The sequence below is a fragment of the Lysobacter sp. Root916 genome (assembly GCF_001429785.1).
Lineage (GTDB): Bacteria > Pseudomonadota > Gammaproteobacteria > Xanthomonadales > Xanthomonadaceae > Lysobacter.
In genome coordinates this window covers 225920-282261 of record NZ_LMJF01000016.1, presented here as the reverse complement: position 1 = coordinate 282261, position 56342 = coordinate 225920, and the positions used below count along the sequence as shown (strand labels likewise).

46 protein-coding genes, 4 tRNA genes and 3 pseudogenes (1 of these 53 cut by a window edge) are annotated in these 56342 nt (G+C 68.3%); 20 read left to right on the top strand and 33 right to left on the bottom strand.

Annotation, left to right across the window (positions count from 1 at the left end; all coding sequences use genetic code 11):
• The 12 genes from ASE35_RS19550 to ASE35_RS19495 form a co-directional block, all read right to left on the bottom strand.
• On the bottom strand, positions 1–192 hold a 192-nt coding region (locus tag ASE35_RS19550; RefSeq protein ID WP_057164844.1), incomplete at its 3' end, for a GTP-binding protein.
• Between the two features lie 58 nt (positions 193–250).
• Positions 251–326, bottom strand: a tRNA-Thr gene (locus tag ASE35_RS19545).
• A gap of 48 nt (positions 327–374) precedes the next feature.
• Positions 375–448 (bottom strand) — tRNA-Gly (locus ASE35_RS19540).
• Positions 449–478: 30 nt separating this feature from the next.
• Positions 479–564 (bottom strand) — tRNA-Tyr (locus ASE35_RS19535).
• 105 nt (positions 565–669) lie between these two features.
• On the bottom strand, positions 670–1761 hold the full coding sequence (gene ychF, locus ASE35_RS19530; protein WP_056183241.1) for a redox-regulated ATPase YchF: 1092 nt from the start codon (positions 1759–1761) through the stop codon (positions 670–672).
• Between the two features lie 80 nt (positions 1762–1841).
• Positions 1842–2423 carry an aminoacyl-tRNA hydrolase gene (pth, locus tag ASE35_RS19525; RefSeq protein ID WP_056183245.1) on the bottom strand — a complete coding sequence of 194 codons (582 nt, stop codon included), beginning with the start codon at positions 2421–2423 and terminating at the stop codon, positions 1842–1844.
• Positions 2424–2482: 59 nt separating this feature from the next.
• Complete coding sequence (locus tag ASE35_RS19520) at positions 2483–3139, bottom strand: 50S ribosomal protein L25/general stress protein Ctc (protein ID WP_057164843.1); 657 nt, start codon at positions 3137–3139, stop codon at positions 2483–2485.
• A 127-nt stretch (positions 3140–3266) separates the two neighbouring features.
• Positions 3267–4226 carry a ribose-phosphate diphosphokinase gene (locus ASE35_RS19515; protein WP_056183252.1) on the bottom strand — a complete coding sequence of 320 codons (960 nt, stop codon included), beginning with the start codon at positions 4224–4226 and terminating at the stop codon, positions 3267–3269.
• Between the two features lie 96 nt (positions 4227–4322).
• Positions 4323–4399: transfer RNA gene (locus ASE35_RS19510), tRNA-Gln, on the bottom strand.
• Positions 4362–5270, bottom strand: a complete 909-nt coding sequence (ispE, locus tag ASE35_RS19505; RefSeq protein ID WP_057164860.1) for a 4-(cytidine 5'-diphospho)-2-C-methyl-D-erythritol kinase — start codon at positions 5268–5270, stop codon at positions 4362–4364. Before ispE ends, ASE35_RS19510 begins: the two co-directional genes overlap by 38 nt.
• 31 nt (positions 5271–5301) lie before the next feature.
• Entirely contained in the window at positions 5302–6282 is a 981-nt protein-coding gene (gene lolB, locus ASE35_RS20865; RefSeq protein ID WP_082611387.1) for a lipoprotein insertase outer membrane protein LolB, read from the bottom strand.
• Positions 6279–8006, bottom strand: coding sequence for a tetratricopeptide repeat protein (locus tag ASE35_RS19495; RefSeq protein ID WP_057164859.1), 1728 nt, complete (start codon positions 8004–8006; stop codon positions 6279–6281). The genes lolB and ASE35_RS19495 overlap by 4 nt, the downstream gene beginning before the upstream one ends.
• A gap of 164 nt (positions 8007–8170) precedes the next feature.
• On the opposite strand from ASE35_RS19495, the gene hemA reads away from it, so the two are divergent.
• The 7 genes from hemA (at position 8171) to ppk2 (ending at position 14850) form a co-directional block, all read left to right on the top strand.
• Positions 8171–9457 carry a glutamyl-tRNA reductase gene (hemA, locus tag ASE35_RS19490; protein WP_057164842.1) on the top strand — a complete coding sequence of 429 codons (1287 nt, stop codon included), beginning with the start codon at positions 8171–8173 and terminating at the stop codon, positions 9455–9457.
• Between the two features lie 64 nt (positions 9458–9521).
• On the top strand, positions 9522–10604 hold the full coding sequence (gene prfA, locus ASE35_RS19485) for a peptide chain release factor 1 (RefSeq protein WP_056183258.1): 1083 nt from the start codon (positions 9522–9524) through the stop codon (positions 10602–10604).
• Between the two features lie 186 nt (positions 10605–10790).
• Entirely contained in the window at positions 10791–11246 is a 456-nt protein-coding gene (locus tag ASE35_RS19480; RefSeq protein WP_056183261.1) for a GNAT family N-acetyltransferase, read from the top strand.
• 7 nt (positions 11247–11253) lie between these two features.
• Positions 11254–12984 (top strand): tetratricopeptide repeat protein, encoded by a 1731-nt coding sequence (locus ASE35_RS19475; protein WP_057164841.1) that lies wholly within the window; start codon positions 11254–11256, stop codon positions 12982–12984.
• 188 nt (positions 12985–13172) lie between these two features.
• On the top strand, positions 13173–13706 hold the full coding sequence (gene moaB / locus ASE35_RS19470; RefSeq protein WP_057164840.1) for a molybdenum cofactor biosynthesis protein B: 534 nt from the start codon (positions 13173–13175) through the stop codon (positions 13704–13706).
• Positions 13707–13711: 5 nt separating this feature from the next.
• Positions 13712–14077: a helix-turn-helix domain-containing protein gene (locus ASE35_RS19465; RefSeq protein WP_057164839.1), complete on the top strand. Its 366-nt coding sequence runs from the start codon at positions 13712–13714 to the stop codon at positions 14075–14077.
• Positions 14074–14850, top strand: coding sequence for a polyphosphate kinase 2 (gene ppk2 / locus ASE35_RS19460; RefSeq protein WP_056183275.1), 777 nt, complete (start codon positions 14074–14076; stop codon positions 14848–14850). The genes ASE35_RS19465 and ppk2 overlap by 4 nt, the downstream gene beginning before the upstream one ends.
• 132 nt (positions 14851–14982) lie before the next feature.
• On the opposite strand, the gene ASE35_RS19455 is transcribed toward ppk2, so the two are convergent.
• Positions 14983–15726 carry a helix-turn-helix transcriptional regulator gene (locus ASE35_RS19455; RefSeq protein ID WP_056183278.1) on the bottom strand — a complete coding sequence of 248 codons (744 nt, stop codon included), beginning with the start codon at positions 15724–15726 and terminating at the stop codon, positions 14983–14985.
• Between the two features lie 165 nt (positions 15727–15891).
• Between ASE35_RS19455 and ASE35_RS21575 the strand changes: the two genes are divergently transcribed.
• Entirely contained in the window at positions 15892–16293 is a 402-nt protein-coding gene (locus tag ASE35_RS21575) for a hypothetical protein (protein ID WP_057164838.1), read from the top strand.
• 14 nt (positions 16294–16307) lie between these two features.
• On the top strand, positions 16308–17153 hold the full coding sequence (locus ASE35_RS19445; RefSeq protein ID WP_057164837.1) for a DUF2145 domain-containing protein: 846 nt from the start codon (positions 16308–16310) through the stop codon (positions 17151–17153).
• A 145-nt stretch (positions 17154–17298) separates the two neighbouring features.
• Here the strand turns inward: ASE35_RS19445 and ASE35_RS19440 are convergent, their stop codons facing one another.
• Genes ASE35_RS19440 through ASE35_RS19430 form a run of 3 tightly spaced genes read right to left on the bottom strand, consistent with a single transcriptional unit; the run spans position 17299 to position 19465 of the window.
• Positions 17299–17568 (bottom strand): acylphosphatase, encoded by a 270-nt coding sequence (locus tag ASE35_RS19440; protein WP_056183287.1) that lies wholly within the window; start codon positions 17566–17568, stop codon positions 17299–17301.
• A complete protein-coding gene (locus ASE35_RS19435; protein ID WP_057161116.1) occupies positions 17565–18194 on the bottom strand; it encodes a TlpA disulfide reductase family protein in 630 nt (209 codons plus the stop codon). The genes ASE35_RS19440 and ASE35_RS19435 overlap by 4 nt, the downstream gene beginning before the upstream one ends.
• 5 nt (positions 18195–18199) lie before the next feature.
• Positions 18200–19465: a YihY family inner membrane protein gene (locus tag ASE35_RS19430; protein WP_057160689.1), complete on the bottom strand. Its 1266-nt coding sequence runs from the start codon at positions 19463–19465 to the stop codon at positions 18200–18202.
• Between the two features lie 98 nt (positions 19466–19563).
• On the opposite strand from ASE35_RS19430, the gene wrbA reads away from it, so the two are divergent.
• The 3 genes from wrbA (at position 19564) to ASE35_RS19415 (ending at position 21144) form a co-directional block, all read left to right on the top strand.
• A complete protein-coding gene (gene wrbA / locus ASE35_RS19425; protein ID WP_056183293.1) occupies positions 19564–20157 on the top strand; it encodes an NAD(P)H:quinone oxidoreductase in 594 nt (197 codons plus the stop codon).
• On the top strand, positions 20154–20495 hold the full coding sequence (locus tag ASE35_RS19420; protein ID WP_057164836.1) for a DUF2069 domain-containing protein: 342 nt from the start codon (positions 20154–20156) through the stop codon (positions 20493–20495). Before wrbA ends, ASE35_RS19420 begins: the two co-directional genes overlap by 4 nt.
• A gap of 163 nt (positions 20496–20658) precedes the next feature.
• A complete protein-coding gene (locus ASE35_RS19415) occupies positions 20659–21144 on the top strand; it encodes an asparaginase domain-containing protein (RefSeq protein WP_056183298.1) in 486 nt (161 codons plus the stop codon).
• A gap of 133 nt (positions 21145–21277) precedes the next feature.
• Here ASE35_RS19415 and ASE35_RS19410 read toward each other — a convergent pair whose 3' ends face one another.
• The 13 genes and pseudogenes from ASE35_RS19410 to sufT form a co-directional block, all read right to left on the bottom strand.
• On the bottom strand, positions 21278–23164 hold the full coding sequence (locus ASE35_RS19410) for a M20/M25/M40 family metallo-hydrolase (RefSeq protein WP_082611384.1): 1887 nt from the start codon (positions 23162–23164) through the stop codon (positions 21278–21280).
• Positions 23165–23311: 147 nt separating this feature from the next.
• Entirely contained in the window at positions 23312–25591 is a 2280-nt protein-coding gene (locus ASE35_RS22235; RefSeq protein ID WP_157489579.1) for a M14 family zinc carboxypeptidase, read from the bottom strand.
• A gap of 206 nt (positions 25592–25797) precedes the next feature.
• Positions 25798–27828, bottom strand: a complete 2031-nt coding sequence (locus ASE35_RS19400; RefSeq protein WP_162259078.1) for a proprotein convertase P-domain-containing protein — start codon at positions 27826–27828, stop codon at positions 25798–25800.
• A gap of 464 nt (positions 27829–28292) precedes the next feature.
• Positions 28293–28523 (bottom strand): annotated as a pseudogene (locus tag ASE35_RS22130) (proprotein convertase P-domain-containing protein); the annotation flags it as partial.
• A gap of 132 nt (positions 28524–28655) precedes the next feature.
• A pseudogene (locus ASE35_RS19395) lies at positions 28656–30383 on the bottom strand (S8 family peptidase); the annotation flags it as partial.
• A gap of 565 nt (positions 30384–30948) precedes the next feature.
• The gene (locus ASE35_RS19390) at positions 30949–31398 is read right to left on the bottom strand and encodes a hypothetical protein (protein WP_056183314.1); all 450 of its coding nucleotides are present in this window, start codon (positions 31396–31398) and stop codon (positions 30949–30951) included.
• Between the two features lie 261 nt (positions 31399–31659).
• Entirely contained in the window at positions 31660–33753 is a 2094-nt protein-coding gene (locus ASE35_RS19385; RefSeq protein WP_082607264.1) for a S8 family serine peptidase, read from the bottom strand.
• A gap of 535 nt (positions 33754–34288) precedes the next feature.
• Positions 34289–34564, bottom strand: coding sequence for a proprotein convertase P-domain-containing protein (locus tag ASE35_RS22285; RefSeq protein ID WP_343123528.1), 276 nt, complete (start codon positions 34562–34564; stop codon positions 34289–34291).
• 96 nt (positions 34565–34660) lie between these two features.
• A pseudogene (locus ASE35_RS19380) lies at positions 34661–36334 on the bottom strand (S8 family serine peptidase); the annotation flags it as partial.
• A 484-nt stretch (positions 36335–36818) separates the two neighbouring features.
• Positions 36819–38810 (bottom strand): S8 family serine peptidase, encoded by a 1992-nt coding sequence (locus ASE35_RS22230; protein WP_057164831.1) that lies wholly within the window; start codon positions 38808–38810, stop codon positions 36819–36821.
• 212 nt (positions 38811–39022) lie between these two features.
• Positions 39023–41128: a S8 family serine peptidase gene (locus tag ASE35_RS19365; protein ID WP_082611388.1), complete on the bottom strand. Its 2106-nt coding sequence runs from the start codon at positions 41126–41128 to the stop codon at positions 39023–39025.
• Between the two features lie 633 nt (positions 41129–41761).
• On the bottom strand, positions 41762–43588 hold the full coding sequence (locus tag ASE35_RS19360) for a S8 family serine peptidase (protein WP_082611381.1): 1827 nt from the start codon (positions 43586–43588) through the stop codon (positions 41762–41764).
• Positions 43589–44068: 480 nt separating this feature from the next.
• Positions 44069–44620, bottom strand: coding sequence for a putative Fe-S cluster assembly protein SufT (gene sufT, locus ASE35_RS19355; RefSeq protein ID WP_056182003.1), 552 nt, complete (start codon positions 44618–44620; stop codon positions 44069–44071).
• Positions 44621–44838: 218 nt separating this feature from the next.
• Between sufT and ASE35_RS19350 the strand changes: the two genes are divergently transcribed.
• Both ASE35_RS19350 and ASE35_RS21395 read left to right on the top strand, forming a co-directional pair.
• Positions 44839–45279: a hypothetical protein gene (locus ASE35_RS19350; RefSeq protein ID WP_157489578.1), complete on the top strand. Its 441-nt coding sequence runs from the start codon at positions 44839–44841 to the stop codon at positions 45277–45279.
• Positions 45280–45340: 61 nt separating this feature from the next.
• Positions 45341–46174: a tetratricopeptide repeat-containing protein gene (locus ASE35_RS21395; protein ID WP_157489577.1), complete on the top strand. Its 834-nt coding sequence runs from the start codon at positions 45341–45343 to the stop codon at positions 46172–46174.
• Positions 46175–46205: 31 nt separating this feature from the next.
• On the opposite strand, the gene ASE35_RS19340 is transcribed toward ASE35_RS21395, so the two are convergent.
• Positions 46206–47645 carry a PLP-dependent aminotransferase family protein gene (locus ASE35_RS19340; protein ID WP_057164827.1) on the bottom strand — a complete coding sequence of 480 codons (1440 nt, stop codon included), beginning with the start codon at positions 47643–47645 and terminating at the stop codon, positions 46206–46208.
• Between the two features lie 243 nt (positions 47646–47888).
• Between ASE35_RS19340 and ASE35_RS19335 the strand changes: the two genes are divergently transcribed.
• The 5 genes from ASE35_RS19335 (at position 47889) to ASE35_RS19315 (ending at position 53951) form a co-directional block, all read left to right on the top strand.
• Entirely contained in the window at positions 47889–50912 is a 3024-nt protein-coding gene (locus tag ASE35_RS19335; protein ID WP_057164826.1) for a TonB-dependent receptor, read from the top strand.
• A gap of 395 nt (positions 50913–51307) precedes the next feature.
• Complete coding sequence (locus tag ASE35_RS19330; RefSeq protein WP_057160697.1) at positions 51308–52192, top strand: AraC family transcriptional regulator; 885 nt, start codon at positions 51308–51310, stop codon at positions 52190–52192.
• A gap of 69 nt (positions 52193–52261) precedes the next feature.
• Entirely contained in the window at positions 52262–52786 is a 525-nt protein-coding gene (locus ASE35_RS19325; protein ID WP_057164825.1) for a hypothetical protein, read from the top strand.
• Positions 52776–53315, top strand: coding sequence for a cytochrome P460 family protein (locus tag ASE35_RS19320; RefSeq protein WP_057164824.1), 540 nt, complete (start codon positions 52776–52778; stop codon positions 53313–53315). The genes ASE35_RS19325 and ASE35_RS19320 overlap by 11 nt, the downstream gene beginning before the upstream one ends.
• 162 nt (positions 53316–53477) lie before the next feature.
• Positions 53478–53951, top strand: a complete 474-nt coding sequence (locus tag ASE35_RS19315) for a DUF1456 family protein (protein ID WP_056182027.1) — start codon at positions 53478–53480, stop codon at positions 53949–53951.
• A 15-nt stretch (positions 53952–53966) separates the two neighbouring features.
• On the opposite strand, the gene ASE35_RS19310 is transcribed toward ASE35_RS19315, so the two are convergent.
• Genes ASE35_RS19310 through ASE35_RS19300 form a run of 3 tightly spaced genes read right to left on the bottom strand, consistent with a single transcriptional unit; the run spans position 53967 to position 56104 of the window.
• Positions 53967–54323: a DUF2185 domain-containing protein gene (locus ASE35_RS19310; RefSeq protein ID WP_057164823.1), complete on the bottom strand. Its 357-nt coding sequence runs from the start codon at positions 54321–54323 to the stop codon at positions 53967–53969.
• Positions 54324–54362: 39 nt separating this feature from the next.
• Complete coding sequence (locus ASE35_RS19305; protein ID WP_056182034.1) at positions 54363–55796, bottom strand: NAD(P)(+) transhydrogenase (Re/Si-specific) subunit beta; 1434 nt, start codon at positions 55794–55796, stop codon at positions 54363–54365.
• Positions 55793–56104 carry an NAD(P) transhydrogenase subunit alpha gene (locus ASE35_RS19300; RefSeq protein WP_056182038.1) on the bottom strand — a complete coding sequence of 104 codons (312 nt, stop codon included), beginning with the start codon at positions 56102–56104 and terminating at the stop codon, positions 55793–55795. Before ASE35_RS19300 ends, ASE35_RS19305 begins: the two co-directional genes overlap by 4 nt.
• Positions 56105–56238: 134 nt before the next feature.
• Between ASE35_RS19300 and ASE35_RS19295 the strand changes: the two genes are divergently transcribed.
• Positions 56239–56342, top strand: partial view of a hypothetical protein gene (locus ASE35_RS19295; protein WP_057164822.1) — the start only. Its footprint extends 238 nt past the window's final position; 104 of the gene's 342 nt are visible here — the first part of the coding sequence; the start codon lies at positions 56239–56241; its stop codon lies beyond the right edge, outside the window.

Genomic DNA, 56342 nt, shown 5'->3' with positions numbered 1-56342 from the left:
CGAAATCGTGATGCCGCGCGCCTTCTCTTCCGGCGCCGCGTCGATCGCGTCGTACGCCTTGAACTCGCCGCCGAAACGCTCCGCGCCCACCTTGGTCAGTGCTGCGGTCAGCGTGGTCTTGCCGTGGTCCACGTGGCCGATGGTGCCCACGTTCACGTGCGGCTTGGTGCGCTCGAATTTACCCTTGGCCATGACTCGCTTCTCGCTTGGTTTCTTTAGGTGGCTTGCTGCGTTTGACGTACTGCTTGGATGGTGCTCACGAAAGGAATCGAACCTTCGACCTCCTCCTTACCAAGGAGGTGCTCTACCGACTGAGCTACGTGAGCGTGAAACTTTTCTACCGCTGTAGATGGTGTCGCCTGGAGCAGAATCAATGGAGCGGGAGACGGGGATCGAACCCGCACCATCAGCTTGGAAGGCTGAGGTTCTACCATTGAACTACTCCCGCGCCGAAAACCGCTACAGCGTTGGAACTAACTGGTGGAGGGAGGTGGATTCGAACCACCGAAGGCGTAAGCCAGCAGATTTACAGTCTGCCCCCGTTGGCCGCTTGGGTATCCCTCCAAAAGAGCCCGCAATTCTGGCGCTCGAAACGGAGGAAGTCAACGTGTCCGGACACAAGTTTCGCAGATTTTTTTCCGGAGCGCGCGACTCGGCCCGTTCCGAGCCTCAAACGTTGAAACGGAAGTGCAGCACGTCGCCTTCCTGGACCCGGTATTCCTTGCCTTCCAGGCGCAGGCGGCCGGCGTCGCGGGCGCCGGCTTCGCCCTTGTACTTGATGAAATCGTCGTAGCCGATGGTCTCGGCGCGGATGAAGCCCTTCTCGAAGTCGGTATGGATCACCGCCGCAGCCTGCGGGGCGGTCGAGCCGGCCTTGACGGTCCAGGCCCGGACTTCCTTCACGCCGGCGGTGAAATAGGTCTGCAGGCCCAACAGGGCGTAGCCGGCGCGGATCAGGCGGTTCAGGCCCGGCTCGGCCAGGCCCAGATCGGCCAGGAAGGCGTCGCGGTCGGCGTCCTCGAGCTGGCTGAGCTCCTCCTCGATCGCGGCCGAGATCGGCACCACCTGGGCGCCCTCGCCGGCCGCGCGGGCGCGCACGGCGTCCAGATGCGGGTTGTTCTCGAAGCCGTCCTCGAGCACGTTGGCCACGTACATGACCGGCTTCAGGGTCAGCAGGAACAGGTCGCGGACCTGGGCCACGTCGTCCTCGGACAGGCCCAGCGCGCGCGCGGGCTGGCCGGCGTCGAGGCCGGCGCGGACCCGGCCCAGCACTTCGGCCCGGAGCTTGGCTTCCTTGTCGCCGGTCTTGGCGCTGCGCTCGGCACGCTGCAGGGCCTTTTCCACCGATTCCAGGTCGGCCAGGGCCAGCTCGGTATCGATGGTCTCGATATCGGCGATCGGGTCGACCTTGTTGTTGACGTGGATCACGTCCGGGTTCTCGAAGCAGCGCACCACGTGGGTGATCGCGTCGACCTCGCGGATGTGGGCCAGGAACTTGTTGCCCAGGCCCTGGCCGCTGGCCGCGCCGGCGACCAGGCCGGCGATGTCGACGAACTCGACCGCGGTCGGGATCAGCTTCTGCGGCTTGACGATCTCGGCCAGTGCGTTCAGGCGCGGATCCGGCACCGGCACCGCGCCCACGTTGGGCTCGATGGTGCAGAACGGGAAGTTGGCCGCGGCGATACCGGCCTTGGTCAGGGCGTTGAATAGGGTCGACTTGCCGACGTTAGGCAGGCCGACGATGCCGCATTTGATGCCCATGGCGTTCAATCCGGGATTCGTGATTCGGGATTAGGGATTCGCAACAGCCTGAGCTTGTACGAATCCCTAATCCCCAATCCCTAATCTCGGCTCGTATGTAGCCGCTTCATCGCCTCGTTGACGTCGCCCTGCACCGCCAGCGGCAGCACGTCGATGGCGTCGTCGATGGAGCGCAGGATCGAGGCCTCGTCGTCGCGGCCGGGACGTCCCAGCACCCACGGGGTGACCTTGTCCTTGTGGCCGGGATGGCCGATGCCCACGCGCAGGCGGTGGAACTTGCCGTGCCCGAGCAGCTTGATGGTGTCGCGCAAGCCGTTCTGGCCGCCGTGGCCGCCGTCGAACTTGAGCCGCGCGGTGCCCGCCGCCAGGTCCAGCTCGTCGTGCGCCAGCAGCGCCTCTTCGGGCTCGATCTTCCAGTAGCGCAGCGCCGCGGTCACGGACTTGCCGGACAGATTCATGAACGTGGCCGGCTTGAGCAGCCAGACCGGACGCCCGCCGATCTCAACCTTGGAGGTCTCGCCGAACAGCTTGGATTCCAGACCGAAGCGGCCGCCGAACTTCTCGTTCACGGCGTCCACAAACCAGAACCCGGCATTGTGCCGGGTCCGGGTGTATTCGGCGCCGGGATTGCCCAGGCCGACGATCAGGCGCAACCCCGCCATGGATCAGTACAGTCCGCGAACGCGAACCGGCGCGCCGGTCAGGGCGCGCCGGCAGGCGATCACTTCTTGTCTTCGTCCTTCTTGGCGACCTTGGCCGCCGGGACTTCGGCCGGAGCCTCGGCCGGCTCCTCGACTTCTTCCTTGCCGTGCTTGGCGATCACGATGGCGACATCGTGTTCCTTGCCCAGCTTCAGCTCGGGGATCTCGACGCCCTTGGGCAGCTTGATCTCGGACAGGTGGACGATATCGCCGACCGACAGCGCGGACAGGTCGATTTCCAGGAACTCCGGCAGGTCCTTCGGCAAGCAGCTGACTTCGACTTCGTTGAGCTCGTGGGTGACCACGACGTCGGCCGACTTGCCGGCCGGCGACTTGTCCTCGTTGAGGAAGTGCAGCGGCACGGCGACGCGGATCGCCTGGTTCTCATCCACGCGCTGGAAGTCCAGGTGCATGATGATCTGCTTGAACGGGTGGCGCTGCATATCGCGCAGCAGCACGCTCTCGGCCTTGCCGTCGACGTCCAGGGTCAGAATCGAGGAGTAGAACCACTCGTTCTGGCTGGCCAGCCAGACCTTCTCGTGGTCCAGCTGGACCGGCTGCGGAGCGGCCTTGCCGCCGTAGATGATGGCCGGGATGCTGGCGGCACGACGCAGGCGGCGGCTCGCACCCTTACCCTCGACGCTGCGGCCAGTGGCCTTGATGATGTGTTCGGACATTTTCGTTTACTCACATTTACTGCGTTGAACCGCCTCGCGGCGGTAAAGAACGCTCACCCGCGACCAGGTGAGCGGTGTTGCGTTCCCGGCCGGGGCCGGAAACGCGGATTTCGTCGGTCCGCTTTCGTCAATCCACGTACAGCGAACTCACCGACTCGCCGAAGGCGATGCGGCGGATGGTTTCGGCCAGCAGCTCGGCCACGCTGAGCTGGCGGATGCGGCCGCAGGCCCGGGCCGCGTCGGTGAGCGGGATGGTGTCGGTCACCACCAGCTCGTCCAGCTGCGAACGGGTCACGTTGTCGATCGCCGCGCCCGACAGCACCGGATGGGTGCAGTACGCGACCACCTTGGTCGCGCCCTGCGCCTTAAGCGCGGCCGCGGCCGCGCACAGGGTGCCGGCGGTGTCGACAATGTCGTCGACCAGCACGCAGGTCTTGCCCGCCACGTCGCCGATGATGTTCATCACCGTGGAGACGTTGGCGCGCGGACGGCGCTTGTCGATGATCGCCAGATCGGCGTCGTCGAGGCGCTTGGCGATCGCGCGGGCGCGGACCACGCCGCCCACGTCGGGAGACACCACCACCATGTTGTCGGTGCCGTGCGCGCGCCAGATATCGGCCAGCAGCAGCGGCGAGGCGTAGACGTTGTCGACCGGGATGTCGAAGAAGCCCTGGATCTGATCCGCATGCAGATCGACCGTGAGCACCCGGTCGGCGCCGACCGCGCCGAACATCTTGGCCGCGACCTTGGCCGTGATCGGCACGCGCGAGGAACGCATGCGGCGATCCTGGCGGGCGTAGCCGAAGTACGGCACCACCGCGGTCACGCTGGTCACCGATGCGCGCTTGAGCGCGTCGATCAGCACCAGCAGTTCCATGAAATTCTCGGCCGTAGGCGCGTTCGTCGGCTGAATGACGAACACCTCCTGGCGGCGCACGTTCTCTTCGATCTCGACCTGGACTTCGCCGTCGGAGAACCGACCGACCAGCGCCTTGCCGAGACGGATGCCGAGTTCCTTGCATACTGCCAAGGCGAGCGGGCGGTTGGCGTTGCCGCTGAATACCAGCAGGCTGCGATCGTTCTGCACTTTGTCTTCTCCGCTTCGCTCTGACCGTGGCGGGCGACGTCCATGTCCGATCCGGAGGTCTGGGCCGGATCGGGCCTATTCAAAAACCGTTGTTACTGGCAGGGGCGGTAGGATTCGAACCTACGGATGCCAGGATCAAAACCTGGTGCCTTGGGCCTCTTGGCGACGCCCCTGCATAAGGTGTGTTTCGAGTACGGCGTGCAACGGAGACCGTGCGACGCCGGCCGCCGTCCAGGCCCGAAGGCCGGAAGGCAGCGCCGCCAGCGCCGATTCGGCGGATTCGCGCGTGGCGAACTCGACGAAACAGCCGCTGCCGGAGCCGGTCAGACGCGGCGAACCGACTCGCGACAAGGCGACGAACGCGGCTTCCACAGCCGGCTCGCGCAGGCGCAGAACCGGCTCGAACGCATTCCCGAGCGGCATACCCGAAACGAAGTCCGATATTGTCGCGGCCGCGGCATCCCGCGTCAATTCAGCCGATTGGAATAAGGCCGCGGTCGGCGCGTGCACGCCGGGGTCGACCAGCAGGTACCAGGCCGGCGCCAGGGCGATCGGCGACAGCGCCTCGCCCACCCCTTCGGCCCAGGCGTTGTCGCCACGCACGAACACCGGCACGTCCGCGCCCAGCCTTAGGCCCAGCTCGGCCAGGCGATCCACGCCCACAGCGGTGCCCCAAAGCGCGTCCAGGGCCACCAGCACGGTGGCCGCGTCGGACGAACCGCCGCCGAAGCCGCCGCCGGCCGGGATGCGCTTTTCGATGATGATATCGACACCTTGAGCGACGTTAGTAGCTTCTTGCAGCAACTTCGCCGCACGGACGGTAAGGTCCTGATCTTCCGATACGCCCGCGACCGAGGCACCGTGACGCACGATGCGGCCGTCGTCGCGCACGCGCAGGCGAATCGAGTCCCCCCAATCCAGGAGACGGAACACGGTCTGCAGCAGGTGGTAGCCATCGGCGCGACGGCCGGTGATGCGCAGGAACAGGTTCAGCTTGGCCGGGGCGGGCCAGAGGGACCAGGGGTGTTCGTGGGGGGCGGACATGGCGGGCGCGGCGGATCGGGAGGCTGCGCGATCAATCGGAGGTCGTAAACGGAGCAACCGGATGCTCCCGTACCCACTCGCTGAGCGCGCGGTTATACGTCAGCGCGTAAGCCTGAGCCTGGCGCAGCAACCGCTCATAGTCAGGACCGACGATGACGTCGCCGGTTCCAAGCAGGATGCGACCGCCCTTAATACCGGGCTCATGGCCAGTCAGTCCGGGCGGTTCGCAGCTGTAGCCGCAGATACTGATCGAACCCCGATCGCCCCGCGCGACATTCGCGCGCATATCGGCGGCGGGATCGAACAAATTCACAGCCGCCAACGTTTTGCGTAGTTGAGTCGTCGCCGAATTGTCGATCGGCGCCCACGGCGCCTGCTCCGCGGTGGGCACCGAAGCCGGCCCCTCCCACTCGTCCACGATCAACTTCACCTTGGCCTGGCCACGGATCGCATCCACCCGCGACGGCAACGCAGGAGCATCGGTCGACGGCCAGCGGTAATCGATACTCCAGCCGCCTTGCTCGATTCGAGCCGGGCGGCCATCTGCGCCGTAACGCACGCTCGCCGGCCCCTGTCCTGTGGCGCGCAGGCCGCGCACCCAATCGCTCAGGGCCGCGACCGGGATTTCCCAGCCCGTGGCCTCGCGCAGCAGCGCGGCGGCGTCGGGGCCGCTGCGAGTACCGCCTTCCAAACCTTCCAGGCGCGCGCCGGCGATATCGCCGCTCAAACGCCAGCTCTGCCGGGTCACCGGGGCACTGAGCGCGACTTCGTAGCGATCGCCGTCCTGCCGCCATTCGATCCGCCCGGAGCCGCCGTTGCGGCCGTTGCTGAGCGCGATGCGGCCGCTCAGGGACCACCCGGTCTGAGCGCGCAATTCGCTCTCGCGCGCGGCCTGGGCGGCCTCGGCAGCGGCGGGAGCCAGCGGCGGCGGTGCCGGGCCGCGCACAGCCTGCCCCGCGCACGCGCTCAGCACTGCGGCCAGGGCCGCCACGGTCAGCGCGCGCGCCTTCATGCGCCGGTCTTTTCCAGCGCGCGCTTAAGAGCGCGATTCTCGGGATCCAGCTTGCGCGCCTGCTCGAAATACTTGCGTGCCTCGTCCTTCTTGCCGACCGCCCACAGCACCTCGCCCAGGTGCGAGGCGATCTCCGGATCCTTCTGCAGGGTCAGGGCGCGGCGCAGTTCCACCAGCGCTTCCTGATTCCGGCCCAGGCGATAGAGCACCCAGCCGTAGCTGTCGATGATGGCGGCGTTGTCGGGCTCGGCGGTGCGCGCGCGCTGGATCAGCTCCAACGCTTCCTGAAAGCGCGTGGTGCGGTCGGCCAGGGTGTAGCCCAGCGCGTTGAGCGCGGCCACGCTGTCCGGCTCGGCGACCAGGATGCGGCGGAAATCGGCCTCGGCGCGCGGGATGTCGTCGCGGCGCTCATAGCTCAGGGCGCGCGCGTACAGCACTTCCGGCTCATCCGGGAACGCGGCCAGGCCGCGCGCGAACGCGTCCAGCTCGCCGGCCTCGTTCTTGTCCTCGGCGCGCAGCGCGGCCTCCAGCAGGTAGGCGTCGCGGCGGGTGTCGTCCTCGGCCGAGGCGTCGGACTGCAGCGCGCGCAGGGCCGCGTAGGCCTCGTCGGCGCGCTTGAGTTCGTGCAGCACGTTGGCCGCGCGCAGCTTGGCGACCCAGCGCTGCGGGCCGCCGGGCACGCCGCGGTACCAATCCAGGGCCTCGTCGTTGCGCTCCAGGAATTCGGCGATCTGGCCCAGCAGCAGGCGCCGGCCCGGTTCCGGTTTGGCGGCGTTGCGGCGCAGTTCGTCGTAGAGCTTGGTGAGGGTGGGCTTGTCCTCGGCGCGCGCCATCAGCGAGGCGCGCAGGGCGTAGGTCTGGTCGTCCTGCGGGCCGCGGCCCAGGATCGCGGCGGCCGCCGGCAGGTCGCCGAGGGCGTCGTATTCCTGGGCGATCAGGCCGCGCATCTGCGGGTCGGTGTCGGCCTGAGCGGCGATCGACTCCAGCACCTTGCGGGCCTCGTCCTGCTTGCCGTCCTCGCGCAGCTGGCTGGCGCGCAGCAGGCTCACCCGCGGATTGCCGGGGAAACGCTCCACCACCTCGGCCACGATGCGCTCGGTCAGCTTGGGCTGGTCCAGGCGCTGGGCGTACAGGCCGAACGCGACCCAGGCCATCAGGTCCTTGGGCATCTGGCTGCCGTCGATCAGCTTTTCCAGCAGGCGCGCGGCCTGCTGCGGGTCCTTGGAGCCGGTCGAGAGCACGCCCAGCACGCGTCGCCAGCCGGTGTCGTCGGCCAGCATCAGGCGGTCCAGGTCGCGCAGGGCGGCGCGTTCGTCGCCGCCGCGCAGGGCCAGAATCGCCTGCGAGGCCAGCAAGGGCGCGCCCTCCCCGCCCAGCTCGCGCCACAGCGCCAGCGATTCGCCGGCCAGCTTGTCTTCCTTGGCCACGATCGCGATGTCGGTCGCGCGCGCGGCCAGTTCCTTGTCCTTGGCGGCGCGGGCGGCGGCGGCGTAGGCGGTCGCGGCCTCTTTGAGCTTGCCGGCCTGGAGCGCGAACTCGCCGGTCAGCAGCGGCTCCAGGGCCGCGCTGGTGGCGGCCGAGGCGTCGGCGGACACGGCCGCGGCCGGTTTGGCCGTGGGCGCCGCGAACACGGGGGCCAGCAGGACCGTCAGGACGGCGCCGGCGAGCAGGCTCAGCGCGCGCGCCGGGGCGCGGCGGCTTGAGACGGAGTGAATCGAACCCATCGAATCCATCGACATCGAACTCATCAGAATCCGTCGAAACCCACGGGGCCGGTAGAATGGCGGCCTTCAGCAGCCCGCAGCTTATCGCAAGCACCTGAACGGATGTCTCCCACTTCGCCCCGTCGACCGCCGTCGGCCCCTGTCCCTGGACGCCTCGCGTTCCGATGAGCTTGTTCGTCCTAGGCATCAACCACCAGACCGCGCCGGTCAGCCTGCGTGAGCGCGTCGCGTTCTCGGCGCAGGACGTGCCGGCGGCGCTGGACGCGCTGCGCGCGCTGCCGCAGGTGAGCGAGGTGGCGCTGCTGTCGACCTGCAATCGCACCGAGCTCTACGCGGTCGCCGACGACGACGGCCGCGCGCTGGCCGACTGGCTGGCCACCCATCCGGACGACATGGGCGATCTGCACGCCTACCTGTATCGCCATCGCGACGCCGAAGCCGTGCGCCATCTGTTCCGGGTCGCGACCGGCCTGGACTCGCTGGTGCTGGGCGAGCCGCAGATCCTCGGCCAGGTCAAGGACGCCTGGGCCACCGCGCGTAGCGCCGGCAGTCTGGGCAGCCAACTCGATCGTCTGTTCCAGCAGGCGTTCTCGACCGCCAAGCGCGCGCGCACCGACACCCGCATCGGCGCCAACCCGGTCTCGGTGGCCTCGGCCGCGGTGCGCCTGGCGCAGGAGTCCTTCGCCCGCCTGGAGGACTCGACCGTGCTGCTGATCGGCGCCGGCGAGACCATCGAGCTGGCCGCGCGCCATCTGGTACAGGCCAAGGCCAAGCGCCTGCTGATCGCCAACCGCACCCTCAGCCACGCCCAGGACCTGGCCACGCGCCACGGCGGCGTGGCCCTGCCCTTGTCGGAACTCGACCGCCACCTCGGCGAAGCCGACATCGTACTGTCGGCCACCGCCAGCCGCGAACCGATCCTGCGCCGGCCGCAGGTCGCCGCCGCGCTGGCCACGCGCAAGCATCGGCCGATGCTGCTGCTGGACCTGGCGGTGCCGCGCGACATCGCGCCCGACGTGGCCGAGCTCAAGGACACCTTCCTGTACACCGTCGACGATCTGGAACGCGCGATCGAAGACAACCGGCGCAGCCGCCGCGAAGCCGCGACCGAGGCCGAGGCCATCGTCGACCTGCAGGTCGCGCGCTTCGTCGAAACCCTGGCCGCGAGCACCCGCACCGCCCCGCTCAAGCGCCTGCGCGCGCACGGCGAGGCCGCGCGCGCGGAAGTGCTGGCCAAGGCGCGCCAGCAGCTCGAGGCCGGACAGGACCCGGCCGAGGTGCTGAACTTCCTCGCCCACACCCTGACCAACCGCCTGCTGCACGCGCCCACCATCGCCCTGCGCGAAGCGGCGCTGAGCGGCAACGCCGAACTCGCGCGCGCCGCCGACAAGCTGTTCCCCGAGCAGCCGGGCGATGCCGCATCGGATGCGGATTCGGACCGCGAAGCCTAGCGACGCCCCTACGCGTCGCCCGCTTTTGCCAATCCCGAATCCCGTCTCCCGAATCCCGGCTCTTATGACCCCTACCCTGCGCCGCAAGCTGGAAGCCCTCGCCGAACGTCGCGAGGAGCTGGAGCGCCTGCTCGCCGATCCATCCGTGATCGGCGATACCGACCGCTTCCGCAAGCTGTCGCGCGAGTTCTCGCAGTTGGAGCCGGTGGCGACCGCGCTGGCCGCGGAAAGCCGCGCCAAGGCCGACCTGGCCGCGGCCGAGGCCATGCGCGCCGACCCGGAACTGCGCGAACTGGCGGAAGAAGAGATCGCCGCCGCGCGCGAACGCCTGCTGAGCCTGGACGCGGAACTGCTCGCGCACCTGATCCCCAAGGATCCGCGCGACGAGGGCGACCTGTATCTGGAAGTGCGCGCCGGCACCGGCGGCGACGAGGCCGCGATTTTCGCCGGCGATCTGTTCCGCATGTACGCGCGCTACGCCGAGCGCCAGGGCTGGAAGGTCGAGATCGAATCCTCCAGCGCGGGCGAGCACGGCGGCTACAAGGAAATCATTGCCCGCGTCGAAGGCCGCGGCGCCTACTCGCGCCTGAAGTTCGAGTCCGGCACCCACCGCGTGCAGCGCGTGCCCGAGACCGAATCGCAGGGCCGCATCCACACCTCGGCGGCGACGGTGGCGATCATTCCGGTCGAGCCCGAGGGCGAGCCGATCGAGATCAATCCCGCCGATCTGCGCATCGATACCTTCCGCTCCTCCGGCGCCGGCGGCCAGCACGTCAACAAGACCGATTCGGCGATCCGCATCACCCACGCGCCCAGCGGGATCGTGGTCGAAAGCCAGACCGAACGCAGTCAGCACGCCAACCGCGACAAGGCGATGAAGCGCTTGAAGGCGATGTTGGCCGAAGCGCAGATCGCCAAGGCTGCGGCCGCGCAGGCCGAGACCCGCAAGCTCCAGGTCGGCAGCGGCGACCGCAGCCAGCGCATCCGCACCTACAACTTCCCGCAGGGCCGCATCACCGATCACCGCGTCGAAGGCCTGACCCTGTACGACCTGCCCAACGTGATCGCCGGCGAGCTGGACGCGCTGGTCGCGCGCTTGATGCAGGAGCATCAGGCCGACGAATTGGCGCGGTTGACCGACGACTGATCGCTGCCGGCTGCCTGTGGCAGCGGCGTGAGCCGCGATCGCGGGGCGGCCATTGGCGGCGCAGGCTGCGCAGTATCTCGATCGCGGCTCACGCGGCTCCCACAGAATGCAGGTGGGTGGGCTATCGCCGCACACGTGGGCCGGCGCCATAATCGGGCCACGCCCCCTCTACCAATAGTACCGCCCATGCCCGTCACCGTCCGCCGCGCCTACCTCGACGATCTCGACGCCCTGGCGCCGCTGTTCGACCGCTATCGGCACTTCTACACCCAGCGCTACGACGAAGCCGTCTCGCGCGCCTTCATCGCCCAGCGCCTGCAGCGCGAGGAGTCGGTGGTGTTCCTGGCCGAACTCGACGGCGCGCCGGCCGGTTTCACCCAGCTCTATCCCAGCTTTTCCTCGGTGCGCGCCGCGCGCGTCTGGGTGCTCAACGATCTGTTCGTGGAAGCCGATGCGCGCCGTCGCGGCGTCGCCCAGGCGCTGCTGAACGCCGCCGCCGAGTTCGCGCGCACCGATGGCGCGGTCCGGCTGGAGCTGGAGACCGATCCCGACAACGCGACCGCGCAGGCCCTGTACGACGCCAGCGGTTGGCACCGCTACGACGGCACCCTGCGCTACCACCTGCCGCTGAGCGCGGCCTGACCCGGCCATTGCCTTGAACGATCCGCGCGTCGAGCTGCGCCTGGCCCTGCAGCGCAATCCAAGCGACGCGATCGCCTGGATCGTGCTGGCCGAACACGAACTCGACGCCGGCGACGCCAACGCGGGCGCGAACGCCGCGCAGCGCGCACTCGACTTGCGCCCGGGCCACCCCGAAGCGCTGGCGCGTCTGGGTCGCGCGCAATGGATGCTGGGCCGGCGCGAGGACGCGGTGGCCTACCTGCGCGAGGCCGCGCGCAACGCGCCCGACCACCCCGGCATCGCGGTCTGGCTGGGGCATGCGCTGGAAGACACCGGCGAAGCCGAAGCCGCTTCGCAAGCCTATGCGCGCGCGCATGTGCTCGCCCCCGACGAACCGCAGCTGGCGGCCTATCTGCTGGCCTGGCGGCGCCGGCTCTGCGATTGGCGCGATCTGGACGCGCTGTCGCGCCAGGTGCGCGACGCGGTCGCGGCCGGACGCGCGGCGGTGGAACCCTTCGCCTTCCTCAGCGAGGACGCCGACGCCGCCGAGCAACTGCGCTGCGCGCGTTTGCGCGCGAGCGAGATCGCACGCGCCGTGCGGCCCTTGCCCGCGGTGGCCGCGCGCGCCGACGACGGCGCGCCGGTGCGGGTGGGCTTCCTGTCCAACGGTTTCGGCGCGCACCCGACCGGCCTGCTCACGGTCGCCCTGTTCGAGGCCCTGCGCGCGCAGACCGCGCTACAGACCCATCTGTTCGCGCTCACCGCGGACGACGGCGGCCCAGTGCGGCAGCGCCTGCACGCCGCCGCGCACGCGCTGCACGATGTTTCGCAACGTCCGCACGCGCAGGTCGCCGCGGCGATCCGCGGCGCCGGCATCGAAGTGTTGTTCGACCTGCGCGGCTGGGGCGGCGGCGGCGTGCCCGAAGCCTTGGCGCTGCGGCCGGCGCCGGTGCAGGTGAACTGGCTGGCCTACCCCGGCAGCTCGGGCGCGCCGTGGATCGACTACGTGCTGGCCGACCGCTACGCCCTGCCCGACTGGATGGCGCCGCATTACAGCGAAGCCGTGGCCTGGCTGCCGCGCTGTTTCCAGCCCTCCGACACCGCGCGCGCGCTCCTAGCGCCGCCGTCGCGCGCCGACTGCGGCCTGCCCGAGACCGGCACGGTGTTCGCCTGCTTCAACAACAGTTACAAGCTCAACCCGCGCAGCATGGCGCGCGCGCTGGCGGTGCTGCGCGCGCTGCCGGGTAGCGTGCTGTGGCTGCTGTCGGGCCCGGGCGAGGCCGACGCGCGCCTGCGCGCGTACGCACAGACGCAGGACGTCGCGCCGCAGCGGCTGGTGTTCATGCCCAAGCAGCCGCACGCGGAGTATCTGGCGCGCCTGCGCCATGCCGACCTGTTCCTGGACACCGAGCCCTACAACGCCCACACCACCGCCTCCGACGCGCTGTGGGCGGGTTGCCCGGTGCTGACCCGGCCCGGCGTGACCTTCGCCGCGCGCGTGGCCGGCAGCCTCAACCATCACCTCGGCCTGGCGTCGCTGAACGTCGACAGCGACGAGGCCTTCGTCGCGCGCGCGGTCGCGCTGGGCCGCGACCCGGCGGCGCTGGCCGCGCTGCGTGCCGAGCTTGCGCAGCGGCGCGCCGACAGCGGGCTGTTCGACATGAACGCCTACGCCGCCGACTTCGCCGCCGCGGTGGTGGCGATGGCGCAGCGGCATCGGCAGGGCTTGGCGCCGGCGGCGTTTTCGGTGTGCGGGTAAGGCGTAAAGCAAATCCCCCCTAGCCCCCCTTTTTCAAAGGGGGGAACCAACGAGCGTCGGTCGCCCCTGCTTATCTTCCCCCTTTGCAAAAGGGGGATTGAGGGGGATTTGCTTTTGCGACCTCACGTCCCCCACAAATGGCCCATCGGGATTTGCTTTTTTTCAGCCCCCAGCCCAGGCTGCGCGCCATGACCGCAGAACGCGATTTCATCCCCTTGCGACTGTGCGTGCTGACCGTGTCGGACTCGCGCACCCTGGCCGAAGACAGCTCCGGCGACTACCTGGCGCAAGCGCTGAGCGAGGCCGGGCACCGCCTGAGCGAACGCCAGCTGCTGCCCGACGACCGCTACCGATTGCGCGCCGCGGTGTCGCAGTGGATCGCCGACCGCGACGTCGACGGCGTGCTGGTCACCGGCGGCACCGGCTTCACCGGCCGCGACTCCACGCCCGAGGCGCTGCTGCCCCTGCTGGACAAGGAAATGCCCGGTTTCGGCGAACTGTTCCGCGCGCTGAGCTTCGAGGAGATCGGCACCTCGACCCTGCAGTCGCGCGCGTTCGCCGGCTTGGCCAACGGCACCTTCGTGTTCTGCCTGCCCGGCTCGACCTCGGCCTGCCGCACCGCCTGGGACAAGATCATCCGCGCCCAACTCGACGCCCGCACCCGGCCCTGCAACCTGGCCACGCTGCGCCCCCGTTTGCTCGAACCCGCTCACAAGGAGTGATCGCCATGCCGCTTGGTACCACCTTGCGACTGCTCGCCAAGGCCCGCGGTATGAACGCCGCCGACATCGCCACCGCCATTCCGCGCGCCGGCGTGGCCACCGTCAGCGCCTGGCTGCAGGGCGAGAAGCTGCCCGGCAAGGACCAGCTCGATGCGCTCGCGCGTACCTTCGGCGTCCCCGCCGGCGCGCTGCTGTCGGAGCTGGCCAGCACCTTCGACCCGGCCCGCACCCAGGGCGAACACGATCTGCTGGCCGCCTACCGCGCGCTCAACACCACCCAGCAGGGCGCCTTGCTGGAAGTGGCCACCGCGATGGCCGGCACCAAGCGCAGCCGCGCCCCGCGCGCGCCGGCCAAGAAGGCCAAGCGATGAGCAAGCTCAAGCGCAAGGACTACGAAGCCCAGCTCGAAGCGCTGCAACTGGACCTGGCCGACGTCGCCCGCTGGGTCCAGCACAGCGGCCGCCGCGTGGTGATTCTGTTCGAAGGCCGCGACACCGCCGGCAAGGGCGGCGCGATCAACGCCATCACCGAATACCTCAATCCGCGCCAGTGCCACGTGGTCGCCCTGCCCAAGCCCAACGACCGCGAAAGCACCCAGTGGTATTTCCAGCGCTACGTGCCGCACCTGCCCGCGGCCGGCGAGATCGTGCTGTTCGACCGCAGCTGGTACAACCGCGCCGGTGTCGAGCAGGTCATGGGCTTCGCCAAGCCCGAGCAGGTCGCCGCCTTCCTCAAGCAGGCGCCGGCGTTCGAGAAGCTGCTCACCGACGACGGCATCGTGCTGTTCAAATACTGGCTGTGCTGCGACCAGGCCGAGCAGGAAGAGCGCTTCGCCGAACGCCTGGCCGACCCGCTCAAACGCTGGAAGCTGTCGCCTATCGACGTCGAGGCGCGCAAGCATTACGACGACTACACCCGCGCACGCGAAGCCATGCTGGCCGCCACCCACAGCAAGCACGCGCCCTGGACCCTGGTCGACTTCAACGATCAGCGCCAGGGCCGGCTGACCCTGATCCGCGATCTGCTGTCGCGCGCGCCGGAGCACAAGCTGCCCGAAAGCACGCTGGAATTCCCGCCGCTGCCGGGCAAGCCGAAGAAGGAGCGCTACGGGGCGCTCAAGCCGATCGCGAACAAGAAGAAATAAGGGTGCGCGGTCGTTCGGAATGACGATCGCGGCTTACGCCGCTCCCACAGAAAGCTCGAGGCGGCGTCTGTGGGAGCGGCGTAAGCCGCGATCGCTTTACCGAAGAACCCGCCCTGGCGTTCACCGCAGCGCCTACCCCGCCTGAGAACGCCGATACGGTTGGAACAGCTGCAGCAGCCACGGCTTCTGCGCCAGCACCAGGCTCACGCCGACGCGCTCCTGGGCGCTCAAGGCCGCGTCGCGCGCCAGCAGCGCGTCGAACTCGCGCGCGACCTCGCCCAGGCGCTGCTTGAGCTGGCGGATGCCGGCGATGCTGAGGCTGCCGCTGAGCAGCAGCAGCACGTCCTGCTCGCCGTCGAAGGGGTCGGCGAAAAAGTCGCCGAGCAGGTTCAAGCGGAAGTACCGCTCCATCGGGCCGTCGGCGCGCCAGCGGAAATTGCGCGAGGTCAGCGGACGGCCGCGGTTGCCCGGCATCAGCTCGATGATGCCCAGCCGGTCCAGACGCACCAGCAGCCGGGTCCACTGCGCGTCGTCGAACAGGAAGTGTTCCTGCACGTCCGATTGCTTCCAGCGGTTCAAGGTCAGAAACAGCGCCAGCAACAGCGCCGGCTCGTCGACCAGGGCCTGCTCCTGCGCCTCGCTGAGCTCGGCCATGACCTTGCGCCCACGCGCGGCCTCGGCGCTGAGATCGGCCAGGCCGACGTCGAGCACGTCGCAGATCTGCTCCAGCCGCTCCAGGCTCATTGCGCGCTTGGAGAACATGCGTTTGACCGCCGCCTCGCTGAGCTTGAGGCGGGTCGCGAGATCGCGATAGGTGAGGTCCTGCGCGCGCAGGAAGCGCTTGAGGGCGTCGACGAGTTCTAGGGACAGGGCCATGGGTATAAAAATACGCTACCCGACGGCGCTGCGGGAGCCACCTCGCCGATACCCGTTGAAATCGGCGTGGGCGCGTTCCAGCGTGGCCCCAGGCCCAGACGAGCAAACACGATGCGCAGGTCCGCTCCACACCGGTTCGCAGCCCGCGGGTGTTTCCCCCTCGTCTTGGCCGTTTCGGCCGCGATCGGTCTGCTGGCAGGGATGCCGGCGTTTGCGGCCGCGCAGTCCGACGGCGCCAGCCGCCAGTCCGAGGCCAGCCTGGCCGCGTCGGTGGAGGTGCCGGCCGCGGTTTCGCTGGCCTTGTCGGAAGGCGCCAAGTTCGCGGTCGCCGGCATTGGCGCCAGCGCCCAGGGCGTGGCGGTCACGGTCTCGGCCGTGGGCATCGGCGCCTCCTTCGTGGTCTATGTGTCGGCGCAGGCGGCCAAGGAACTGGGCCTGCGCGTCGGTCAGGCCGTGCAGGTCAGCGCGCTCGCCACCGGCTGGCTGATCAGCGCGGCCGGCCAGGCCTTGTGCTTCGTGCCGAACGAACGCACGCGCCCCCTGCTGCACAGCCGCCGCATCGGCTGAACGAGGTCTCGCGCGTGCGCACCGGATTACTGTCGGGCTGGAGCGCCTACGTCCTGGCCATCGCACTGACGCTGGCGCTCGCCGCCGCGCCGCGCGCCGAGGCCGGCACACGCTGCGATGCACAGACGGTGTCGGCGGACAAGGTGGCCGCGGCCGCGGCCACCGCCTTGCGCGTAGCCGAGGCTTTGGACGAACGCGATGCGCCGGTGGCCCTGATCGCGCGCGTCGGCACCGATCTGTCGGCGCAAGGGCTGGTCTACAGCCACGTCGGCTTCGTCGTGCGCGATCACCCGAACGGGCGCTGGACCGCGGTCCATCTGCTCAACGAATGCGGCAGCGATCGCTCGCACCTCTATGCCCAGGGCCTGGTGAATTTCTTCAGCGACGATCTGGTCAACCAGGACGCGCGCATCGTCTGGCTGCAAGCCGCGCAGGCGCAGCGCCTGGCCGCGCACCTGCGCGCGCTGCCGCGGCGCAGCCTGCATCAGCCGCATTACAGCCTGATCGCACGTCCCGGCAGCGGCGACTATCAGAATTCCACAGCCTGGGTGCTGGAACTGCTGGCGGCGAACGCGCCGGATGGCATCGCCATCGACGATCGCCGCGCGGCCTACGCCTGGGCGCAACGCGACGGCTTCCGCCCAGACCGCATCCACATCCCCTATTCCAAACGCGTGCTAGGCGGTCTGTTCTCGGCCAACGCCGCCTTCACCGACCACCCGGTCGGCACGCGATTGTCGGGCGAGTATCCGGTGGTGACGGTGCGCTCGATCTTCGACTATCTGCAGCGGCGCGGATATGCGAGCGAGCAGCGCGAGTGGCGCAATGGGCAGTTGATGCCCGCGCCTGGGCCGGTTTGAGTCGGCAAGCAGACGAACCGCGCAGCTGGAACCGCGTGAGTCGCATGCTTTCGCCGTCATTCCCGCGAAGGCGGAGCCGGTTTTCGCGGGAATGACGGCCGGAGGGAATCGGGGGACCGAAGAGACACGCAAACGAGCAAGACGCTCAGCTGCAAACGAAGCCCTCGCCCGCCTCGGCCCCATCCGCATCCTCACGCGCCAAAGCCTCCACCCGCGCGTTGGCCGGGCCGCGCCGCAACCAGATTTCGAACCGCGCCAGCGCCGCTTCATCGCCGACCGCGAGTACTTCGACGCGGCCGTCGGCGAGGTTGCGCGCGTAGCCGCGCAGGTCCAGCGCCAGCGCCTGCTCGCGCGCGCTGGCGCGGAACCATACGCCCTGAACCTTGCCGCTGACGTAGTAGCGCGCCGCGCTCACGACTGGCCCGGCTTCGCCTCCACCGGCGCGGCGGGACCGCCGGCCTTGGCGATCGCGCCCTCGATCATGGCCGCGGTCACCGGGCCGAGGAATTTGTCGGCGATCTTGCCGTCCGGCCCGATCAGATAGGTCATCGGCAGGCCGCGCGGCGTGTCGAAGGCCTTGGGCGGGTCGTAGGTGTCGACGATCGCGATCGGGTAGACCACCGGATGCGTCTTCAGGAACGCGCGCATGTCGGCCGGCTCGATTTCCTCGTAGGCCAGGCCGATCACTTCGATGTGCTCGCGCATCGCGTCCATCGCCGACAGCTCGGGCATTTCCTTCAGACAGGGCGCACACCAGGTCGCCCAGAAATTCACCACCACCCACTTGCCGCGATGCGCGGCCAGGTCGAACGGGCCGTTGTCCAGGGTCGCCAGCTTCAAGTCCGGCACCTGCGAGGGCGCGGCCGGCGCCGCGGCGGGCTTGGGCGCCTCGGGCACCTCAGGCGCCCCGGGCGCTGCGGCGGCCTTGGGCGCCTCGGGCGCGGCGGCGGACTGGGGCGCCGGCGCCGGCTTATTGCAGCCCGCGAGCGCGACGGCCAGCAGCGACAGCGCGAGGATCGGGGCGAGGCGGCGTAGCGTCATCGGGTTCATTCCTGGTCGGCGTGGATGGTGGACACGGGGCGTTTGAGCAAATCGCGCAGGGGCACGCGCAGTTCGTCCATCGCCGCGACCGCGGAGCGGCCCAGCGAGTCGTCGCGGCAAGGCAGCATGGCCTCGGCGATCGGAATGCGCAGCCCGCAGGCTTCGTAGAGTTCGGCCAGCGACAGATCGTCGAGGTCGCGCGACAGCAGCCATTCGCCGCCCTCGGCGCGCGCGACCACGTTGATCGAGTTGAGCTGCGAGAGCATCTGCTGGACCAGGGTGTCGGTCAGCATGGGCTCGAGCTGTTGGATCTCGTCGCTGTGCAGGCCGCGGCCGTCGGCGCGGGCCTCGTTGAAACGCGCCAGCAGACGCAGCAGCCCGTACATCTCGAAGCCCAGCGGCAGGCGCATGCCGATCGGCTGGTAACGGAAGGCGGAAATCGAGGACGCCAGCGAGGCGCCTAGCAGCACCGCGATCCAGCTCAGGTAGATCCACAGCAGGAAGATCGGCACCGCCGCGAACGCGCCGTAGATCTTGGAATAGGAGCCGAAGCTGCCCAGGTACAGGCCGATGCCCCACTTGACCAGCTCGAACAGCGTGGCCGCCAGCAGCGCGCCGGCGAAGGCGTGGCGCCAGTGGATCGTGCGATGCGGGACCACACGGTAGATCGCCGCGAACGCCAGCCATTCGATCGCCACCGGCGCCAGCTGCAGCATCACGCGCTCCAGCAGCCGTCCGGGTTGGGTCGCGAATACTTCCATCGAGAAGAACTTGGCCGACACCGCCAGGCTGGCCGCGGCCATCAGCGCGCCCAGGGTCAGCACCGTCCAGTACACCAGGAAGCGCCCGACCTGGGGCCGTGCCGCCTTGACCCGCCAGATCCGGTTGAAGGTCGACTCCACCCCATTGAGGGTGATCAGCAGCGACACCACCAGCGCGATCACGCCGGCCGCGGTGAGCTGGCCGATGTTGGCCGAGAACTGCTTCAGGCTGGCCTCGACCGAGCGCGCGGCCGAGGGCACGAAGTTGGAGAAGATGTAGTCGCTGAGGCGGTCGCTCCACTCGCCGAACACCGGGAACGCCGACAGCACCCCGAACACCACCATCGACAGCGGAACCAGGGCGAACACGGTGGTATACGACAGCGCGCCGGCGGCCTGGAACAGGTTGTCGTCGAGGAAGCGCCGGGCCAGGAAGCGGAAGAAGGTGCCGACGCGCGCGCGGTCGCGCATGCGGTCGCCCCAGCGATTGATCGTGTTCAGCGGCTCCATCGACCGGAGGGTAACCGATGGGGCGTGCGGACGGGATGCAGGGCCGCGCCCGCCCCTGCCCACCGCATCATCTATCCTTGTCGCCACAGGAGAATGCGATGACCGAAGTTCTGGTGCTCTACTACAGCCGCGGCGGATCGGTGGCACGACTGGCGCGCCAGATCGCGCGCGGCATCGGCGAGGTCGACGGCGTGCAGGCGCGCCTGCGCACGGTGCCGCCGGTCGCGGCGGTGACCCAGACCGCGGCGCCGCCGGTGCCCGAGGACGGCGCGCCCTATGTCGAATCGCGCGATCTGGTCGAATGCGCGGGCCTGATCCTGGGCAGCCCGACCCGCTTCGGCAACATGGCCGCGCCGGTCAAGCATTGGCTGGACGGGCTGGGCGCGGAATGGGCCAGCGGCACCCTGGTCGGCAAGCCAGCGGCGGTGTTCACCTCCACCGCGACCCAGCACGGCGGCCAGGAATCGACCCTGCTGACGATGATGGTGCCCCTGCTGCACCACGGCTGCGTGATCCTCGGCATTCCCTACACCGAGCCCACGCTGAGCAGCACCCGCGGCGGCGGCACGCCCTACGGCGCCAGCCATGTCGCCGGCAGCCAGGACGATCCGCAGCCCAGCGAGGACGAAGCCAAGCTCGCGCGCGTGCTCGGGCGCCGGGTCGCCGAACTGGTGGTCAAGGTGAGCCGATGAGCCTGGCGCGCAAGATCCTGGCGCTGGCGCTGATCGCGCTGGTGGCCGTGTACGCGATCTGGTTCGGCGGCCGTACGTCGCCGTCCTGGGGCGCGCTGGCGGTGTTCGCGCTGCCGCCGGCCTGGCTTGCGCTGGGCGTGCTGCGCGGCAGCGCGCGTGCCGGCTTCTGGTCGGCGGTGCTGGCGCTGGCCTGGTTCAGTCACGGGGTGATGGTCGCCTACTCGCGTCCGCCCGAGCGCACGCTGGCCTGGATCGAACTGGTGCTGGCGGTGGTGGTGGTGTTCGCGGCCAGCCTGCCCGGGCTGAAGTCGCGCTTCGGCGCCAAACCCGCGGCCTGAGCGGCGCCGACCTCGTTTTCTGTGGGAGCGGCGTGAGCCGCGATCGAGTACCTGCGCAGCGTCGGCATCGCGTCGGCCGTTGATCGCGGCTTACGCCGCGCCCACAGAAGCGCGGTGCGCGGGCCTATAATTGCGCCGTCCCCAGCAATGCGACCCACTTTCGATGGACCAGCTCTGCATCGTCACCACCGGCGGCACGATCGACAAGATCTATTTCGACGACAAGTCCGACTACCAGATCGGCGAGCCGCAGATCGGCGGCATCCTGCGCGAGCTGGGGGTGACGTTCCAGTTCAACGTGATCCCGATCATCCGCAAGGATTCGCTGCACATCACCCAGGAAGACCGCGAGCTGATCCGCGCCGCGATCGCCGCGCAGCCGGCTCGGCACGTGCTGATCACCCACGGCACCGACACCATGGTCGAGACCGCCAAGGTGCTGGCCACGCTGACCGACAAGACCATCGTGCTGACCGGCGCGCTGAGCCCGGCGCGCTTCCGCGGTTCCGACGCCGAGTTCAACGTCGGCTGCGCGGTCGGCGCAGTGCAGTCGCTGCCGCCGGGCGTGTACATCGCCATGAACGGCCTGATCTGGGACCCGAACAAGGTGCGCAAGAACGTCGCGGCCAATCGCTTCGAAGCGATCTGAGCGCCTCGACCTCGCACCCATGACCCCCGGCTTGCCGGGGGTTTTCGTTTATGCGCCGGGCATAAAGAGAGCCCCGGCGCGAGGCCGGGGCTCGGGGAACGACGGTGCCGACGCGCAGCGCCGGCATGCGCGATCAGAAGGTGATGCTCCAGCTATCGATACGGCCCGTGTCCTGGGTGGCGTTGTCGTTCACGCGCAGGTTCCAGGTGCCGTTCAAGGCCTCGCTGCTCAGGTTCTTGATGAAGGTGCCGGTCACGTTGTCGGCGCTGCCGCCGGTGCGGTTGTGGATGTTGTAGAGCGTGCCGTCCGGCGCGACCAGATCGACCTTCAAATCGCCCTTGTAGGTGTGCAGGATGTTGACGGTGATCGAAGCGTTGCTGGGCGCGTTGCCGCTACGCCCCGATACCGCGATCGGGCTGTTGACGGTGGCGTTGTCGGCGATCGGGTAATCGGTGCCGTTGCTGTAGGTCTGCGCACCGGTGCCGCCGACCGTGACCGAAGCGGTCTTGGTATTGCTGGCGCCGTCGTCGTCGGTGACCGTCAGCGTGACCGTGTAAGTGCCCGCGCTCGCGTAGGTGCGGCTGGGGTTGGTCGCGGTGGAGGTGGCGCCGTCACCGAAGTTCCAACTGCGCGAGACGATGCTGCCGTCGCTGTCGCTGGAGCTGTCGCTGAAGCTCGCGGTCAGGCCCGACACCGTAGCGCTGAAGTTCGCCACCGGCGCGGTGTTGCCGGGGCCACCGCTGGCCGTCTTGGCGGCCTCGCCCAGGAAGGCCAGGCCCAGCTTCGCGAACGGCACGCTGTTGGTCGCCGAGTTGCCCATGTTGGCCAGGGTGTCGCCGGAGGTGTGCAGGTTCGGGAACAGCCGGCCCTCGTGGTACATCGCCGACGGAAAGCCGGCCGCGGTCCAGGAGGCGTGGTCGGAGCAACCGTAGCCGCAGGCCTCGGTGGCCAGGTTGAGCCCGCTACCGCCCATGTAGGCGGTGAACAGGTCCTGCAGAAACTGGACCATGCCGGCGTTGGAATAATCGGTGATCACTTTGACGTGCGGATCGGAGCCGGTGCGGTAGTTGGTCATGTCCAGCTGCAGCGCCGCGACCACGTTCACGCCCTGGCTCTGGTACGCGGTGGCGATCGCCTTGGAACCGCGCAGGCCGACTTCCTCGGCCGCGTAGCCCATGAACTTGACCGTGCGCTTGGGCTTGTAGCCGCTGGCCATGGCGATGCGCAGCACTTCGGTCAGGGTGGCGATGCCGGACGCGTCGTCGTCGGCGCCGGGTGCGTTCATGGTGTTGCCGCTGCCGGAGTTGGAGATCGAGTCCAGATGCGCGCCCAGCACCACGACCTCGTTGGGCAGATCGGTGCCCTGGATGGTCAGAATCACCGAGGGCTGGGTCGAGCAGGTGGTGCAGCCGGTGTAGAGCTCGGCGCTGACGTCGCTGCGGCCGTTAGCCAGGCTCAGCCAGGTGTTGCGGATCCACTCGGCCGAGGTCCGGCCGGTGGTCGAGGCGTAATAGCGGTTCGGGTACTGGGTGGACAGGTGGCTGATGGTGGAGCGGATGTTGGCCTCGCCGACCTGGCCCAGCCAGGGCGTCACCGTGGCCTGGTTGTCGATGGTGTAGGCGGCCAGGAACTTCCCGGCCATCGCCTGCGCGCTGCGGTCGTTGCGCACGAAGGCTTCGGCCTCGGCGCGGGTGGCGAAGGCGAAGTAGCCGCCGCAGCGGCGTTCCTTTTCGTGCACGTGCCGGGTGATGTCGGCGAGCTGATGGGTCTTCACTTCCGAGATCACCAGCGGCGCGCCGGTGGCGCCGACGCGGGCGCTGGATTGGCGGGCCAGGGTCTTGACGCCGGCGTCGTAGGTTTCGCGCGAGGTGACCACGTAGACCGGCGCGAACGGGTCGTCGCTGGCGTCGGCGGGACGCATGTGATCGTGCTCATGCGTGGTCTGCGCGAGCGCGGGGACAGCGGTCAGAGCTAAGGCCAACGCAAGCAGCGTCGGCAGCGGGGCGTGAACGGGGTTCATGGTGCGACTCCTGGTGGCTGCGCCCGATGTGGTTGGGTGTGGGGCGCGACGGAAAGACGGCCGGAACCTGGGGGTCGCCCCGGCCGCGCGGGCGACGATGCGGCGCTGCCGCTCCGGCGCCGGCCGGAGCGACGGGCGCGCGCACGGTCAGAAGGTGATGCTCCAACTGTCGATCGTGCCGGTGTCGGCGCTGGCGTTGTCGTTGACGCGCAACTTCCAGGTGCCGTTGAGCGGCTGGCTGCTCAGGTCCTTGATGAAGGTGCCGGTCACGTTGTCGGCGCTGCCGCCGCTGCGGTTGTGCAGGTTGTAGAGAGTGCCGTCGGGCGCGACCAGATCGACCTTCAGATCGCCCTTGTAGGTGTGCAGGATGTTGACGGCGATCGAGGCGTTGCTGGGCGCGTTGCCGCTGCGACCGGACACGGCTATCGGGCTGTCGACGGTGGCGTTATCGTTGATCGGATAGTCGGTGCCGTTGCTGTAGGTCTGACTGCCGGTAGTGCCGACGATGACCGACGCGGTCTTGGTATTGCCGGCGCCATCGTCGTCGGTCACCGTCAGCGTGACCGTGTAGGTGCCTGCCGCGCTGTAGGTCTTGCTGGGATTCGTGGCGGTGGACGTCGTGCCGTCGCCGAAATTCCAGCTGCGCGAGACGATGGAGCCGTCGCCGTCGCTGGAGCTGTCGGTGAAGGCCACGCTCAGGCCGCTCACGGAGGCGCTGAAGTTCGCCACCGGCGGGGCGTTGCCGCCGCTACCGGAGACGGTGAAGCGCACCGCATTGGGCGTGCCGGGCTTGCCCGACGCGTCGGTGGCCTGCACATAGACCGTGTGCACGCCCGGGCTCAGCCCTGTCGTCGGCAACGCCACCGTCACCGTCTCGGTGCTGGCGTTGTAGCTGCCGTCGCTGGCGTTCATCGCCACCGCCACCGCGCCCGCCGCCCAGGGCGGCGCATCCAGATAGGCGCGCGCCGAGGCGATGCTGTGCACCGCCTCGCTGCCGTTGCTCTGGTTGTAGGCGGCGTCGCTGACGCTGGCGGTGATCGTCACCGGCGTACCGGCCGGCACGCTCACCGCCGAGGCGCTGACCGACTGGGTGTCGGGCCCGGACGGATATTGATACGGCGCATACAGATTGCGCGCGGCGTAACGCAGCGCGCGCAGGTTGTTGGGCAGGGTCGCGCTCTGGAAGGTCGAGCAGCTCTCGAAGAAGGCCACGCCCAGCTCGATCGTGTAGCTGGGCACGCCGAGCAGACCGTACATGGTGTCGTCGGTGGTGCCGTCGGTGGCGTAGAGCTCGTTGGACTGTTGCGGGCGGTAGTTGTTGAAGTAGGCCAGACGCCGGCCCAGGGTCTGCAGCGGCGCGCTGTTCGGCGCCGGCGTGGTGGTGTCGCCCCAGGACCACAGCACCAGTTGCGAATAGCTGTGGATGTCGAAGAACAGGCCCTGGTAATCGTCGGGCGCGGCGCTGCCGATGGCGTCGTCGCGGCGGTCGGGGAAGATGCCCCCGGTGTAGACGCCGCTGGCGTTGCGGGTGCCGGCGACCAGGCGCACCAGGTTCTGGGTTTCCGGTTCGGATGAGCTGGCCGGGCCACGGTAGGTTTCGGCGCAGGCGTTGCCGCTGGAACCGCCGGCGGCGCTGTTCCAGTGGAAGGGGAAGTTGCGGTTGAGATCGACGCCGTAGGACGAGGCGCTGCAGCTGCCGTTGAGGTTGTCGGTGTTCTTGCGCCACGACGCACCGGCTTCGGCTTTCTTGCGGCCGTCGGGATTGGCCTGCAGCACCAGCTGGAAGGCGAAGTTGTCCATCAGCCAGGTGGCCTCGGCATCGCTGCCGTAGCCGTTGACCAGCCACTCGGCGAAGCGCGTGAGCAGCTCGGCCGGGGTGTATTCGCGCGCATGAATCGAGCCGAACACCACCATGGTCGGCTTGTTCGGCAGCGCCGCGTCGGTGGCGGTGTTGGTCAGCCGCAGCACCTTCATTTCGTAACCGGTGGCGGCGTTGCGGCTCTTCTGCCAGCTCGGCCCGATGTTGGCGATGCGCGCCAGGTTCGGCTTGGCCGCGGCCAGGTCGTCCATGGTCGTGTAGGTCTCTTCGACCGTGCGGTAGCAGGCGTAGCCGGGAATCGCGGCCGGCCCCAGCAGGGGCGCGTTCGCCATCGCCGACTGCATCGCCTGCAGGCGCCGGGTCGCGTCGGCGTCGACTTCGACGCGGAAGCCGGCGCGGCGCAGCGCCTCGATGTCTTCGGGCAAGGCCTCCACGCGCACGGTGCGCGCTACCCGATCGACGATCAGATGCTGGAAGCGGGAAGCGACGCGCTGCAGTTGCGCGCGGTCGCGGTAATGGGCGGTGACGAACACCGTGGCGTCATCCTCGGCGGCGGGCGCCGCGGAGGCGAAAGCGAACAGCAACACAGCAGCGTGGACGAGGCGCATGGCGTGACTCCGTGACGTGCGGGCCCGGGCCCGCTGCGAACGTGCCGGAACGATCGGCGCGAGCCGACCCGTGGAAGGGGACCAACGCGCGCGCACGCGGACTCCCGCCCCCGCGCGGACGGCGCGGGAGCGGGAGGACGTGCACGGCCGGGTTTACGCTCCCGTAGCGTGTCCTCTCCGGCCGAAGCCGGAGAGGACGTGTCGGATCAGAACGTGATGCTCCAGGTGTCGAGCACGCCGGTATCCGCGTTGGCGTTGTCGTTCACGCGCAGCTGCCAAGTACCGTTCAGCGGTTCGCTGGTGAGGTCCTTGGTGAACGTGCCGATCACGTTGTCGGCGCTGCCGCCGGTGCGGTTGTGGATGTTGTAGAGCGTGCCGTCCGGCGCGACCAGATCGACCTTGAGATCGCCCTTGTAGCTGTGGTTGATCGTGACCGAGATCGAAGCGTTGCTAGGACCGTTGCCGGTGCGGCCGGAGACCGAGATCGGACTGTTGATGGTGCTGTTGTCGTTGATCGCGAAGTCGGTGCCGTTGGTGTAGGTCTGCACGCCGGTGCCGCCGACCGTGACCGAGGCGGTCTTGGTGTTGCTGGCGCCGTCGTCGTCGGTGACCGTCAGCGTGACCGTGTAGGTGCCCGCGGTCGCGTAGGTGCGGCTGGGGTTGGTCGCGGTGGAGGTGCCGCCGTCGCCGAAGTTCCAGCTACGCGAGACGATGGTGCCGTCGCTGTCGGTGGAGCTGTCGGTGAAGTTGGCGGTCAGCGCGCTGGTGGCGACGCTGAAGTTCGCCGTCGGCGCGACGTTGCCGCCGCCGGACGAATCCAGGCCGTCGATGAACTGCACGCCGGTGCCGCCCGCATCCAGCCAGTTGCTCAGACGGGTGGCGTTGGTGCCGCCGCCGGCCCAGGACACCGAGATGCGGCCGTAGTAGTCGGCCTTGGCGTTATCGGCGGCCGAGCACGAGGACGGGCCGCCGTGCAGCTGGCCGATCACGCGCTTTTCGGGGCTGAACAAGGGCGAGCCCGAGGAACCGCCCTCGGTGACGCCGATGCCCGGGATCCAACGCACGAAGATGTGCGAGCCGTCGCCCGGCGAGGTCGGGTTGGTCTGCGCGCCGCCGTAGCTGGTGGTGCGGGTGGCGCTGGTGCCGTGGCTGATGCGCTTCTCGGCGACGTTGGGATGGTGGATGCCGGTGGCGCCGCTGAAATCGCCGCTACGCGCATCCCAGCCGTTCCAGAACAGGTTGTAGGCGGCGGGCGCGGCGTCGTCCAGTTCGACCAGGGTGAAGTCGGACGCGGCGTTGGAGGCGCGGTGAAAGGCGCCGGTCAGGGTCTGGGCCAGCGAGCCGTTACCGTTCTGACCGCTCTGGGTGCTGCCGGGCGCGCGGCAGGTCGAGTTCTGGTAGTTCCAGTACGTGACCAGCGAAGCGGCGTTGGAGGCGCTGATGCCGCAGTGGTTGGCGGTCAGGAAGTACATCTTGCGATCGTTGGCGGCGTTGTTGAGCAGGCTGCCCGAGCAGAACAGGCTGCCGCCGGTGGAGATCGCCGCGACCGAACGGATCTGCGCGCGCCAGGCGTCGCCTTCCGGGCAGACCACGTCGACGTTGCAACTGCCCGAGGTGCCCTGCGCGGTCACCATGTCGGACTGCAGCTGCTGGGCCATGCGGGTGAAGCCGCGGTAGTCGTGACCGACCTTGGCCAGGCGCAGCTTGAGCTGGCCGACTTGATCGCGCGGCACCACCACTTCGATCACCGCTTCGGCGCCGTTGACGATGGGCGTCCACAACTGGCCGTGCGACTCGTTGTCGGCGGCGGTGTACATGCGCACCACCGACGGATCGGAGGCGGCGGCGCGGCTGAGGTTGGCCGGATACACCAGCAGGCGGCCGCCGGCGGGCATCTTGTATTCGCTGAAACCGAAGTTCAGCGACAGCGCGCCGCGCGACTGCACGCGCAAGCGCCAGACCATGTCGTTGCCGACTTCTTCCCACACGCCGGAATTCAGCGGGGTCAGATCGACGGACAGCGATTGCGCGTAACGCGGCGGCAGATCGTGCGCTTCGCGCTGGCGATCCTCGGCCTGCAGCGCCGGCACGTCCACCGCCTGCATCGTGCGCATCTCGACGCGGTCGAGCGCGGTCAGGCTATGGTCGAACGCGGCGGGACGCGCACCAGGCGCCGCCATGGCGACGCCGAGCGACGAAAGTCCCAGCAGGACCAGGGAACCGTACATTCGTTTCATGAGTCTCTCTCCATCCGTAGTAGAGGGCATGACCGGCTCGCCGCTCAGAATCGCCGGCCGTCATGGCCTTAGATGGCGAGCGCGGATCAATCGTTTGGCATGCGACCGACGGTGTCGGCGTGCATCCGGCGAGTTGATACGTGTTTGACACGGGCAATGCCGCATCGCGATGAACCGGCGATGCGCTCGAACGATGAAACCGGGCGAACCCCTTTTCGCCCGTCACGACGCTAAGCGTGCATTAACTGTGGAACAAGCGTGATCCGTTGCGATTCGACAACGCATTCGTGATGCACGTCATGCATATGACCAGTAACCGCTTCCAGTCATTTTTGTATACGACTACCTGATGTATAGGCGCCCCGCTCCGGCATGCGCGGCGATATCGATCGCGCAAAAAAAGACCCCGGCCGTAGCCGGGGTCGGAGAGAGCGTTCGCGGCGTCCTTGCCGGCGAATTCGCGCTTAGAACGTGACGCTCCAGCTGTTGATGTAGCCGGTGTCGCCGCCAGCGTTGTCGTTGACGCGCAGCTTCCAGGTACCGTTCAGCGCTTCGGTCGACAGGTTCAGCGTGACCGTCTTGTTGATGTTGTCGGTGCTGCTGCCGGTGCGGTTGTGGATGTTGTAGAGCGAACCGTCCGGAGCCACCAGGTCCACCTTCAGGTCGCCCTGGTAGGTGTGCACGATCGCCACCGTCACCGAGGCGTTGCTGGGGGCGTTGCCGCTGCGGCCGGAGACCGTGATCGGGCTGTCGACCGTGGCGTTGTCGCTGATGGTGTAGTCGGTGGTGTTGCTGTAGGTCTGGGTGCTGCCGCCACCGCCGGTGGTGTAGCTACCGGTCAGGCTGGCGCCCGAGAACGTCGAGTAACCGCGCACCAGCACGTGGTAGGTGCCGGCCTGGGCCGTGGCGATGTTGCAGGTCTCGGCGTTGGTGCTGCCTTCGGACTTGCAGTCGTAGCTGGCCGTGGTCGGCGCGCTGCCGAACTTCACGAACAGATCGGCATCGCCGCTGCCGCCGGCGGTGACGAACTTCAGCGCGCTGGCGCCGGCCGGAACCACCATGGTGTAGCGCAGCTCGGTGCCGGCGCTGCCGGCCAGGCCGGTGACCGGGGTGCCGTTGGTCAGCGTGCCGGTCTGCGGCGGGGTGGTGCCGTTGACGGCGTCGACCGCGGCCTTGGCGTTGAGGATGCCCGGGCCGATGCTCTGCGACGGGGTCGACGGGAACGCGGTGACGTTGGCCTTGATGATCGACTCGATCTCGGCCGGCGTCTTGGGCGTGGTCGCCACGGCCTGCATCAGCGCCACCACGCCGGCGACGTGCGGGGTCGCCATCGAGGTGCCGTTGTAGGAGGCGTAGGTTTCCGAACCCGGCGTGGTCGAACCGGAGTTGAGGGTCGACAGGATGTTCGAGCCCGGTGCGGCGATGTCGATCAGCGCGCCGTAGTTGGAGAAGCTCGAACGCGCGCCGGTGCTGGTGATCGAAGCCACCGCGATCACGTTGTTGCAGTTCGCCGGCGAGGCGTTGGACACGTTGACGTTGTCGTTGCCGGCGGCGATCACCAGGGTGGTGCCACGGCTGACCGCGCTGTTGATCGCGTTCTGGGTGGTGGTGCCGCAAGCGCCCGAGCCGCCCAGCGAGAGGTTGATGACCTCGGCCGGGTTGGCGTTGGCGGGCACGCCGCTGACGGTGCCGCCCGACGCCCAGATGATCGCGTCGGCGATATCGGAGTCGTAGCCGCCGCAGGTGCCGAGCACGCGCACCGGCACGATCTTGGCGCCGTAGGCGACGCCGGCCACGCCCTTGGCGTTGTTGGTCACCGCAGCGATGGTGCCGGCGACGTGGGTGCCGTGCCAGCTCGAACCCTGCGCGGCATGAGTGCCGCCGCACTGGTTGGCGCTGACCCAGTCGCCCGGATCGCTGGGATCGCTGTCGCGGCCGTTGCCGTCGTTGGACACGGTGGTGTCGATGATGAAGTCGTAGCCGGGCAGGATGTTGGCGCTGAGGTCGCTATGGCTGGTGATGCCGGTGTCCAGCACCGCCACGACCGAGCCGCTGCCGTTGGTCACGTCCCACGCCTGGTTGGCCTTGATGCCGTAGGTGCCCGAATAGCCCCACTGTTCGCTGTAGCGGGTGTCGTTCGGGGTCAGGAAGGCGTGGTTGAGCTTGTCGACTTCGACGTACTCGACGTTGGCGTCGGCGGCGATCTGACGCATCAGCGTCTCGGCTTCGACACGGTCGAGCGCGCGATCGCTGCGCACGACTTCGGCGCCCAGGGCGGTGCGGCGCAGCGAATGGATGCCCAGGGCCTTGCCGGCGCCGGCGGTGGAAGCGGCCGTGCTCAGCGAGCGCTGCAGCGTGCTGGCGTTGGTGGTCGGGGCGCTACCGTCCTTGAACTTGACGATGAAGCGCTGAACTTTTTCGGAAGACTGCAGGCCGGCGAGATTGACGCGGCCAGCGGCGAACGCCGGGGCGGCGATCATGCTCGAAGCCAGTACGGCTGCCGTGGCGGCGGCCAGGGCGTGCACGCGAATGCGACGCGAGGACAGCTGAGACATCTATGTAACCCCCGAAGCTGGAATAAGCCGCTAAGCGCGGCAAAAAACCGCAAGAACCTCTCTCCGACCGGCGGGATTACCGCGGCCTTAGGCTCGAACGGTGGATACGGACAGGTGACAAAATGTGTCCGCAAAGTGACGCTAGTCGACCTTTCGTACCCATCGCAACGGGGATATCCACTCAATGTGCACAGGTATTTGTGACTATCGTCACAATTTATTGCGGTAACCGCTTTCACGTGAAATCGACACGAGAATATGCCGCATCGCAACATGCGGTTGCGCGCCTGAGACGGGAAACCCAGGTTAAGTCGCGGTTTTAGCAGGGAATCTTGGGCTCAAACCGGCCATGGCTTGGCCGTTTCGAGGTGCCGTCAGGCACAAGGCAGGCGGCACCACCGATGGCGGGGCCGCGTGCCGCTGCAAACGGCGCCTACAGGATTGGCCTAGGCCCTACCCCGCCAGCGCCCCAGGCCTTGAGGCGTGTGGCGCAAGGTGCGGCGAGCGGCCGCACCGTAAATTCGACCCCGCACCACCGCTTTCGCGATGGCGCCCAGCGGTCGCCTCAGCGGTCCAGGCTGCCGCCGATCGGCATGATCGAGACGACGCCGTCGATCTCGATGTACTCCACGTCCGGATCGGCCGCGAAGGTCTGCATCAGTTTCTGCGCCTCGGCCTTGCTCAAGGGGCGGTCGGCGCGAAACACGTCGGCGGCCACCGACAGGCGCAGCTTGTGTTCCAGCTTGATCGCGCCGCCCCCGCTCTTCAGGCCGCTGTTGCCGGCGGTGCTGGCAAACCTAGCCTTGACGCTGTCTTGCTCGCGCGCGGGCACGCTGCCGTCGCGGTACTTGACGATGAATTGCTGGTACGGGCCGTTGCCCTGCAGCTCGCCCACATGCGCCTTCGGGGCACCGCCGTCGCCGTTGGAGGGTGCGGACGCCATGCAGGCGCTCATCGCCAAGGCCAGCGCGGCTGCGCTGACGGCGAGCACGGATCGGCGGAAAGGGCTGGACATGGCATCGGCTCCTGGGTCATGGCGTTCCTGATTCCGAAACGCACCGGCAGTGCGAATAGGGTTGAGGCTAGCGTTCGTACGCTAGTCGGCCCGCGCTGAACGCCGCGGAACCGGCGCGCTCGCAGGTGCGGCCGGCGACGCGGGGGTACGCGCCGCCGGACCGCCGGACAATGGTGCGCCCGGACTCGGGGTCGGGTCCGGACGCACCCGCGTGCCGGGTCCGCCGTTCGCGCGGCGGACCCGACCCGCTTGCCCGTTGGCTCAGAACGTGAGGCTCCAGCTGTTGATGCGACCGGTATCCCCGGCGGCGGCGTCGCGCACGCGCAGCTTCCAGGTGCCGTTGAGCGTCTCGCTGGTCAGGTTGCTCACCGTGATGGTCCTGTTGATGCCACCACTGGATCCGCTGCGGTTGGCCAGGTTGTAGACCGAGCCATCGGGCGCGATCAGGTCGACGACCAGGTCGCCGCGGTAGGTGTGCACGATGTCCACCGACAACGAGGTGTCGGCCGGCGCGTTGCCGCTACGACCGGACACCGTGATCGCGCTTTCCGCCGTGGCGAAATCGCCGATCGCATAGTCGGCGCTGTTGGTGTAGGTCTGGCGCACGTTGCCGGACGCGGACACCGTGACCGAGCCGGTCTTGGTGTTGGTGGCGCCGCCGTTGTCCGTGACCGTCAGCGTGACGGTATAGGTGCCCGCGGCCGCGTAGGTCTTGCTGGGATTGGCGAGGGTAGAAGTGGTGCCGTCGCCGAAGCTCCAGCTGCGCGAGGCGATCGTGCCGTCGCTATCGCTGGAGGTATCGGTGAAGCTCACGGTCAAGCCGCTGGCAGAGGAAGCGAAGTTCGCCACCGGCGCCGCGTTGACCGGACCACCGCCGCCCGCGGCCGCCACTGCCGCCGCCGCGTCGATCAGGCCCGGGCCACAGCCGCCGGGGCAGTTGGCCGCGGAGATCGGACGCGCGGTATTGGCCAGGATCTGGCGCACCTGCTCGAAGGTCTTGGGGGTGGCCGATACCGCCTGGATCAGCGCGACCACGCCGGCCACGTGCGGCGACGCCATCGAGGTGCCTTGCTCGAAGGCATAACCATCATTCGAGTACGTGGACAGGACGCCCTGCGCATCGTGGCTGCGCGTGCAGTCGCCGGCACGGGGCACGCGATTCAAGGGCAGGAACTCGTTGGTCGGCGAGCAGGTCTCGCCGCCCGGCGCGGTGATGTCGATGGTCGCACCGTAGGTCGAATACCAGGCGCGCTTGCCGCCCTGGTCGCTGGCGGCGACGCTGATCACGTTGTTGCAGCTGGCGGGCGTGGAACCGGCGACGTCGATGTTGCTGTTGCCGGCGGCGGCGACCACGATCGAGCCGTTGGCGGTCGCGGTGTTGATGGCGGTCTGGTAGGCCGGTGTGGCCGAACACGGCGCGTCGCCGCCCAGCGACATGTTGATGACCTCGGCCGGATTGGCGTTGGCGGGCGCGCCGGCGACGGCGCCGCCGGAAGCCCAGACGATGGCGTCGGCGATGTCCGAGGTGGCGCCGGAACCCTCACGACCGAGCACGCGGATCGGCACGATGCGCGCACCGTAGGCCACGCCGGCCACGCCGGAGGCGTTGTTGGTGACCGCGCCGATGGTGCCGGCGACATGGGTGCCGTGATAGACCCCCGAGGAGTCGTTCGGGTTGGCATCGCGGCCGTTGCCGTCGTCGGACGCGCCGCAGCCGGCGACGCCGCCGCAATCGGTCGCCGAGAAGCCCGTGGTGGAAGTGACGAAGTCGTAGCCGGTCAGAACATTGGCGTTCAGATCGGGGTGCGAGACGATGCCGCTATCGATCACCGCCACCACCACCCCATTGCCGCTGGTGCTGTTCCAGGCGGTCGGCGCATTGATGCCCACCGCGCTGTTGGCGTAATGCCACTGTTCGTTGAAGCGGGTGTCGTTGGGTACGGCAAGCGCGTGCATGATGTAGTCGGGCTGCACCCATTCCACGTTCGGATCGGCGGCCAGCTGCTGGATCACCGCGCGCGCTTCGTCGCTGTTGAGGGCGGTGTCGTTGACCACCACGTCGGCGCCCATCGCCATCCGGCGCAGATGCTTGAGGCCCAGGCGCTTGCCCTTGGAGGCGGCCGGCAGCACGGTGCGCGCGGAGGCCGCGCCCAGGGACGACGCGACCGAGGCGGTGCTGGCCGTCGGTGCGCTGCCGTTCTTGTATTTGACGATGAAGCGGCTGTAGTGCTCGCCGGACTTCAGGCCGGAAACGACCGCATGCCCGGCGAAGGCGGGCGCGGCGATGGAGGTCAGCGCCAGCGCGGTGGCGGCGGCGAGCGCGCGTACGCGCAGCGTGGTGTTCGAGTTCGACATCGTAGAAAGATCCTCGAATGAAGCCCATGGGTAGGCCGCGGATTGCGGCGATGGAGGCTGGGCGGGCACGGGCGCCCACCGGACCGTGAATCGCGACGCGTGCCGCGATGCAGATCGAAGCTACGTTTCGGCGCACGCAGAAGGCACAGGAAACCCGCGCGTTCCACGGCCTTAAACGTGACCCACATCGCAATTTCACTAATTGAAATTAATGCTCCACCATAAAGCCACAATCATCGTGTTTTTAGGCACAAAAAGGACTCGCGCGCGCCCAACGCAGAACTAGGCCGCCCTCCCCACCCTTTTAATATCAATGAATTAGACAAAAACCTCGCGCCACGCGCCGCGCCACCGAAAACCGCGAACGCGCCGACCACTGCCTCGCCAAAACAGAAAATATGCCTGGCGGCACACCACCGCACGCCACCGCCCGCCCGGCGGGCACGCAAAGAAAAGCCCCGGCCGAAGCCGGGGCTGAGATGCGCAACACGACGACGCTCGCGACGCGGAGGGCGCCGCGATCGCCGGCCTGCGATCAGAAGGTGATGCTCCAGCTGTCGATGTAGCCCACGTCCTGACCGGCCCGGTCGGCCGCGCGCAGACGCCAGGTGCCGTTGAGCGCTTCCGTCGACAGGTTCTTGGTGAAGGTGCCCGAGACGTTGTCGGCGTCGCCGCCGGTGCGGTTGTGGATGTTGTAGACCGAGCCGTCCGGCGCCAGCAGGTCCACGATCAGATCGCTCTTGTAGGGATGGACGATGTTGACCGTGATCGAGGCATTGGTCGGGGCGTTGCCGGTGCGGCCAGAGACCACGATCGAGCTGCTCACGCCGGTGGCGTTGTTGTCGGGAATGTTGACGTCGGTGCCGTTGCTGTAGGTCTGCACACCGCTGCTGCCCACCGTGACCGTGGCGGTCTTGGTGTTGCTGGCACCGCCGTTATCCGTGACCGTCAACGTGACGGTGTAAGTACCGGCCGCCGAGTAGGTCTTGCTGGGGTTGGCGAGGGTGGAGGTGGTGCCGTCGCCGAAGTTCCAGCTGCGCGAGGCGATGGAGCCGTCGCTGTCGGTGGAGGTATCGGTGAAGGTCACCGTCAGGCCGCTGGCCGAGGACGTGAAGTTCGCCACCGGTGCGGCGTTGCCGGTACCGCCCTGCGCAGCCAGCACGGCCGCGGCCGCGTCGACCAGACCCGGACCGCAACCGCCCGGGCACTTGGCGGCCGTGATCGGACGCGCGGTGTTGGCCAGGATGGTCTGGATCTGCGCGGGCGTCTTCGGCGTCGGCGCCACCGACTGCATCAGCGCGACGATGCCGGCCACGTGCGGCGCGGCCATCGAGGTGCCCTGGTTGAAGAAATAGCCGTTGGCGTTGTAGGTCGAGAGCACGCCGCGGGTCTCGTGATTCTGCTGGCACTTGCCGGCGGTGGACTCGCCCAGGGCCAGGAACTCGACCAGCGGCGAGCAGGTTTCGCCGCCCGGCGCGGTGATGTCGATGGTGGCGCCGTAGTTGGAGTACCAGGCGCGATTGCCGTTGATGTCGCTGGAAGCGACCGAGATCGCGCCCGGGCAGTTGGCCGGCGAGAAGCCAGACACGTCGCTGTTGCTGTTGCCCGAGGCGATGACCATGGTGGTGCCGCGGTTGATCGCGGCGGTGATCGCGTTCTGGTAGGTCAGGCCGCAGGAACCGGTGCCGCCCAGCGAGAGGTTGATGACTTCGGCCACGTTGGCGTTGGCCGGCACGCCACTGACGGTGCCGCCGGAGGTCCAGGTGATCGCGTCGACGATGTCGGAGGTGTTGCCGTAACCGCCGTTGCCGAGCACGCGCGCGTGCACGACCTTGGCGTTGTAGGCCACGCCGGCGACGCCGAGGCTGTTGTTGGTGACCGCGGCGATGGTGCCGGCGACGTGGGTGCCGTGCTTCACGTTGGAGGCGTCGGTCGGATCCGCGTCTCGGCCGTTGCCGTCGCCGGAGCCGCCGTTGCCCGTCGTGGTCGAGGTGACGAAGTCGTAGCCAGGCAGGGTGTTGGCGTCGAGATCGTTATGCGCGAGGCGGCCGCTGTCGATCACCGCCACCACCACGCCGGTACCGGTGGCGGTATCCCAGGCGCTGGAGACATTGGCGCCGACGGCGTTGGTGGCGTAGTGCCACTGCTCGTTGTAGCGCGGGTCGTTCGGCGTCGCCAGCGCCTGCATGACCAGGTCGGGCTCGACGTAATCGACGTTGGGATCGGCGGCAATCTGCCGCATCAGCGATTCGGCCTCGGCGCGGCTGAGTTTGCGATCGCTGCGCACCACGTCGGCGCCCAGCGCCATCCGACGCAGCTGCTTCAGACCCAGGTGCTTGCCGGACACCGCCGGCAGCGCGCGCGCGGCGCCGCTGAGCGAGGACTGCAGCGCGGCCGCGCTGCTGCGCTCGGCCGACTGGTCCTTGTACTTGACGATGAACTGGTCGTAGTTGCCTTCGGCCTTCAGGCCCGACGCGTTCATGCGGCCAGCGAACGCCGGCGCGGCGAAGGCCGTCAGCGCGACGGTCGTGGCGACCACGAGCGCGCGTACGCGGAACCGGCCTTGAGTGGAAATCGACATCCTTGGAACCCCCGATGGAAAACAAGCGCCGCAAGTCCGCGGCAGGGACCGCCCCGGTCCGGGCGCGGCCGCGCATGCGGTCGTCGCGATCGGCTCGGGGCGGAAGCTCGACGTGCAGCACTGCGCTGCACGGGGACCACGCTAAGGAGCCCGCGAAGGCCGGGACAATGAGGTAAGCCACCTAGGTCACACGGAAATATGTGACATCACTCACATATTTCTTGACGAGCATCATTTGCTGCACTGCAAAGATACTGACCCGTAGTGAGCAAAAGGGTCCTTAACGGCACACTATTTGCAGCCGTCATCGCGGCGGCGCCGCGGCCGCGGGCCAGGCCTGCCCGCCCTGGCGATGGGCAACAAAAAACCCCGGCCAAGGCCGGGGTGGGTGCAGGATCGAAAAGTCGACGAGCCGCCGCGGCGCACTCGGGGGCGAGGTACGCCGCGACGACCGTCGAAAACCGATCGGTTCAGAAGCGGGCGATCAGAACGTGACGCTCCAGCTGTTGATGTAGCCCACGTCCTGCGGGGCGCGGTCGGCCGCGCGCAGCTTCCAGGCGCCGTTGAGCGTTTCGCTGCTCAGGTCGATCACGCGGTCGGTGATGATCACGTGGTCGGTGCCGTCGTTGACGTTGGGGCGGTTGAACAGGTTGTAGACCGTGCCGTCCGGCGCGATCAGATCGACGATGACGTCGCCGCGGAACGGGTGCTGCACATTGACCGACACCTTGGCCGTGCTGGGGGCGTTGCCGGTACGGCCCGACACGGTGATGGTGCTGCTGGCACCGGTGGCGTTGTTGTCGGGAATGTTGACGTCGGCGGCGTTGCTGTAGGTCTGCGCGCCGGGCGGATTCGGATTGCTGCCCGCGAGCAGCGCATCGACGGCCTCGAAGGCCTGCACCAGGCCGTAACCGAACTCGTTGTCGCGGCCGGCCGGGCCGAGATCCAATGCGGTCGACAACAAGGCCTCACGCACTTCCGCCGGGGTCGCACTGGGCTTGGCGCTGAGCATCAACGCCGCCACGCCCGCCACGTGCGGGCTGGCCATCGAGGTGCCGCTCAGAACGGCATAGTTGTCGACGCCGTAGACGTAGGTGGGATTGACGGTGACGGTCTGCCCGACCAGGCCGCGCAGCGCCTGCCCGGAAGCCTGGCTGACAGCTACGCCGGTAAGCGTGGACGGATCCTTGAGACCGGTGCTGTAAGCGAACGGATCGGACACGTTGTTGTACAGGATGATGGCGCGGCCGCCGCCGCTCTTGACGTTGGTGACCTTCTCCAGCGTGGTGTTATCGCCGCGCTCGCACAGCACCACCTTGCCGCTCCAGCTGCCTGCGCTGGCGCAACGACCGCCATCGATCAGGGCCGCGGCCACGGTTGCCGATGCGCTGTTGGCCATCGGCAGCGTGTCGTAACTGCCGCCGCCGACCACGCTGATCGGCGTGCCGCGCTTGGGATAGGTGCTGGAAACGTCCTGACCCGGCGCGGCGATATCCACGCCGTCGTTGAACTGCGAGAACGCAGCCTTGGCGTTGTTCGAGTCCAGCGCGGCCACGGAGATCACGCTGGCGTAGGACGCCGGATAACTCTTGGTGCTGGTGCCGTCGTTGCCCGCCGCGGCGACCAACACGATGCCCTGGTTGTACAGATTGGCGAAAGCGGCACTTTCGGCGCTGCTCTGACCGGCACCGCCCAAGCTCATGTTGATGACCTTGGCGCCGGCCTGCGCGCACTTGTCGGCGGCCGCGATCAGGTCGGAGCTGAAAGAGAAGCTGCAGCTGGGGCCGTCGAAGTACTTGACGATATGCAGCGAGACCTTGCCCGGGCTGACGCCGGTCACGCCCTTGCCGTTGCCGCCCACCGCGGCGATGGTGCCGGCCACGTGGGTGCCGTGGCCGCAGTCGTCGGTGTTCCAGGTGCGGCCGCTGTCGGCATAGCCGGTGATGCTGATGCCGGCGAAGTCCTCGTGGTTGCTGCGCAGGCCGGAGTCGATCACGCAGACCTTCACCCCGTTGCCGTTGGCGCCGGTGGCGACAGTGTCGGGCGCCTGCACGCGGGGGATGCCGAAGGGTACGTACTCGGCCAGCGGATAACGCGGCATGTCGCGCTCGATGACCAGATTCTTGTTGTTGCGCAGGCTGCTCAGCACCTGCGGCGACAAGGTCATGACCACCGAATCGAGCTGATCGAATTCGTGGTGGGTCTTGCCTTCGGTCAGCGCGGCGACGCTCAGCCCCTTGGCCGACGCGGTGGCGCGCAGCGCCTTGACCGACTGCTGCAGCTGGGCCTTGAACTGTGCCTTCTGGCCGCGCGGGAACCGGATCCAGACCCGGTTCGGATCGCCGGACGACTGCGCGCCGGTCGGCAGCAGCTCCGTCGGCGGTGCGGCGCCGACCGCACCGGCCACGCCGAGCGCCATGACGGCGATCAGCGCGACCAAGCGCGCGCGGTGCTTGGATACTTTACGAACTTCCATTCCCCTTCCCCTAGATGTATTCGATTCGGAACGAGCGGCAACGGACGACGCCGACGCGCGTGATGGGCAGCGCAAGCTTGTATCGGAGCTGACGCGATGCGATGGACGACCCGCACTCGGTGCCGCGCGACCCGAGCCGCGCGGCGACCGTGTCGGCGAACGCACGCCCGGCCAAGGCCGGGACGTGCGCTGCCGGACTCATGCGGCAAGGATCAGAACGTGATGCTCCAGCTGTTGATGTAACCCACGTCGTTCGCGGCCGCATCGCGCACCCGCAGCTTCCAGGTGCCGTTGAGCGCTTCGCTGGTCAGGTTGCTCACGGTGATGGTCTTGTTGATGCCACCGGAACTGCCGGCGCGATTGGCGAGGTTGTAGGACGAACCATCCGGTGCGATCAGGTCCACGATCAGATCGCCGCGGTAGGTGTGCACGATGTTCACCGCCAGCGAAGTATCCGACGGCGCGTTGCCGGTACGGCCGGACACCGTGATCGGGCTTTCCACCGCCGCACCGTTATCGACGATGGTGTAGTCGCCGCTGTTGGTGTAGGTCTGGCGCACGTTGCTGGACGAGGACGACACCGTGACCGAGCTGGTCTTGGTATGGGTGGCGCCGCCGTTATCGGTGACCGTCAGGCTGACCGTGTAGGTACCGGCCGCCGAGTAGGTCTTGCTGGGATTGGCCGAGGTCGAGTTGGTGCCGTCGCCGAAGCTCCAGCTGCGCGAAGCGATGCTGCCGTCGCTGTCGGTAGAGGTGTCGGTGAAGCTCACCGTCAGGCCGCTGGCCGAGGAGGTGAAGTTGGCCACCGGCGCTTGGTTGCCCGGCGTGCCGCCGCCGACCGCGGCCACGGCCGCCGCCGCGTCGATCAGGCCCGCGCCGCAACCGCCCGGGCAGTTCGCCGCCGCGATCGGACGCGCCGTGCTTTCCAGGATCTGCTCGATCTGCGCCGGGGTCTTCGGCGTTGCGGAGGCCGCCTGAATCAGCGCAGCCACACCGGCCACATGCGGTGCCGCCATGGACGTGCCCTGCCATTCGCCGCCGGCGTAGCCGTTGCCCTCGATCGTCGACCACACCGCATTGGCGGAGTTGACGACGACCGGCTGGACGCATGCGCCCCTAGGGCTCTGCCCAAGCGGCAAATGTTCCGTCGACGGCGAGCAAACTTCGCCGCCCGGCGCGGTCACGTCGATGCTGGCGCCGTAACTCGAGTAATAGCTGCGGCGACCGCCGGGATCGCTGGCCGCAACGCTGATCACGTTGTTGCAGCTGGCCGGCGCGTTGTTGGCGACGTCGTTGTTGAAGTTGCCCGCGGCGGCGATTATCACCGAGCCGCGGGCCACCGCGGCGTTGATGGCGGCCTGCTCGGCCGGGCCGCAGGCGCGCGTGCCGCCCAGGGACAGATTGATCACTTCAGCGGGGTTGGCATTGGCCGGCACACCCGACACGGTGCCGCCGGAGGCCCAGGTGATGGCATCGATGATGTCCGAACCACCGCCACTGCCATCCTTGCCCAACACCCGAATCGGAACCACCTTGGCGTTGTAAGCCACGCCGACCAAGCCGCGGTTATTGTTGGCCACGGCGGCGACAGTGCCGGCCACATGCGTGCCGTGCACGACATTGGAGGCATCGTTAGGGTCTGAATCGCGACCGTTGCCGTCCTCGGATGCGCCGCAGGTGCTGGTGCTTCCGCAGCTGGCGAATCCCAGCCCCGTGGTCGAGCTGATCATGTCGTAGCCCGGCAGGATATTGGCGTCCAGATCATCATGCGGCAGGATGCCGCTGTCGATCACGGCCACCACCACGCCCGTGCCGGTGCTGGTGTTCCAGGCCACCGGAGCGCGGATACCGGCGGCATTGTCGGCGTAGTGCCATTGGCTGGAGTACAGCGGATCGTTCGGCACCGCCAACGCGTGCACGACGAAGTCGGACTGCACCCACTCCACGTTCGGGTCGGCGGCGAGCTGGCGGATCAGCGCAGCGGCTTCATCGCCGTTCAACGTGGTGTCGCTGGTGATGACATCGGCGCCAAGCGCCATGCGGCGCAGATGCTTCAGACCCACGCGCTTGCCCTTGGAGCCGGCCGGCATCAGGGTGCGCGATGCCGCAGTGTTCAAAGAGGAAGCGAGCGCGGCGGTGCTGGTGGTCGGCGCGCTGCTGTTCTTGTACTTGATCATGAAACGACCGTACTGGCCGTCGGCCTTGAGGTCGGCGACATAGGCTTGGCCGGCGAAGGCGGGCGCGGCCAATGCGGCCAGCGCAACGGCCGTCGCGGCCGCCAGTACGTGTACGCGCAGTTTGCTGTTGGTATTCGACATCGTTTTCATATCCCCAGATGTGAAACGCAATGGGCCGCTAGGCGGCTATGGCGGTCCGAACCAGGAGCGGAAACCTGCATCGCTCGCGGGCTGGACCATGGCGGAGGCATCGAGATGCCAGGGCCGTGGGCCAAGCTACGAGCCGGATCTGAGGGAAACGCCTGGCGACCAGGACGAATTGCGGCCGTAAATGTGGCGATCGTCACATTTTCGTAAATTGAAATTTTTTGCTACTCAAAGAAGTCACACTTCGTGCGTAGCGATGGGCCAGGAAACGAAAATCGAGGGTGGCCGGCGCATCGACGGACCGCCGTCACGCAACGATTTCTCCTGCAAATACCCTACCTTCGGCGAGTTTCCGGGACTGGCCGCGGATAGCCGAAAGCGGCTCCGAAACGCGCTTCGGAGCCGCCGTGAGGGTCCATCGTAATTTTCTGATACGGAAAAACGCCGCTGCGAGATGGCGCGGCGAACGCCCAAGCCGACTCCAGGCCCAGACCGGCATCGCCCAGACCGGGATGCCCGCCACGACGCCCAGGTTCTGGACAACCGACGCCCGCAGGCTCAAAAAACGAAACCCCGGCCTGAGCCGGGGTTTCGAAACCAAGCGCACCGCTCGGATCTAGGCGCCGATCAGAACGTGACGCTCCAGCTGTTGATGTAACCCGTGTCGAACTGAGCGCGGTCGGCCACGCGCAGCTTCCAGGCACCGTTGAGCGGCTCGCTGCTCAGGTTGACTACGCGGTCGGTGATGATCACGTGGTCGGTGCTGTCGGTGGTATTGGGACGGTTGAACAGGTTGTAGACGCTGCCGTCCGGCGCGATCAGATCGACGATCAGGTCGCCACGGAACGCGTGCTGCACATTGACCGACACCTTGGCGGTGCTGGGGGCGTTGCCGCTGCGGCCCGACACCGTGATGGTGCTGCTAGCGCCGGTGGCGTTGTTGTCGGGAATGTTGACGTCGGCGGTGTTGCTGTAGGTCTGGGTGCCACCGGTGCCGCCGACCGTGACCGTGGAGGTCTTGGTGTTGGTGGCGCCGCTGTTATCCGTGACCGTCAGCGTGACCGTGTAGGTACCGGCCGCGGCGTAAGTGCGGCTGGGGTTGGTCGCGGTGGATGTGCCGCCGTCGCCGAAGTTCCAGCTGCGCGAGGCGATGCTGCCGTCGCTGTCGGTGGAGGTGTCGGTGAAGCTCACCGTCAGGCCGCTGGCCGAGGAGGTGAAGTTGGCCACCGGCGCCTGGTTGCCGGGGCCGGCGGAGAACAGGCTGTGCAGCAGGAAGTTCGGCGATCCACGCAGGTTGCCCGTGACCTTGCCGGGCGTGGCGTTGTTCATGATCGCCGCGTGCACTTCGTCCGGCGTGGCCGCGGGGTGCGTGGACAGGTACAGCGCGACGACGCCGGCCACGTGCGGGGTGGCCATCGATGTGCCGCTCATGGTGGCGGTGGAGGTCGAGCTGCTGATGCCGGCCGAGACGATGTCGCTGCCGGGTGCGAACAGATCCACGCAACTACCCCAGCCGGGCGCCTGGCCGTTAGGCCAAAGCGAACGCGCGTCGTTGAGGTCGGTGGCGGCGACGGTCAGCGCCCGCGGCACCCGTCGCGGCGATCCGGTACAGGCATCGTCGTTGCTGTTGCCCGACGCAGCCACGACCACCACACCGGCGTCGATCAGGTTGGTGATCGAGTTATCGATAGCGGTGGAACCGGGGTAGCCGAAGCTCATGTTGGCCACCGCGGGTTTCACGTGATTGGCCGCCACCCAGTCGATGGCCGCAATAGTCTCCGAGACTAGCGCATTGCCGGTGCAGTCGAAGACGCGAACCGGATGCACGGTGGCCTTCTTGGCCACGCCCCGGGTGATGCCGGCGACGGTACCGGCCACATGCGTGCCATGACCATGACAGTCGTTGGTGCTGGGATCGCCCGGCCTGACCGAGAAGCCGTTGCCCATGCGCCCGCTGAATTCGGTGTGGTCCGCGCGCACGCCGGTGTCGAGGATGTAGGCGTGGACGCCGGTGGCGTCGGTGTCGTAGGTGTAGGTGGTGCTGAGCGGCAGGTTGCGCTGATCGACGCGATCGATGCCCCAGGTCGCGTTGTTCTGGGTGGCATAGATCGAGCCCACGCCATCCTCTTCGACATAGGCCACGCGCGGATCCTTCAACAGCTGCGCCAGCGCCGCGTCGTCGGCATCGACCACGAAGCCGCGCAGCACGTGCTGGTAGCTGCGCAGCAGCTTGGCGCGATGCTGGGTGGCCATGCTGCGCGCGACCGAAGGCACCTGCGCCATGGTCACGCCGGTGGCGCTGCGCGCCGACGAGCCGGCGACCGGCTCCTTCAGCACGACGATGTAACGGCCTTCGACCGGCCTGTCGACCGTCAACAATTCCGCGGCCAACCCCGGAAGCGCGGCGCATACGAGCGAGGCACCGATGGTTACCGACAAGATACGACGATTCATTCACATGTCCTTGTAGTGAGCGGGCCCGATCCGCAGCGGCGAATTGCGCCGACGGTGCGTGTGCGACGAGCGGCGTCCCGCTCCACGCGCGCCGATGCGCCGCATCGCAGCGGGCATTGGCCTTGCACCGGACAGCAGCACGCTACGGATCCGCCTCCAAGGCGGATGCCGGCAGCGCCTTCACGGCAGCTACGTTCTTTACACCCGGTTGTTTCGAAGGCCGCGTTTCGCGGCAGGTAACCGTCATGCCTGCGCGTCGCACAGCGTGCTGGACGCGTAGGCACAACGGGATTCACGACCGCTGCGTTTGCGTGGCCGCGATCAACAACCTAGGTAGGCGGACCAGCCGAGTCCATGCGCTAAAAACGGTTCCAACCGGCGCAAACCGTGAACCCCGCTGCATTTTCTCAATCGGATATTTTGGCGTACACAGAAAGTGTGGCCATAAGCGGTATACCCGCTGCGGGGCATGCCGCCTGCTCAGAACATGCCGGTTTCCAGCCGCGCGGCCTCGGACATCATGTGACGCCCCCACGGCGGGTCGAACACCAGCTCGACGTCGGCCTCGGCCACGGTCGGGATCATTTCCAGCTTGCTGCGCACGTCGTCGATCAGGATGTCGCCCATGCCGCAGCCCGGCGCGGTCAGGGTCATGCGCACCTCGACGGTGCGCTGGCCGTCGTCGCGCGGCTTGACCAGGGCTTCGTAAACCAGGCCCAGGTCGACCACGTTGATCGGGATTTCGGGGTCGAAACAGGTGCGCAGCTGCTTCCACACCAATTGTTCGACCGCCTCGTCGTCGGCGCCTTCCGGCAGTTCCAGCGGTTCGGGCGCTTCCTTGCCGATCGCGTCGGCGTCCTTGCCCGAGATCCGGAACAGGTTGCCTTCGACGAAGACGGTGTAGCTGCCGCCCAGGGCCTGGGTGATGTAGCCGACGCTACCGGCGGGCAGGGTCACCTGCTCGCCCTGCGGCACAAGGACGACGGCGCAATCGCGCTCGAAACGGACGGGTTCGCTGCTACGGGAGTACATGCCGGAAAGATTGGGGTGCCGCGCTCCGGCACAAGGCGCGCAGTCTAACAGGGCCTCGTGCGGCACCTGGCCCCCGGGATGGATCGCAGCGTCGCCGGGACGTGGCCAAACCGGCGCCCGCGCGCCCGTCCCGGGCGGCAGGCGGACTTCAGGCACTGCCTGCGCGCACGCGGCCGGCTATGCTGTGCGGCTGGATTCCCCCGCCCGCCGAGCCCTCGATGACCCCTGCGCCGCCCGCCGCCGCGTCCCCACCGCCCCGAACGGCGCTGTCGTGGACCTTGTCGTGGTCGCTGCTGCTGTTGGGCACCCTGGGCTTTGCCACGGTGTGGTTGCTGCTGAGCCTGTACAGCGGGCGCCAGAACAGTTGGATGGCGGTGATCGGTGCGATCGACCTGGCCTGGATGCTGCGCCTGGGCGGCTGGCCGCGCGGATGGGGACGGGCCGCGATGGGCATGCTGGGCACGGCCGCGATCGTGCTGATCTACAGCTGGAGCATCGCCTCCACCCAGATCGGCCTGTCGCTGGGCGTCGGCCTGCTGGACTCGCTGCCCAAGCTGGGCGTGCACCACGCTTGGCTGCTGACCCAGCTGGCCAACGGCCCGGCCGACTGGGCCTGGCTGGCGCTGGGGCTGGTGGTGGCGTTCTTCGCCTCGCGCTGAGCAGACTGGACTCGTCCGCGACGCCGGCGCAGCGCATCCGCCGCCGGAGCCTGGGCCATCGATGAGAACACCGACCGCGTTCGAACACGTCGCCGCCGACCGGGACATCGCGCCCGGCCCCTATCCCGCGCAGGGCTTCATGGCGGTCTGGGACGCGGCGCTGGGCAACGGCGACTACTTCGGTTGCTACTGGCCGCTGGGACGCGAACAGGCCGAACCCATCGTCTGCGAGATGTACCACGACGAAGGGACCTTGCAGCCGTCCTACTCCTCCACCGCCCGGTTCGTCGAATGGCTAGCCCTCAATAACGGCGAACGCGGCGAATACGAGGTCGAAGACCCGGGCTTCGGCCCGCATTGCTACGCGCGTGCTCGCGTGGCGATGGCGGCGGGCCGCGTGGACGCCGCGATCCTGGAGCTCGAAGCCGCCTGCGCGTCGGTGCCCGACGTCAGCGTCTATTGGTTCGCCCTGGCCGGGCAGCGGCGCAGACTCGGCCAGACCGATGCTGCGGTCGAGGCGGCCTTGAACGCCGTATTGGCCAACTGGTCGTTCGGTCGGGTGGCCGACGGCGCCTTACGCATGCTGCAAACCCTGGGCGCGGGCAGCGCCTTGCGCGACGACCCGCTGGTGCGCGCCAGCGCCGAACTCACGTTCGCGTTCGGCGGCAGCAAGCACAACCCGGACTACGCCGTGCTGCGCGCGTGCATCGACGCCTACTTCGAACGCGGCCAGGCCCTGCACGCGTTGCGGCTGTCGCACAACTACGCCTACGCGATGCATGCGGAAACCACCGCTTTCCAGGAACGCCACGCGTTCTCGCCGACGCAGTGGCGCGCGGACTACGCGCGACTGTGCCTGCAGCATCTCGGCGACGCGCGCACCGGCCTGGATTGAACCGCACCCGTCCCGCGCCCTGCCCGCTGGCTCAGGGCGCGGTCTCGCGCAGGCACTCGCCGAACAGCTTGGTGGCCTCGCCGATCTCCGCCACCGACATCGCGCCGAAGCCCATCAGCAGGCCGGCGCGGTCCGGCGCGTTCAAGTAATACGGCGCGATCGAATACAGGCCCAGCGCGCGCGTGGCCGCATGCGCGATCAAGGCCTCGCCCTGGGCCGCATCGCGGCCGCGCAGCCACACCAGCAGGTGCATGCCCGCGTGCGAGTCGTCGATCTCGAGGAATTCGCCGCCATGCGTGCGCAAGCCTTCGAGCAGGGCTTCGCGGCGCTGCTTCAGGGTCTTGCCGGTGCGGCGCAGGTGGCGCTCGAAACTGCCGTCGGCCATGAACTGGGCCAGCGCGGCCTGCTCGATGCCCGGCGATCCGAAATCGTCGACCCACTTGGCCGAGATGAAATCGTCGCGCAGGCACGGCGGCACCACCACGTAGCCCAGACGCAACGAGGGGAACAGCACCTTGGAGAAGCTGCCGACGTAGACCACGCGACCGGACTCGTCCAGCGAACGCAGCGCCGCGTGCGGCTGGGCGTCGTAGCGGAACTCGCCGTCGTAGTCGTCCTCGAAGATCCAACAGTCGTGGCGATTGGCGTAGTCCAGCAAGGCCAGGCGGCGCGGCAGCGACATCAGCGCGCCGGTCGGGAACTGGTGCGAGGGCGTCACGCAGATCAGGCGCGGCGGCTCGCTCGGCAGATCGTCGGTGCGCAGGCCTTCGCGATCGATCGCGACCGGAACCAGGCGCGCGCCATGCGTGTACAGCGCCTCGCGCGAGGCGAAGTACTGCGGCTCCTCGATCACCGCCGCGTCGCCCGGATCCAGCAACACGCGCGCGGTCAGGCTGATCGCCTGCTGGGTGCCGGCGACGATGATGATGTCCTCGGGCGAGCAGATCACGCCGCGGCGATGGGCGATGTATTCGCTGGCGGCGGCGCGCAGCGCCGGCGAGCCGTGCGCGGTGGGATAGGTCGGCGGCGTGTACAGCGCCGCATGCGCGAGCGCGCGCGACCAGGCCGAGGTCAGCAGCGGATTGGTGAACGGCACGCCGTACTGGAAGCTGTAGCGCGCGCCCTCGACGCGGCGCCCGGGCATGCGCGGGTGATCGTGGCACGCGCGCAGGCGGCGCACGTAGTCGGTTTCCGGCAACCCGCGCTGCGCGGGGCGCGGCACCGGCGCGGCCGGCGTGATCGGGGTGGCGACATAACTGCCGGAACCGACCCGCCCCTGCATGAAGCCTTCGGCGCGCAGTTGTTCGTAGGCGGCCAGCACGGTATTGCGCGACACCGCCAATTGCTGGGCCAACGCGCGCGTGGGCGGAAAGCGCACACCCTGCGCTACCCGGCCCGACAGCACGGCGTCCTTGAGCGCGCGCACCAGCTGGGTCTGCAGCGGGCCGCGGCCGTCTAGCTCCAGATGCATGGGGGTTTCCGAAAGGCTCCAGTGCGCGGACGTAGGCGATCCGCCCGACGGCCAATCTATCGGGCCGGAGGATGCCGGCACAACATGACCAATGGGCGCGTCAACACAAATCGTCACTTCCGCGCAGTCACCGCACGAGTCCGGCATAGCTTTTCAGTCGCCGCCCGCGCAACTCCGATCGTTAAGGATTCGTAATTTCACTGAGCCGGCCAACGCATGGCCCTAACCCAGCGGAGTTACGCAATGCCCTCGCACACCCTCAGTCATGCCATCCGACGAGCGCTGTTCGCCACCGCCGCGGCGTCCACCGCGGCGCTGCCGATCGTGGCGCACGCCCAGGCGGCGGAAGAATCCCAGCCCACCACGCTGGATCGCATCGAAGTGACCGGTTCGCGCATCAAGCGCACCGACATCGAAACCTCGCAGCCGATCTTCACCCTCAGCCGCGACGACATCAGCTCGCAGGGCCTGACCTCGGTCGGCGACGTGATCCAGAACATCACCGCCAACGGTTCCGCCCCCAACAGCACCGTCAACAACGGCGGCGACGGCCAGACCCAGGTCGACCTGCGCAACCTGGGCCCCAACCGCACCCTGGTGCTGGTTAACGGGCGGCGCTGGGTCGGCGGCGCCGGCCTGGGCGGCGTGGTCGATCTGAACACCATCCCGACCGCCGCGGTCGAACGCATCGAAGTGCTGAAGGACGGCGCCTCGACCATCTACGGTTCGGACGCGATCGCCGGTGTGGTCAACGTGATCCTGCGCCAGAACTACGAAGGCGCCGAAGCCAACGCCTATGTCGGCACCTACTCCGATGGCGACGGATTCCGCGAAGCGGTCGATTTCACCATCGGCGCCGCGTCCGACCGCTGGACCGCGATGTTCGGCCTGGCCTACGTCAAGGAAGAGCCGGTGCTGGCCGGCGACCGCAAGATCTCCAAGGAGCCGGTCGCCGGCACCGGCAATTTCTTCGGCAGCTCGACCGTGCCCAACGGCCGCTTCGCGCTGTGCAACGGCACCTTCGACCCGATCTTCGGCACCTGCTCGGTGGCCGAGACCCGTCCCGACGGTTCGGTGGGCCAGTTCACCTACAACGACGGCCAATCCGGCGCGAACTGGCGCAACCGCACCGGCAACGACGTCTACAACTTCGCCCCCGACAACTACCTGCTCACGCCGCAGGAGCGGCGTTCGGTGTTCGCCTCCGGCTCGCTCGACATCAGCGAGAACCTGCGTTTCCGCACCACCATGACCTACAACAACCGCCGCTCGGAGCAGTTGCTGGCGGCCATGCCGATCGTGCTGGGCAGCGGCCCGGGCGCGGGCCTGCAGCCCAAGACCGTCACCATCAGCCCGGACAGCATGTACAACCCGTTCGGCACCACCGTCTCGCGCATTCAGCGCCGCGCGGTCGAGACCGGCGGTCGCTCGTTCCGTCAGGACATCGACACCTTCGCGGCCAATCTCGGCTTCGAGGGCACGCTGAACTTCGCCGACAAGCCCTACGACTGGGAAGCCGGCTACTACTACGGCGAGAACAAGCAGAACACCGTCACCGACGGCCTGTTCAACCTGCTCGCGCTGCGCAACGCGCTGGGCCCGTCGATGATCGACACCGTCGCCGGACGCTCCACCACCGGCCGGCCGATCTGCGTGAGCAACCCCGGCGATCCGACCTCGATCATCCTGGGCTGCGTGCCCTTGAACCTGCTCGGCGCGGCCGGCTCGATCACGCCCGAGATGCTGGCCTACTCCAGCTTCGTCGCCCACGACTCGGTCGGCTTCAAGCAGAAGACCTACTACGCCAATATCGGCGGCGACCTGTTCGATCTGCCGGCCGGCCCGCTGGCGTTCTCGTTCGGCCTGGAACACCGGGCCGAAAGCGGCTACTTCCAGCCCGATGCGCTGATCGCCTCCGGCAACACCACCGGCAACGCGGCCGCGCCGATCTCCGGCGGCTATTCGCTGGACGAGGCCTACCTGGAACTGGCGGTACCGGTGCTGGCCGACATGCCGTTCGCCAAGCTGCTGGATTTCTCGATCGCCACGCGCTATTCGGACTACAGCAACGTCGGCGACACCCTCAACAGCAAGTTCGGTTTCCGCTGGAAGCCGTTCGACGACCTGATGATCCGCGGCAACTGGTCCGAAGGCTTCCGCGCCCCGGCCATCGTCGAACTGTTCGCCGGCACCGCCGACGCCTTCCCGACCATCAGCGACCCCTGCGACCTGTCGCGCTTCCCCAACCTTTCGGCCGCCGCGCAGGCGCGCTGCATCGGCCAGGGCGTGCCCAACGGCGGCTACGACCAGGGCAATCCGCAGATCCGCATCAACGTCAGCGGCAACCCGTTGCTGGAGCCGGAGAGCAGCGAATCCACCACCCTGGGCTTCGTCTACAGCCCGTCCTGGCTGGAAGGCTTCGACGTGACCCTGGACTGGTGGAAGATCGACATCGACAACGCCCTGGTCGCGCCGACCGGCCAGTTCATCCTCGACGAGTGCATCGTCGGCAACGTGCAGCGCTTCTGCAATTACACCCGCGCGCCCGGCGGCGCGATCTCCAACCTGCTCTCGCAACCGACCAACATCGGCGGCCTGCGAACCCAGGGCTACGACCTGACCGTGAACTACAAGTTGCCCGAGACCCGCTGGGGCCGCTTCAGCTTCAACTGGGACAGCAGCTACGTGGCCAAGGCCGAGGTGGATTTCGACGACGACGGCGTGTTCGGCGAACGTCTGGAAGGCGTGCCGCGGATCGGCCAGCGCATCGAGGACTGGCCGATCGACGAGGCCGCCAACGAACCCGGCGAATACATCACCGGCAGCAACAGCTGGCGCATCCGTTCCAATCTGATGGTGCGTTGGGAGAAGGGCGATTTCGGCGCGACCTGGAACCTGCGCTACTTCTCGCATCAGGACGAACGCTGCCAGGTGCTGGTCGACAACGGCTTCAACGACCTGTGCAGCGACCCGGACCGCATGATCTCGGTGCCGGTGGACCTCAACAACAACGGCGTCTGGGACGGCCCGGCCGGCGGCGACGCCCTGCAGGCGGTAGCCGAGGCCGAGAACAAGATCGGCGCCACCACCTACCACGACGCCAGCGTGTACTGGAACACGCCCTGGAATTCCAAGGTCACCATCGGCGTGAACAACGTCTTCGACAAGAATCCGCCGTTCTCGGCGCAGGCCTTCGCCAACAGCTTCGACTCGGCCTACGAGGTGCCGGGGCGCTTCATCTACTTCCGCTACACCCAGAAGTTCTGATCCGCGTAATCGATGCGTAACTCAGGCGGCCCCGCGAGGGGCCGCTTTTTTTCGCGTCTTGTGCATAGCCGAACGCCTACGCGCGTCGATTCTGGCCTGCGCGCGCGGAACAGCGTCGACGCGGTGACCGGACCAATATTTGCGGCGTCAGCGGTGCCTCATCTCTCTCTCCGAAGCAAGGTCGACGCTCGTCCGGCACGCAGGAAACCACGGCACAGCGCACCCACCGTCCGCAGGCATGCCCGGGATCTTCCCGGGCTCTTTTTTCGGACCCACGCACGCGGGCCCGATTGGCTCCATCGCATTCGAAACAATTGGTCCTCCAGTCCGCGCGCGACGCTGGGTAGGGTGGACACAACGGCGCCGGACGCGCCATCGAATCGCGAGAGCCCCCCGTGAACCTGCGCTATCACCCCCTACGATTCGCCGAGAATCTCGATCTCAGCGCCCGCGGCGGCGACGAACTGCACCTGATCCGCGCCTCCGCGCGCGGCGCGCAGGTGGAGCTGCCCGGGCAATGGATTTCGTTCTGCCTGCCGTTGTCGGGCCGCCTGCGCTGCGAGGCCCAGGACAGCGCGTGGGAGATCGACGCCGGCCACGCCCAGGTCTGGCGCGAAGGCCCGCTGCGCTGCAGCGCGCGCCAGCCCTGCGGTTGGCTGGCTCTGGCCGGCTCGCACGCGGCCTGGGCGCGCTACCTGCGCAACCAGCACGGCGACGAGGTCGGCGGCGACGCCGGCGGCGCGGACCTGTTTCCCTGGGAAGGCCCGGCCGGCCGCGACCTGCGCCGCCTGACCGTGCGCCTGGCGCGCCGCACGCGCGACGTCGAGGTCGATATCGAGCCGCTGCTGGAAGCGCTGTGCGCGGCGCTGGTCGACCAGCAGCGCGATCTGCACCAGCGCCTGCAGCGCTGCAGCGGGCGCACCCTGCGCCGGCGCCAGCAGACCCTGCTGCGGCTGCTGCGCGTGCAGCACCTGATCCGCCGCCACCCCGATGCGCGCCTGGACCTGGCGCGACTCGCGCGCAGCGCCAGCTACTCGCCCTGCCACCTGATCCGGATCTATCGCGACGTGTTCGACGAGACCCCGACCGAGTACGCCGCGCGCCTACGCTCGGACCGCGCCTGGCGCATGGTCCGCGAAACCCGCATGCCGGTGTGCGAGATCACCGAGGCCCTGGGCTTCGAAAGCCAGAGCGCGTTCTGCCGCGCCTTCAAGCACTCCTTCGGCCTGACCGCGACCGAAGCGCGCCGGCTCGAATGCGCGCAATCGCAGGCGGCCTGACCCGGCGTAGCCCCCCGCTTCGCATCGCCAGCCCCGTACCGCCCCTACCGCACCGACGAGGACCACCGCATGCCCCGCTCCGCCTTCCCCACCGCCCGCACCCTGCTGCTCTACGTCCTCGCCGCGGGCCTGGTCGCCGGCACCCTGGACATCGCCTACGCGACCAGCTTCTGGGGCCTGAAGGGCGTGCCGCCGCAGCGCATCGGCCAGAGCATCGCCGCCGGCGTGCTCGGCAAGGACGCCTTCGCGGGCGGCAACGGCGCGGCCGCGCTGGGGCTGTTCCTGCACTACGTGATCGCCACCGGCATGGCCGCGGCCTACGCCCTGGTCGCGCGGCGCTGGCCGGCGCTGATCGCGCACCCCGTGCGCTACGGCCTGCTCTACGGCCTGCTGCTGTACGCCCTGATGACCTACGTGGTGGTGCCGCTGTCGGCGGTGCCCGGCGGCGGCGGTGGCGGCGGCGCTTTGTGGATCGGGTGCAGCATCGTCGCCCACGCCGTGCTGGTCGGCTTGCCGATCGCGCTGATCCTGCGCCGCGGCTTCGGCGCCGGCGATCGCGCGCACCACTCGGGCTACGCCGCCGATGCGCGCTGAGACCCCGACCCTGCGCCCGCGCCTGGCGATCGCCGCCGCCCTGGCCTGCGTCGGCGCGTTCGCCTCGATGCTGGCGATGCCGGCCGGCCACGCCGCGCCCGAACCCGAAGCGCAGGCGCCGATCGGCCTTCCGCAGGGCTATACGCGCTGGACCCATGTCAAAAGCGGCCTGATCCCCGCCGGCCACCCCGCCTTCGCCAGCTACGGCGGCCTGCACCACATCTACGCCAACGAAACCGCGCTGGCCGGCTACCGCAAGGGCGAGTTCGCCGACGGCTCGGTGCTGGCCTACGACCTGTTCGAAACCCGCACCACGCCCGACGGCAGCATCGACCAGGGCCCGCGCCGCCACGTCGATGTGATGGTCAAAGACGCGCGCCGCTACGCCGCCACCGGCGGCTGGGGCTATGCCGAGTTCGCGGCCGGCGCATCCCAGGATCGCCTCAGCCAGCCCCAGCGCGCCGGCTGCGCGGCCTGCCACGAGCACCGCAAGGCCCAGGGTTACGTTTTCAGCGAGCTCCAGGACTGAGGCCTGCCCCTCGCCTTCCCCGACGGCGGCCAGGGACGGCTGCCGCTTCCTGAGGCCCGTGCGGGCGTTGCCGACCGATAGCGACGCGCCCGTACGCGCGCGCGTGCGAAAATCGCCGCTTCGCGGAACCGGTACGACCGGCCCGCCCAGGCAGGACAGGCGATGATCACCAACGACGTATTGCGCAGCATCCGCTACATGCTCGACCTCAGCGACAACAAGGTCGTGGAACTGGTCCAGCAGGCGGACCCGGATTTCGCGCTCGACAAGGCGCAGGTCCAGGCCTTCCTCAAGAAGGACGAGGACGAGGGCTACGCCGAATGCAGCGACGCGGTGCTCGCGCGCTTCCTGGACGGACTGGTCTATCACTACCGCGGCCGCGACGAGAGCCTGCCGCCGCGCCCGTTCGAAAAACGCGTCAGCAACAACCTGGTGCTGAAGAAGCTGCGCGTGGCCTTCGAGCTCAAGGACGTCGACATGCACCAGGCCTTCGCCGACGCCGGCTTCCCGGTCTCCAAGCCGGAACTGAGCGCGCTGTTCCGCCAGCCCGATCACAAGAACTACCGCGCCTGCGGCGATCAGCTGCTGCGCAACTTCCTCAAGGGGCTGACGCTGCGCGTGCGCCGCCCGTCCTGATCCGCGCGCCGCGCATCAGTCCCGGCGCCGGAAGCCTTCGATGCGCCGCCACGGCGATTGCGCCGAATCGCGCTCCCAGGCGCTGCCCACTTCGGCACGGACGATGTCCAGCAAGCTTTCGTCCATGCGGATGAAGCTTTCCATCGGGCAGATCTTCGGCGGATTCGCATCCAGCCACGCTTGAGTTTCGCTACCGCTTTGGAATATCCAACCCGAGTCGTGCGGATTGTTGGGTTTCGAGCGATAGGCGTAGCACACCGGCAGCCGTTGCGGCCCCATCACCTGGTCCGAGGCCAGCACCAGCGGCGCGAACGCCGCCAACTTGGCGTCGCCATCCGTAGGCGGCGGCGACTTCTTCTTGAACGGCCACATGGCGCGCGCTCCATTCCTAGCGTGCGACGGAAACGGCGGCTAGTGCCCGCCGTCCAGCGCCTTCAACTCCGACACCAGCGCGCTGGCCATCTCGGCGCCGTCGCCGAACAGCATGCGGGTGTTGTCGGCGTAGAACAGGGCATTCTCGATGCCGGCGAAGCCGGTGCCCTTGCCGCGCTTGATGACCACCGTGTTCTTGGAATTGACCACGTCCAGGATCGGCATGCCGTAGATCGGCGAGGCCGGATCGGTCTTGGCCACCGGATTGACCACGTCGTTGGCGCCGATCACCAGCGACACGTCGGTGTTGGGGAATTCCGGGTTGATGTCGTCCATGTCGACGATCATGTCGTAGGGCACGCCCGCCTCGGCCAGCAGCACGTTCATGTGGCCCGGCATGCGTCCGGCGACCGGATGGATCGCGAACTTCACCTTGACCCCGCGCTCGGTGAGCTTCTGGGTCAGCTCCCAGATCTTGTGCTGGGCCTGCGCCACCGCCAGGCCGTAGCCGGGCACGATCACCACGCGCTCGGCGAAGGCCATCATCGCGGCCACATCGCCGGCCTCGATCGGCTTCTGGCTGCCGCTGATTTCCTGGGCCTGGCCGCCGCCGCCGAAGTTGGAGAACAGCACGCCGGTGATCGGCCGGTTCATGGCCTTGGCCATCAGGCGCGTGAGCAGCATGCCGGCCGCGCCGACCATGGTGCCGGCGATGATCAGGGCCTCGTTGCCGAGCACATAGCCTTCGAAGGCCACCGCCAGACCGGTCAGGGCGTTGTACAGCGAGATCACCACCGGCATGTCGGCGCCGCCGATCGGCAGCGTCATCAACACGCCCAGGGCCAGGGCGACCACGAAGAAAGCGATGATCGCCGGCACGTTCAAGGTCAGCACCACGATCGCGCCCAGCGCCACCAGCGCCAGCGCCACCGCGGCGTTGAAGATCTGCTGGCCCGGGAACACCACGCGCCGGTCGAGGCGGCCGTCGAGCTTGGCCCAGGCGATGATCGAACCCGACAGCGAAACCGCGCCGATCGCCGCGCCGATCACCGCCAGCACCACGGTGACGGTGGGCTGCTGCATGTCGACGTGGCCGGACTGCAGCTGCGCCAGCAGCGGATCGCTGGTCTGCAGGCTGGCGAAGCGCAGCAGCTCGACCGCGCCGATCGCCGCCGCCGAACCGCCGCCCATGCCGTTGTACAGCGCGACCATCTGCGGCATGTCGGTGATCGCGACCTTCTTGCCCGAGATCCAGGCCAGACCGGTGCCGATCGCCAGCGCCAGCACGATCAACACCAGGTTATGCAGGTCGGGCAGCAGGAAGGTGGCCGCGGTCGCGATCACCATGCCCATGCCGGCCCAGCGGATGCCGCTGCGCGCGGTCACCGGCGAGGCCATGCGTTGCAGGCCCAGCAGGAACAGGGTGGCGGCGACGAAATAGCTGGCCGACGCCAGCAGCACCTGCGCGCTCATGCCTGGCCCCCGGACTTGGCGTCGGGCTTCTTGCTGGCCTTGAACATCTCCAGCATGCGCTCGGTGACCACGTAGCCGCCGGCCGCGTTACCCGCGCCCAGCAGCACGGCGACGAAGCCGATCGCCTTCTCCAGGGTGGTATCGGCGTGGCCCAGGACCACCATCGCGCCGATCAGGACGATGCCGTGGATGAAGTTGGAGCCGGACATCAGCGGTGTGTGCAGGATCACCGGCACCCGCGAGATGATCACGTGGCCGGCGATCGCCGCCAGCATGAAGATGTACAGCGCCACGAACCCGTCGCCCATCTTTGCCTTCCCCTTGCGATGTCTCCCGCATCATAACGTTCCATGAACCCGGCGCCAGCGCTGTCAACCGTGACGGCGATCGGGCGTTTGTCTCCTCGCAAGGGTTCAAACGCATCCACGACGAGGAGAGCCGCATGAAAACCACAGCTTATCTGGCCGTCCTGGCCTGTCTGGCCGCCTTGGGACTGGCCGGCACCGCCGTCGCCGGCGACCGCGGCGACCGGGTCGAGCACCGCAT

Bases quoted from the DNA above. Each gene is read 5' to 3' on its own strand.
- pth (WP_056183245.1), bottom strand. From the start codon at position 2,423: ATGGCGGGGTTGCGCCTGATCGTCGGCCTGGGCAATCCCGGCGCCGAA.
- ASE35_RS19410 (WP_082611384.1), bottom strand. From the start codon at position 23,164: ATGAACCCCGTTCACGCCCCGCTGCCGACGCTGCTTGCGTTGGCCTTA.
- ASE35_RS19365 (WP_082611388.1), bottom strand. From the start codon at position 41,128: ATGTCGAATACCAACAGCAAACTGCGCGTACACGTACTGGCGGCCGCG.
- ASE35_RS19360 (WP_082611381.1), bottom strand. From the start codon at position 43,588: ATGAATCGTCGTATCTTGTCGGTAACCATCGGTGCCTCGCTCGTATGC.
- prfA (WP_056183258.1), top strand. From the start codon at position 9,522: ATGACCCCTACCCTGCGCCGCAAGCTGGAAGCCCTCGCCGAACGTCGC.
- ASE35_RS19300 (WP_056182038.1), bottom strand. From the start codon at position 56,104: ATGGGCGACGGGTTCGTGGCGCTGTACATCTTCATGCTGGCGGCGATC.
- ASE35_RS19385 (WP_082607264.1), bottom strand. From the start codon at position 33,753: ATGTCGAACTCGAACACCACGCTGCGCGTACGCGCGCTCGCCGCCGCC.
- ychF (WP_056183241.1), bottom strand. From the start codon at position 1,761: ATGGGCATCAAATGCGGCATCGTCGGCCTGCCTAACGTCGGCAAGTCG.
- ASE35_RS22235 (WP_157489579.1), bottom strand. From the start codon at position 25,591: ATGCGCCTCGTCCACGCTGCTGTGTTGCTGTTCGCTTTCGCCTCCGCG.
- ASE35_RS22230 (WP_057164831.1), bottom strand. From the start codon at position 38,810: ATGGAAGTTCGTAAAGTATCCAAGCACCGCGCGCGCTTGGTCGCGCTG.
- ASE35_RS21395 (WP_157489577.1), top strand. From the start codon at position 45,341: ATGAGAACACCGACCGCGTTCGAACACGTCGCCGCCGACCGGGACATC.
- ASE35_RS19350 (WP_157489578.1), top strand. From the start codon at position 44,839: ATGACCCCTGCGCCGCCCGCCGCCGCGTCCCCACCGCCCCGAACGGCG.
- lolB (WP_082611387.1), bottom strand. From the start codon at position 6,282: ATGAAGGCGCGCGCGCTGACCGTGGCGGCCCTGGCCGCAGTGCTGAGC.
- ASE35_RS19430 (WP_057160689.1), bottom strand. From the start codon at position 19,465: ATGGAGCCGCTGAACACGATCAATCGCTGGGGCGACCGCATGCGCGAC.
- ASE35_RS19400 (WP_162259078.1), bottom strand. From the start codon at position 27,828: ATGAAACGAATGTACGGTTCCCTGGTCCTGCTGGGACTTTCGTCGCTC.
- ASE35_RS19420 (WP_057164836.1), top strand. From the start codon at position 20,154: ATGAGCCTGGCGCGCAAGATCCTGGCGCTGGCGCTGATCGCGCTGGTG.
- hemA (WP_057164842.1), top strand. From the start codon at position 8,171: ATGAGCTTGTTCGTCCTAGGCATCAACCACCAGACCGCGCCGGTCAGC.
- ASE35_RS19315 (WP_056182027.1), top strand. From the start codon at position 53,478: ATGATCACCAACGACGTATTGCGCAGCATCCGCTACATGCTCGACCTC.
- ppk2 (WP_056183275.1), top strand. From the start codon at position 14,074: ATGAGCAAGCTCAAGCGCAAGGACTACGAAGCCCAGCTCGAAGCGCTG.
- ASE35_RS19435 (WP_057161116.1), bottom strand. From the start codon at position 18,194: ATGACGCTACGCCGCCTCGCCCCGATCCTCGCGCTGTCGCTGCTGGCC.
- ASE35_RS19310 (WP_057164823.1), bottom strand. From the start codon at position 54,323: ATGTGGCCGTTCAAGAAGAAGTCGCCGCCGCCTACGGATGGCGACGCC.
- ASE35_RS19455 (WP_056183278.1), bottom strand. From the start codon at position 15,726: ATGGCCCTGTCCCTAGAACTCGTCGACGCCCTCAAGCGCTTCCTGCGC.
- ASE35_RS19495 (WP_057164859.1), bottom strand. From the start codon at position 8,006: ATGGGTTCGATTCACTCCGTCTCAAGCCGCCGCGCCCCGGCGCGCGCG.
- ASE35_RS19465 (WP_057164839.1), top strand. From the start codon at position 13,712: ATGCCGCTTGGTACCACCTTGCGACTGCTCGCCAAGGCCCGCGGTATG.
- ASE35_RS19390 (WP_056183314.1), bottom strand. From the start codon at position 31,398: ATGTCCAGCCCTTTCCGCCGATCCGTGCTCGCCGTCAGCGCAGCCGCG.
- ASE35_RS19340 (WP_057164827.1), bottom strand. From the start codon at position 47,645: ATGCATCTGGAGCTAGACGGCCGCGGCCCGCTGCAGACCCAGCTGGTG.
- sufT (WP_056182003.1), bottom strand. From the start codon at position 44,620: ATGTACTCCCGTAGCAGCGAACCCGTCCGTTTCGAGCGCGATTGCGCC.
- ASE35_RS19320 (WP_057164824.1), top strand. From the start codon at position 52,776: ATGCGCGCTGAGACCCCGACCCTGCGCCCGCGCCTGGCGATCGCCGCC.
- ASE35_RS19480 (WP_056183261.1), top strand. From the start codon at position 10,791: ATGCCCGTCACCGTCCGCCGCGCCTACCTCGACGATCTCGACGCCCTG.
- ASE35_RS19305 (WP_056182034.1), bottom strand. From the start codon at position 55,796: ATGAGCGCGCAGGTGCTGCTGGCGTCGGCCAGCTATTTCGTCGCCGCC.
- ASE35_RS19520 (WP_057164843.1), bottom strand. From the start codon at position 3,139: ATGTCCGAACACATCATCAAGGCCACTGGCCGCAGCGTCGAGGGTAAG.
- ispE (WP_057164860.1), bottom strand. From the start codon at position 5,270: ATGTCCGCCCCCCACGAACACCCCTGGTCCCTCTGGCCCGCCCCGGCC.
- wrbA (WP_056183293.1), top strand. From the start codon at position 19,564: ATGACCGAAGTTCTGGTGCTCTACTACAGCCGCGGCGGATCGGTGGCA.
- ASE35_RS19415 (WP_056183298.1), top strand. From the start codon at position 20,659: ATGGACCAGCTCTGCATCGTCACCACCGGCGGCACGATCGACAAGATC.
- ASE35_RS19335 (WP_057164826.1), top strand. From the start codon at position 47,889: ATGCCCTCGCACACCCTCAGTCATGCCATCCGACGAGCGCTGTTCGCC.
- moaB (WP_057164840.1), top strand. From the start codon at position 13,173: ATGACCGCAGAACGCGATTTCATCCCCTTGCGACTGTGCGTGCTGACC.
- ASE35_RS19325 (WP_057164825.1), top strand. From the start codon at position 52,262: ATGCCCCGCTCCGCCTTCCCCACCGCCCGCACCCTGCTGCTCTACGTC.